Source organism: Williamsia limnetica (genome assembly GCF_003217475.1).
Classification (GTDB): Bacteria; Actinomycetota; Actinomycetes; order Mycobacteriales; family Mycobacteriaceae; genus Williamsia; species Williamsia limnetica.
On the sequence record NZ_QJSP01000003.1, the window covers coordinates 285542 to 343024 of the forward strand.

The following is a 57483-nucleotide window of genomic DNA, read 5'->3' on the forward strand; positions in this document are numbered from 1 at the left end:
GCGCGCACCGCCTTCGTCGAAGCCCTGCGCCGCAACGGTATCGGCATGAGCGCTCCCGCAATAGGCCCCAACCCGGCGGCGCAGCTGCCTGCCGCGGACACCTACACCGACGACAACCGCGTCGCGTCCTTCGTCTCCCCGCCCTACCTCCAGCAGGCACAGCTCATCCTCAAGGTCAGCCTCAACCTCGGCGCGAACCTGGCGCTGAGCCTGTTCGGTCTGACCAAGGGAGCAACCACCATCGACACTGCCCTGGCCGCCGAGCGGGAGACGCTCATCGCCGATTTCGGTATCGAAGGCAAACAATTCGACTTCCCCACCAATGGCAGCGGCAGTCCTGACAGCAAGGCCTCGCCTCGCGCTCTGGTCCAGTTGCTGACCGCGATGAGCAAGACGGACGTGGCCGCCGACTATCAGGCCTGTTTGCCGATCATGGGGGTCAACGGTTCGCTGGCCTCTACCGGGACCACCCTGCCCGGCAAAGGCCACGTCTTCGCGAAGACCGGGACCACCGTGGAGCCCACCGAGGACGGGGAAGCCGTGAACCTCGTCGCCCAGAATCTCGCCGGTTACATCGAGACCAAGAGCGGTCGCACGGTCGCATACGCGCTGATGGTCAACAACGCCGGGCGCCTCGACGACTTCGGTCCGGAGATCTCGTCGGTCTTCGAGGACGAGGGCGTCATCTCGAGCATCATCTACGAGACACTCTGAACACACCACCCTCACGCACCCTGACAATCACCCTTGCCATACTTGGACCCGAGCATCGGCGTTCGAGAGGGGTAAGACATCAAAAGGTTTCTGGCACCGGCGTTGATCTTCATCGGGGTAGCGGCGATCACCGCAGCGATCGCGGTTCCACTGTGGTTGGTCCCCAAGCTCAAGGTGGTGCCGCTCGACCTCGACATCACCACCGTTGCGCAGTCGCAGCCGGCGGGTTTGACCGACAGCAATGACGTTCCCGCCCGGGTCTTCAACCGTTGCTCTGTCAGCGGACCGCGGGCGGAGGTCTTCGATGCCCATCTCACCCAGCAGCGCCGCACCGTGGTGATCGATCCGTCCGATTCCGGCCAGGTGACCGTGCAGTCGGGGCAGACGGTCCAAATTGATCGCATCCAGGACGGCGACGAGACGATCGAGCCGACCGTCGCCCCCGTCGATGGCCAACGTACCTGCGAGGATGGCGTGCTCACCGGCAGCGTCGACGTGGTTTCTCTCGACCGCGAAACCAGCAAGCCCAACGGCGAGATCAACCGCCTCCATACGATCGAGGCCCCCGAAGGCACCCGCACCATCGATGCCGAGGACAACTTCGTCGAGGCGCCCCGGGAAGGGTTCCAGTACAAGTTCGGTTTCGACGTCGACAAGTCAGACCAGCTGTACTACGACATCAACTCCCGCCAGGACGTCCCCGCGAAGTTCGTTGGCGAGACCGAGATCAACGGTCTGACAGCGTACGAGTTCGTCAGCGAGGTCCCCGAGATCGACCAGACGCTGCTCGAGACACCCAGCGGTCAACCGGGCCTGGGCACCTCGCTGGAGATGCCCGCGAGCTGGTGGGGCATCACCGGGATACCGGCCGACGAGAAGGTCGTGATGGACCGCTTCGCCAAGGCCACCCGGCACGTGTGGGTGGAGCCGAACACGGGCACCGTCCTCAACGGCCGCGAGATCCAGCACCAGTACTTCAAGTCGCCCGGCTGGGAGGATCCAGATTTGGCGGCGCCCATCCGTGACTTCCGGATGGATGCCTTCAGCGCGACGATGGCCTGGTCCGACGCGACGATCAAGCGTCAGTCCGACAAGGCGAGCGGCTACGTCGATCAACTGCGGTGGGGTGGCACGATCATCCCGATCATCATCGGGGTGGTGGGCGGCGTCGCCCTGCTGGCGGGAATCGGACTTCTGGTGCGGCGACGACCGGAGGAACCCGGCAACAGAGTTGAATGAGCACGTGCGCACCCTCGGTCTCATCGGTTTCAAACTGATCCTTGGACTGCTCACTCTCACTGCGCTCGTCACCGAGGTGGTGGTGCTGATCGATCGCGGCACGTTCGAAGCCGCCAATTTCTTCAGTTACTTCACCGTGGAGAGCAACCTGCTGGCCTCGGTGGTGCTGCTGCTCAGTGCGGGGTTGCTGGCGAGTGGACGATCGCTCGACCGGATCGCGATGCTGCGGGGCGCGAGCACCCTGTACATGCTCGTGACCGGCATCGGCTTCACCGTCCTGCTGTCCGGACTCGAAGCCACCCAGTTCACAGCGGTCGCATGGGACAACACGGTGTTGCACTACCTGGTCCCCGTCGCAGTTGCGATCGACTGGCTGATCGATCCGCCCGCGGTGGGCATCAGTTCCCGAAAAGCCATGATCTGGTTGATCTTTCCCCTGGTGTACGTGGCATACACCTCGATCCGCGGTCCGCTCGTCGACTGGTACCCCTACCCGTTCCTCGATCCGGGCGAGAACGGTGTCGCAGCCGTGATCGTGGTCAGCATCGGCATCGCCGTCCTCGCGGCCCTGATCTCGTTGGCGCTCGCCTGGTACAGCAGATTCCGGGTGGCTACACCCGGAGCGCCAACGCCACCACCAGCCGGGTCGACTGGTCTCCCAGATCCAGGCCGGTGAGTTCCCGCGTACGACGCAGCCGATACCGCAGCGTGTTCGGGTGCACGTGCAACTCACCCGCAGCCGTCCGGACATCGCCGAACGCGTCGAGGTACGCCCGCACCGACGGCACCAGCGCGGAATCATGGGCCAGGTCGTACTCGCGTAGCTGAGCAACCCGCGGATCGATCAGGTCGGGGTTGTCGGCGAGCAGACCGACGATCTCCGCGAGCAGCACCGGTGTTCGTGATTGCTCGACGGTACTGACGGCGTCGATGTGCGCTCCCTCCCGCTGCGCCGCGTCGAGGACCCGATCCACGTCTTGACGCAGTCCTGCCACTGCGCCAAGACCCGCCCGCGACTCGGCGACCACGCCGCGCACCCGGACACCGAACCGGTGCTGCGCCGCCGCCACGGTCACGCGCGCCCACTGCAACGTCGCCGCGCCGGCGTCGGTCCGCGGAAACAGTACGTAGACACGGTCGCCCGCGGCCGCAGTCACCGAGTCGGTCCGAAAGGCACTGGCGTGCAGCGTCAGTGCCGGGAGGTATGACCCTGTCAACACAGTGCCCGCATCCGCGACGTCGCGGCCGCCGAAGCCCACGACCGCGACCGGACCGTCCACCGGAAGGGCCAGAGCGGATGCGAGATACGGGACGTCGATGACCTCGCCGCGCAGCCCGAGCAGCCGCTGCACCTGTTCTCCGTGCACCGACGGCACCGCTGCGGAACGGGCGATGATCCGAGCCGCCACCGCAGCCGCACCCGTGATCACCGCGCCTGCGTCGTCCGGCATGACCGCAGCGCCCTGTTGTAACCACAGGGTGCCCAGATATGTTGCGGCACCGGGCTCGCGGATACCGATGGCGATCCGGGGTCGCAATCCGAGGTCCACGCGTTCGGCCACCGAAACGACCTCCGTCCGGGACCGCAGGGCGCCGAACACACCCCATTGCCGCAGCCAGTCGAGCATCTCCGGTGGGCCTTCACGCCCGAGGATGGACAACCGGCGTAGCGTATCCGCCTGCTCGTCGGAACTGCTGTAGGCCAGCACATGAGAGTCGGCGTCCTCGATACTCACCAGGCCGCCGGTACGGTCGGCGACAGCTTGCGCGAGAGCGAACAGGTCGCCTGCGGTACCGCTCGCCATGGATTCAGGTGATCCGGTCCGGGACTGATCCAGAACCCGCCCGATCAGGTTGTAGATCCGCTCCCACCGCGCATGCGGATCCACGGCCACCACCGCGATACCACCGGCCGCCGCCCGCCTGACCAGGTCGGCGTCGGGGAGCTTCATCAGGATGGCAATCGGTGTCCGGGTACCGAGCGTCGCCAGCCAGGCAGTGGCCTGTTCGGAATCCACGCCGACCAGCAGTGCCAGTTCCGCGGCGCGGGCGGCCCGTCCGACACCGAGCAACAGGTCGTCGGCGTCGAGCAGCGCAACGGTCGAGACCGGCTGGTCAAGCCCTTCTGGTGCCTCGACCAGCGTCACCAGGGTGCCGTCGAGCGCGAGGAGCAATCTCCCGAGGGTCAGCGAACCATCGGGCGGGACGGCACCGTGCGGTCGAGCCATCGAGGCATCCTTTGTCTGGGTGAACCAAGAATAGGGCATTACCTTGTCCGATCGGCTATCGTTCGGCGGATCGGATCGCGATGCAATGGATTCATGGACGCCATCACCACTCCCCCGACCGCCCGGAACGAGCCGGTCCACACCTACGCACCCGGATCCGCCGAGCGAGCCCGCATCAGCGCAGAGCTCGACAGACAGACGGCAGCAGGACCCATCGACCTGCCTCACGTCATCGGCGGAGTCCACGCCACCGGCGTCGGTGAACGCACCTGCGTGGTGCAACCCCATGCACACAACGACGTCCTCGGAACGTTCACGAACGCCACCGGAGACGACGCACGAGCGGCCGTCGCTGCCGCCCGTGATGCCGCAGCCGACTGGGCAGCAACATCATTCGATGATCGCGCCGCAGTGTTGCTGCGTGCCGCTGACCTGCTGTCCGGACCGTGGCGCGAGAAGATCGCTGCCGCCACCATGCTCGGGCAGTCGAAAACGGTGCAGCAGGCCGAGATCGACGCGCCGTGCGAGCTGGTCGACTTCTGGCGTTTCAACGTCGGGTTCGCCCGCGAGATCCTCGCCGAGCAGCCCATCTCCGGTCCCGGGGTGTGGAATCGGCTCGACCACCGCCCCCTCGAAGGCTTCGTCTACGCGATCACGCCGTTCAACTTCACCGCCATCGCGGCGAACCTGCCCACCGCACCCATGTTGATGGGCAACACCGTCGTCTGGAAGCCGTCACCCACCCAGACCTACGCCGCCTACCTCACCATGACGCTCCTCGAGGCCGCCGGGATGCCGCCCGGAGTGATCAATCTCGTTGCCGGTGACGGCATCGCGGTGTCGGACGTAGCGCTGGCAGACCCGAACCTCGCCGGTATCCACTTCACCGGCTCGACCGCGACGTTCCAGCACCTGTGGCGTGAGGTGGGCTCCAACATCGAGCGATACCGCACGTACCCGCGACTCGTCGGCGAGACCGGTGGCAAAGACTTTGTGCTGGCTCATACGTCGGCCGATCCCGACGTCCTGCGCACTGCTCTGGTCCGCGGAGCGTTCGAGTACCAGGGCCAAAAGTGTTCTGCCGCTTCCCGCGCATACATCCCGAGATCGGTGTGGGACACGATGGGCGATGATTTCCTGGCCGAGACCAACGCACTCGCCTACGGCGACGTCCGCGATCTGCACAACTTCGGCGGAGCGGTCATCGACCAGCGGGCGTTCGACAAGTCGGCGGCAGCGATCGAGCGGGCGAAATCCGTCCCGTCCCTCACGGTCGCGGCGGGTGGCGGCCACGACGATTCGACAGGCTACTTTGTCCAGCCGACCGTCCTGCTGAGCGACGATCCCCACGACGAATCCTTCAGGACCGAGTACTTCGGCCCCATCCTGGCAGTGCACGTCTATCCTGACAACGAGTTCGAATCGATGGTGCACGAGGTCGATTCGAGTGCCCGTTACGCGCTGACCGGTGCAGTGATCGCCGACGACCGGGCCGCGGTGACCACCGCGATGTCGGGACTGCGGAACGCCGCCGGAAACTTCTACATCAACGACAAGCCCTCTGGCGCCGTTGTCGGACAGCAGCCTTTCGGCGGTGCGAGGGCCTCGGGCACCAACGACAAGGCGGGGTCGAAGCAGAACCTGATGCGGTGGACGTCCACCCGCACCATCAAGGAGACGTTCGACCCGCCGACCTCGTCGTCCTATCCCCACATGGCAGGTGAGCAGCCGTGAACGCACCCATCGTCGCAGTGACCCGCAACGTCATCATGGCCGCTGCTCGCAGCGACCGGATCAAACGCACCGCCGAGAAGATGCCCGTCACCCGGAACGTGGTGCACCGCTTTGTACCCGGCGAATCGTTCGACGAGGTTCTCGATGCCGGGACAGGCCTGCTCGCGTCCGGGCGCATGATCAGCATCGACCACCTCGGCGAGGACACCACCGACGAATCGGCGGCCGAGGCGACGGTACAGGCGTACCTGCGATTGATCGGGCTACTCGGCGAGCTGGAGGTCTCGTCACTCGAGCATCCCCTGGAGGTGTCACTGAAACTGTCTGCGCTGGGCCGTGCGTTGCCGCGCCACGGCGAGAAGATCGCGCTGGAAAACGCCCACCGGATCGCCGTCGCGGCAGCACAAGCCGGCGTCTGGGTGACCGTCGACGCCGAGGACCACACCACCACGGACGCCACCCTGCGGATCGTCCGCGAACTACGCGCCGACTTCCCCGACCTCGGAACCGTATTGCAGTCCTATCTGCATCGCACAGAGGATGATTGCGCCGAACTCTCAGGCCCGGGGTCGCGGATCAGGCTCTGCAAGGGAGCATATGCCGAACCCGCGGACGTGGCTTTCCAGACCAAGGCAGACGTCGACGACTCCTACCTTCGGTGCCTACGAATCCTGATGGAGGGCAGTGGTTATCCCATGGTTGCCAGCCATGACCCGGCGATGATCGCGGCAGCGGAGACGTTGTCCGCAGCCGCCGGCCGCCGACCCGAGGAGTGGGAACACCAGATGCTCTACGGCATTCGCAATGGTGAGCAGCTACGACTCGCGCAGGTAGGCCGCCAGGTCCGGGTGTATGTCCCCTTCGGTTCACAGTGGTACGGCTACTTCATGCGCCGCCTCGCCGAGCGTCCGGCCAACCTCACGTTCTTCCTGCGTGCGTTGGTCTCGCGCGGCTGATCCGCTTCCCCGCCCCCCCGAAACCGGAGGAACTGACACATCCTCCGACTTTTGCCACACCCTCCGACTGTGCAACCGGAGGACCTGCTCAAAGTCGGAGGAGGTCTGTTATCCACAGGGTGCGCATCCATCCACAATTGACCCCTGACCAACGCTCGAGGTCGCCGGCGCCGGTCACACTCATCGGCATGGACTTCACACCAGACGAGCACGGTCTGATTCGTCGCCGGGTCATCATAAAGTCGGGCATCGGTACGGATTCGGAGCTTCGATCGGCAAAGCAAGCCGGCGACCTGCAGTCGATCGTCCGTGGCGTCTCGGCTCCCGTTGACGAAGAACAACTCTCGCACGATGCCACATACCGTCGTGCGGTGATCGCCGTCGCCGGCCGCTCTCGCGTTCGGATCGTCAGCCACCAATCGGCGGCGGTCATGCACGGCATGGCGCTGCTGAAACCCGACAGACGGCACGTACACATGACTGCTCTATCGAAGGGCAAAGTCGAAGGTGATGTCCATGTCCACCAGGGTGACCTTGCCGCGGGCGACGTCGTCATGGTCGACGGCATTCGGGTCACCAGTCGAGCACTCACTGCTTGCGATGTAGCCAGAAGCGGCAGCTTCGAGCAGGCGGTCTCGGCACTCGATACTGCACTCCGCGAGGGGGTTCCGATTGTGGAACTGCATGCAATCGTGGCGCGATTTCCGTACGCAGAAGGAATCGGGACGTTGCGGAACGCGCTGATGGTCGCCGACGGTGACGCCGAGTCCGTCGGCGAATCTCTCAGCCGCGCATTGATGGTCGGTTGGGATGACATCCCGGTGCCGACCCTTCAACCCAGTTTTTACGACGACGAGGGATTCATAGGCCGGACCGACTTCGGCTGGGAAGGCAAGGTTGTCGGCGAGTTCGATGGCAAGACGAAATACCTGCGTTCGTGGCGCCCGGGTGAGCCTCCAGAAGAAACGGTGTATCGAGAGAAAGTGCGCGAAGACAGACTCCGCGCGCTCGGCCTCATCGTTGTGCGATGGACCTGGGACGACCTGATGCGACCGGATCGGCTCCACGCCAAACTGCAGAAGGCCCTGCGACAGGCCGGAATCATCGCGTAGGCCCCATACTTCCTCCGACACCAGCCACCTCCTCCGACTGCAACCGGAGGAACAGGACGAAGTCGGAGGAACTGACACATCCTCCGACTTCGGGGAGCGCCGTCCCGCTAACTAGTACCCGATGAAGCGATCGGTGTGTACCCGCCAGGGCTGCCAGCGGAGTTCAGGTTCGGCTCGGATCAGCATCGGCTTGAGTGCTGCCAGCATCGCCGGTGGCCCGGACAGGTAGTAATGCGCGCCGGGACGGGCGACGGATTCGATCTCTTCCACACTGACCAATCCACCCACGACGGTGATCACCTGGGCCCCGAGGTTCTTCGCCGCGTCCAGAACATCGGCGTACACCAACCGGTCGTCGGCGTTGGCCGCGTAGATCATCGAAACGTGGGACAGATCGCCGCCGGTTCGTGCAGTCAGCTCGGCGAGCATGGACCGGAACGGGGTGACCCCGATGCCCCCGGCGATGAAGACGGTGGGGGTTGAGGTCTTGCGGGGCAATGTGAAGTCGCCGCCCACCTCGTCGACGTACAGCCTGGTGGTAGAGCCGTCGATCAGACCCTTCTTGAACGCGGATGGTTCACCGACAGCGGTGAATCCGAAGCGCGTCTGAGACTCGGACGGTGCTCCGGCCAGCGAGAGCACCCGCCGGGTGCCCTGTTTGTCCGGCGACGGACTCCAGGTGGCCGCCGAGATCTGCGCCCACTGTCCGGGCCGAAACCGCAGCGGCGGCGTGGCGAGAACCTCGTACGTGTCGACACCGATCGGCCGTACCGACTCCACGGAGAGCACGGTTCGCCGCCACTGCATCCCGACGATGAATGTGAAGAGGCTGCCGGCGAGCAACGCGATCTCGGGGACGAACGCGAGCGTGAAGTCGGACGTGATCTCGAACGTCTGGCCCCAGAACATCAGTACACCGACGAGCGCCGCGTAGCCGACCTTGAGGATCCGCGTCGCGGGTGAGGTGAGTGGCTCGGTCAGCATGATCGCCGCGACGAACAGCAACGGCGTCGATGTGAAACCCAAGTCGAGCGCCTCACCGATCGGCGTGTCCGCATCGAGGGCGACGACGATGATCGTCAGGACCGACACCACGACGAAGACACCGACCAGCCACCACTCGCGCAGTTTCCACACCACCGCCGCGCCGATCACGATCATGGCGATGAGCAGCGGTTCGGCAGCAATCCACCAGACCGGATACTCGAACGGTCCGATGGAGAAGTAGGCGAGCAGATAGCTGATCACCGCGCCCGCGACCGCCGGATTGACGATGTGGCGGCGGCGCACGGCAAGGACGTACTTCGAGGCGCTCGCGACCGCGGCGGCGAGCACCAGTCCCCACGCGGCGTCGGAATCGGTGACGCCGGGGAAGATGAAGAACAGGATCAAGGCGGTGATCAACCACGATTCGCTGCCGGGTGGGACCCGTACGATTGCGGCGCACGCGTAGGTGACGACGCCGCAGACGATGACGAGGATTGCCAGCGATCCCAGCAACTGTGTTGCGGTATAGGCGAAGTCGGTGCCCGAGGCCGCAACGGCCAGCGAGTACGCGGCCAACAGCACCAGCGCCAGCAACACAAAGCGATACATCGAGATCCGGTCGATGAGGCGGACGAACGTCATAGAAAGAGCTCCAGTTCTCGAGCGTGAGAGTGCTCCACGCTGCCGTTGGCCCGCACGACCACGTAGTCGAACCGGAAGTCACTGAGCAATTGCTGCGGAGGACAGAAGAACAGCGCGGTCGACAGACCGTCGGCGGTCAGGGTGTCATCGGCGATCACCCAGGTGGCGAGCACCTCTCGGGTTGGTCTACCGCTCCGGGGATCGACGATGTGGTGCCAATCGGCCCACGCTCGCCGGTTACTCGCCGACCCGCAGATCGCGTTGTTCTCGATCACCACGGTGCCGATGGCCTTTGTCGGATCGGTCGGGTGCTCGAGGGCGATGCGGTGCGGCGCCGCACCGGCCCTGATGTCACCGCTGCCGTTGACGAGGAACTCGGGGAACCCGGCCTCTTCGATGAGCCGCGACACCCGGTCGACAGCGAACCCCTTCCCGCAGGCGCCGACGTCGATCAGGGTGGGCCGACTCGTGCTCAGGGCGCCCTGCCAGCCGGTGATCACGTCGTCCCAGGCAGGTACCGCTGCCACGGTGTCGGCGGGCCGCAGCGCGTACCCGGCGCCGTACCCGGCATCGTCCAGCGTCTGTCCCACCAGCGGCGTGACGAGACCGTCCGTGGCCTCGTAGAGACGCCGATGAAGGTCGATCATCGGCTGATCAGATTCTGCGACGGGGTACTGCCCCGCAGCGCGGGCGATCTCGGCGACCACCGAATCCGACCGAAACCTCGACCACACCTGGTCGATACGGCCGAGTTCGGCGGCGATCTGTGCGCGGAGCTCCCCGGGGATCGGCTGCGGCAACGCGATGTCCCAGGCCGTCCCCAGTGCGCTGAACTCCCATACAGACGTCGCCGCCGCCGAGCCGATGATCACGCCTGGGCTTCGCTCTTGATCTGATCGATCGCGTTGTTGAAACCACCCGAGGTCAACGATGAGCCGGACACCTTGCTGACATCGAGCTCGTCGATGCTCTTGCCGACCACGAGCGCGTCGATGCCGCCGGCGAACTTCTCCTGGAACTCGGCCGAGGTGCCCTTGGTCTGACTTCTGTCGAGGGTGAGCGCGGTGACCACCGAGTTCGACAGGGTGACCGTGACACCGATCGACTGCTCCCCACCGGGTGAGTTGTAGGTGCCGGTCGCCGAGTATTCGCCATCGGCATACGGCGAGGTCGAGTTCCCCTGTGCAGCTGTTGTTTCCGCAGCTGCCGACCCGGTTTCGGCGGATGTCGCCGCTGCCGCCGTGGTCGACGGGGAAGTGCTGCCGCCATCGTCGCCGCAGGCGGCAATCGCGGCGCCGGTGGCTGCGATCACCGCAGCCACCTTGCCCGCGTTGACAATTCGGCTTGTTGCAGATGAAGTGTTGATCGAGGTCATGGTGTATATAGTGCCTGCTGAGAGTCGACCGCGGTCCGTTTGACGGGACTTTGACAGGAATCTCTCAGAACTCAGCCAGCTTTAAGCGTGGCCGTGTTAAAGCGGTCTACCTGGCGTTTCACGGCTGTAGTTCACACTAGCGACCAGCCGCCTCGATGCGCGATGCCACCGCATCGACGAACACCGTGGAGATGTCGGCAGCCGATTCGGCGACATAGCTGGTGCCACCGGTGGCATCGGCGATCTGCTGCAGCGAGTCAGCGTCAGCGTCCTCGGTGATGCCGATGGTCAGGATGAGCACCGGCCTGGCCGGGTCCTCGAGCGCCTTCAGCTCAGCCAGCAGCCCCTGAAGGCTGATCGAGTTGTCGTCCTCGTTCTGACCGTCGGTCAGGATGATGACACTGTTCGAGAAGTTGGGGTCGTAGCTGTCCTGTACCTCTTTGAAGGCGGCCAGCGTCGTGTCGTAGAGCCCGGTCGCGCCGCCGAGGCGGTCGGGCAACGTCACGATCTGCGACTCCAGGTACTGGCGGTGTGTCTGCCCGTCCGCGTCGACGGTGTCGAGGCGCTCGATCGGCGCGATCGGAAGCCAGTCCTGTCCCTGCCCGCCCAAGTTGATCGAGAACAGCCACGCACCCAATGCGGTGTTGTTCGGGAACAACTTCAGCCCGTTCTGACTGGCCTCCACCAGCATCTCGGCACGCGTGGAGTCCCCCGCAGGTTCCTCCATCGAGCCCGACGCATCTTCGACGACAAGACTGCGGATCGGCACGCCGAGTACCGCCCACTGTCGCAGCGCCTTGTCCTCCTGCGATGGATCCTTGAGGGTCAGTACCGTCACCGGACCGACCCCACCCTCGGGGCCCGGCGCATCCACCGACGTACGGAATCCACTGGCGGTCAGGGCCTGTGCGCCCTGATCAGAGGCGATCTGCTCGGCGAGCTTCGCGCCCGCCTTCGCGATGGTGTCCTTGCGGGCGGCCGACGCGGTGTTGAGCATCGGGTAGTCCAAGACCATCGTCCCGTCGGCCGGGATCGACGGTGTCAGACCGCTGTCGGGATTCGCGCGTGCGAACTCGATGAAATGCTGCTCACTGACAACGGTCGGGGAATCGCTGCCCGCGGCCAGCGCGAGGCGGTCGCCGTCGGAGTCGCCGCCGACGCGCGCGTTGCCCTGCTGCAGCGCGAGCAGTGTCATGGCGTCGGTGAACTCTTTGCGGGTGATCGCGCCGTCCTGTTCGGCGGCCAGCGCGCCGACAATGGGTGCATCGCCGGTGCTCGAGTCGATCGGATTGCCCAGACGCAGCCCGGGCAGCGTCATGACGTCAACCCAGTTCTGCAGCGGTGCAGCATCTTTGGCCACAACCACCACGGGACTCGCCGCCACGGAGTCGGCGATGATGTCGGGTGACACGCGAACCTGATCGGTGACCTTGCGTGCCCTCGTCTGAGAGTCCGCGATCCACAGATCCGGAGCCTGATCGCCCTTGGTCAGCTGCCCGGCAACGTTGGCACCACTGACCGCCGTGACCGTGAAGTCATAGCAGGATCCGCTCGATGCCTGCGCCGCGACCGGCTTGAGGGTGCCGGCCATCGACGGGTCGGCGATCACCGCGACCGCCTCCCGGGAATCGCAATCGGTCCCCGACCCATCCCACACAGTGCGCCACAAGATCAGTCCCGCCACCAGCACCGCGACCAGCACCAGAGCGACAAGAGCCCAACGTCCCCCGCTACCCCGTCCGCCGTCACGATGCCCGCTGAATCCGAACTCTTCATCGGCGCTGCTGTCGACTCCATGTCGACCCATCCCCTCACCACCTTGTTTCGAGGCTCGCCGGATTCTATACACAGGTGGCGACGGCGATGTCAGGCGTAGAGGTCGTGGAACTTCTGGAGTGAGGTGTGGATGTCTCCCTTGACGACCTTCGCGGCCGCCCGCCCGGCGAGCCCGATCATCGGCAGGCCCCCGAGTTCGAGTTCGAAGGTGAGGTCGGTGCCGTCACCGGCGGGGGCGACCTCGAGGATCAGGGTCACCTTCACCCCGCCCTTGCCCTCGCCCTTCAAGCTGACGCGACGGGGCGGGTCGTAGTCGTCGACAACCCAGTTGAACCGCACGCGGGTGCCCTTGGCGGCGACGACCGACGACACCTTGGTGCCCTTTCCGATCTCCCCCGGCCCCGGGAGTTCACTGCGCCACCCGTCGTGAATGACAAGCCATTCACCGAATCGGGACAGGTCCAGCGCATGCTCCCACGCCTGTGCCGGCGCCAAGCCGACCTTGATCGAGTCTTTGACCTTTGCCATGCCGCTGACGTTAGCGTCCGAAGTACCGCAGTGGTGCGAGCGGCCGCCCGTGTCCGCTCAGACGGGGCAACTATTGGGCGCAGGCTGGTCCGCGAATCGGTCAGTGATCCAGTCGACGGCGGTCCCGGTGACCCCGAGGTTGGTGTGCCCACCGTCAGGTTTGCGCACGACCTCGATGACGTCGCCCGCAGCGCAGGCACGTTGTAGCGCCGCTGTGGTCCAGGCCGACAATATGATGGTGTCCTGGTCGCCATAGGCAACGAACAACGGACCGTCCGCCCGGCGAGCGGGCAGGGCATCACCTTGCAAGATCTCGCGAATCCTGTCGGCGGCATCCTGGTCTGCGATCGCCGCATCGCCGGGGGCGATCGACATGGCGGCGCTGAAGCGATCCGCCGTCGACGTCGGGCCGCAGGAAGTGAACACATCAGCGCCCGCGGCGAGACCGCCGCGCATGTAGTCACTCGGATCCAGATCGGGGTACACCTCGCGGAGCCCGGCGACCAGGTTCGGGATGAAGATCTTCTGGGCGTCGGTGTACTTGGTGTCGACCCCGGCGGCCGTGATCGGTGAGACGTCGGCAGCGGGCGCCAGCGCAGCCGCTCCCACGAATTCCAGTCCCTGCCCGTAGTCACCGGCGGCCTCCGCGGACGCCCAGGCGGCTTGCCCGCCTTGTGACGCACCGATGGCCGCCCAGCGATCGGAGGTGTTCGGGACGATGTTCCGGGCCGCGCGCACCGCATCGATCATGTTGAAGGCGACGGTTTTCGGTTCGAGGTACGGATGCGGCCGGGGGTTGCTCACCGCGGTCCCGAGCCCCTGGTAGTCACTGGCGGCGACAACGAATCCACGATTGAGCAGGCGGGTCACGTTGCCGGCTTCGCCGAGGAGGTCGGGATAGTCGGACGGACCGCAGCTCGGATCGGCGCCTGTCGTGCCGTGGCCCAGCGCGACGATCGGCCACCCGCCCGGCGGCGGATCACCCTCGGGCACCGCGATCACGCCCGAGACCTCGGTACCGAACCCGCCCCCGTATCCGGCGGTCGACCGGTAGACCACGCGGCTCAAGGTCCCGGCAGCGCCGAGATCGGCACTGGCCTCGAACGGCTCTTCCGAGACGATCGCTCCGCGCTCGGCAGGCGAGGGCGCCGGGGGCCGGGACGAGGACTGGGACGACGGGGACTGGGACGACGGGGACTGGGCCTGTGACGCCGCCGGCGACGACGACAGCGCCTGGCCGTCGTCGTCGCCGGTGGAACACGCGGTGATCGCGAGCAGTGCGACTGCAGGCGCGACCAGCGCTGTGGCCAGCTTCTTGATCAGATACCGATCAGTGCTGCTGGCCCGGGTTCTTCTTGTCGTCTTGCGCGAACTTCTTGGCGGCGTCCGCACCCTTCCTGACCTGGCCCGCGTACTTGCCCTTGGTGGCTTTGTTGACCGCGTCGGCACCCTGGTCGATGATTTTGGTGTTCTTGCTCAGGGTCGACTTGCCCTTGTTGATCAGGCCTTTGAGATCCATGGGATCCTCCTTCTGGTTACCCGTCCGAACGTGCTGCTTCGACGGTGTCGTGCTCTGAAGATCGGGAGTCCAGCCTACTTGACCAGCTCGCGATGACGGGATTCAGTCGCCAGAGCACCTCCACGGCGGCGATGCCGATTGCCGAGGCGATCAGGGCGACACTCGTCTTGGCCCAATCGGTGGGGTCGAGTTTGAACAGCTCCTGGGTGAACGGGAGGCTGAAGATCAGCACATAGGCCAGGGCCGAACCCGCGATCAGCAGAATCTTCCACCAGTTGTACGGCCGAGCGACCACAGCCAGCACCCACAGGGAGATGGCGATCAAGGTGATCAGCGCGGTGGTCGCGGCCTGCATCTGATCGGGTGTCATGTCGACCGAATCCTTGCTGCCCAGCTCCACCCCGCCACCGCCCGGGTAGACGATCGCGTAGGCGACGAAGGTGCAGACGGCGATGACGATGCCGGACGGGATCGCCAGCCGCAGGACCCGACCGACGAAGCCGGTACGGGCACGTTCGTTGTTCGGTGCGAGCGAGAGGATGAAGGCCGGGATACCGATCGTGAACCACGCCGAGATGGTGACGTGGATCGGCTGGAAGGGATACGAGATCGGGGTGAAGCCGAAGATCTTGCCCGCGACCCCGGCGATCCCGATCATCAGCGCGAGGAGCACCGCGTAGACGGTCTTGGTGAGGAACAGGTTGGAGACCCGTTCGATGTTGCCGATCACCCGGCGGCCTTCACCGACCACATACGGCAGGGTCGCGAAGCGATTGTCGAGCAGGACGATCTGCGCCACCGACCGGCTCGCCGAGCTGCCCGACCCCATCGCGACGCCGATGTCGGCGTCTTTGAGGGCCAGCACGTCGTTGACGCCGTCGCCGGTCATCGCGACCGTGTTGCCGCGAGACTGCAGCGCCCCCACCATCGCCCGCTTCTGGTCGGGGCGAACCCGACCGAAGGTGGTGTGGCTCTCGAGAACGTCGGCAAGTGGGCCCTGCTCGCTCGGCAGGTTGCGCGCGTCCACCGCGTCGTCGACCGTACCGAGGCCTAGGGAACCCGCCACGGCCCCGACCGAGACCGCGTTGTCGCCCGAGATGACCTTCACCGCGACATTCTGCGAGGCGAAGTAGTCGAGGGTTTCACCCGCGTCCGGCCGGACGCGCTGTTCCAGGGCTATCAACGCACGCGCGGTGACCGTGCCGGGGGCGCTGAGGCCGACGGCCTCGGAGTCGACCGGGACGTCGGTCGAAGCGAGCAGCAGCACCCGCAGCCCACCTGCCCCGAGCTCGGTGGCGCGGGCAGCGGTGTCCCCTTCCGGGTCGAGCAGCATGTCGGGGGCACCGAGCAGCCAGTTACCGCGATCGGCACCGGACGAGCTGTCGGCGAAGGAGATCCCGCTCCATTTCTTGGCCGATGTGAACGGCGCGATGTGGGTGGAGGTCCACTCGGGGGCTTCCGGAAAGGCCTCCGCCATCGCCTGCACACTGGCGTTCGGACGCGGATCGTGCGCTGCCAGCGCCGCGAGTGCCTCCTCGAGATCGGCCTTCTCGCCGTGCACCACAACGAGTTCGGACAGGCGCATGCCGTTCTCGGTCAGCGTTCCGGTCTTGTCGGCACAGACGACGTTCACCCGGGCCAGACCCTCGATGGCAGGCAGTTCGTTCACCAGGCACTGCCGCCGGCCCAGCCTGACAACACCGACCGCGAAGGCGATGGTCGTCATCAGTACCAGTCCCTCGGGGACCATCGGAACCAGGGCCGCCACCATGCCCAGCAACGACGCCTTGATGCCGTTGTCACTGATGAACAGTTGGTTGATGATCGTCAGGAGCCCGGCCGGGATCAACAACCAGGTGATGATCTTGAGGATCTTGTCGATACCGCTGCGCAATTCCGAGTCGACAAGCGTGAACTTGCTTGCCTCTTCGGCCAATTGAGCTGCGTAGGCGTCTCGGCCGACCTTGGTTGCCCGATAGGCGCCCGATCCGGAGACGACGAAACTGCCCGACATGATGTGGTCGCCCGGCGACTTGTCCACCGCATCCGCTTCGCCGGTGAGCAGCGACTCGTCGATGTCGAGGGACGCCGATTCGACGGTGTCACCGTCGACGACGATCTGGTCGCCCGGGCCCAGCTCGATGATGTCGTCGAGGACGACCTCCCCCGGTGCGATCTCCGCCGCCACACCATCGCGCCGCACCATCGGCCTGGTCTGGCCGACGATCGCGAGGGCGTCGAGGGTCCGCTTCGCCCGGATCTCCTGGATGATGCCGATACCGCTGTTCGCGATGATCAGCAGCCCGAAGGCGCCGTTGATGATCGAGCCCGTGCTCATGACGATGATGAACAGCACGCCGAGGATGGCGTTGATGCGCGTGAACACGTTGGCGCGGACGATCTGGCCGACCGTCCGCCCAGATCGATCCGGGAGGACGTTGACCTGTCCGGCCGCCACCCGCTCGGCGACCTGGGCGCTGGTCAGTCCGGTGGCGACGTGGACCTCACCGAGGGCGGTCATGCGGCGATCTCCCACCACGACTGGCTGTCGAATCCGGGTCCGGTGCGTGAGCTGACGTCGAAGTGGGCGCCGGGCATCGGCGTGATCACCGGGATCTGAAGCGCCTGGGCCGCGGGCAGCAGTCGCTGAACCGGATCAGCCCACTCGTGGAGCGCGAGATTGAAGGTCGCCCAGTGGATCGGCAGCAGCAGCGACTCGGAGAGCTTGTCCCCGTTGAGCATCCGGTGGACCTCGACTGCTTCTTCCGGGTTGAGGTGGATGTCGGGCCAGAGCCTGTCGTACGCGCCGATCGCGATGAGCGTCAGGCCGAACGGACCGTACGAGGCACCGACCTCTGCGAAGGCGTCGGTGATACCGGAGTCGCCGGAGAAGAAGAAGTTGTTGTTCGGCCCCGCGACGGCCCAACTCGCCCACTGCGTGGTGTTACGTTGCAATCCGCGGCCCGAGAAGTGCCGCGCCGGGCAGCAGTTGAATGTGAGATCACCGACGGTGATCGATTCACCCCAGTCGGCCTCACGGATTCGCTCGGGGGCGATTCCCCAGTACTCCAGATGGGCGCCGACACCGATCGGCGCCACGAACATCGCCTCCGGATGCAGAACCGCGAGTTTGCGGACCGTTGCGGTGTCCAGGTGGTCGTAGTGGTCGTGGCTGATCAGGATGACGTCGAGCGAAGGCAGTTCTGAGAGGGAGTGCGGCACCGGATGCATGCGGGCCGGACCGACAATGCTGGACGGTGAGCATCGTTTACTCCACACCGGATCGGTGAGAATGCGTCGACCGTCGAGTTCGACCAGCACCGACGCATGCCCGAACCACGTCGCCGCGAGGTCGGCGGCATGCTGCGGAAGCGGGGCGACGTCGAAGTGCAACGGCGTTTTCGGCTTGCCGATGTCCCCGCGGCGCAACATCGCCAGCGCCGCGGCCCGGTCACCTTCTATCGGGGTCGCCGGTTCGACATTCCCGAACGTGCCACCCGTCTGACGCGGCGACGCGCTGATGTGCGAGAGCACAAGATCTTTGGGCGCCCCCATTGCCCGATAGACCTCACCCCCCGCGGTCGCGCCGGCCGCGGCAAGCGCGACTCCGGCGGTGGCGGCACTGGTCAGGAGCCTGGGACCGGTCATCAGATTCGGAAGTCGCACCACGCAGGACACACTACCGGCCACCACCCCCGACGACCGGGATCGATGGTGATCGGGAATATCAGAGCGGTACGCTGACTTCTATTAACCATAGCCAGCAAACAGGAGGCAGTGATGAGTCAGATCGTCGATGCAGTCATCGTCGGAGCAGTGCGCACTCCGATCGGTAAGGGGAATGCAGGACACGAAGCCGAAGGCGGAGCTGGACCGAGAGTTGCGGGTGGTGGTCTCAACGGCGTTCATCCCGTCGACATGTTGGCCCACAGCCTGAAGGCGCTGGTGGCACAGACGGGCATAGACCCCGCGCTGGTCGACGACGTCATCACCGGCAACGTCACCCAAGCGGATGAACAGGGCCAGAACATCAGCCGCAACGCTGTGCTGGCCGCAGGCTTTCCCGAATCGGTGCCTGCGACCACGGTGAACCGTCAGTGCGGATCGAGCCAGCAGGCCATCTCGTTTGCGGCGCAAGCCGTGATGTCGGGTGTTCAAGACATCGTCATCGCCGCCGGCGTCGAGTCGATGAGCCGGGTTCCGATGATGTCCGACGTCCGTCCGGGCGCGAACCCGTTCGGCGAAGCACTCGCGCAGCGCTACCCCGAAGGTTTCATCCCACAGGGATACAGCGCCGAATTGATTGCAGCCGACTGGGGATTCTCCCGTACCGAACTCGACGAGTTCGCCATCTCGAGCCATGACAAGGCGACAGCGGCGACCAAAGCGGGCCGGTTCGACAACGAGATCGTGCCGCTCGCGGGTCTGACCTCCGACGAGATGATCCGTCCGGGCGGGACCGTCGACAAGCTCGCAGCGCTCAAGCCGGCCTTCTACAACCCGGCGATGAAGGAGCGGTTTCCGCAGATCGACTGGCGGATCAGCGCAGCCAACTCGAGTCCGCTCTCCGACGGCAGTGCCGCAGTGCTGATCATGAGCAGCACCAAGGCCAAAGAACTCGGCCTCACGCCGCTCGCCCGTCTGCACAGCTTCTCCGTCGTCGGTTCCGATCCGATCTACATGCTCACCGGCGTCATCCCGGCAACCCAGAAGGTGCTCGCCCGGGCCGGGTTGTCGATCTCCGACATCGACCTGTTCGAGGTCAACGAGGCGTTCTCCCCCGTGGTGCTGGCCTGGGCCAAGGACACCGGCGCCGACCTTGCGAAGACGAACGTCAACGGCGGCGCCATCGCACTGGGCCACCCGCTAGGGGCGAGCGGAGCCCGCATCATGACCACCCTGGTCAACGCGCTGGAACAGACCGGCGGACGCTACGGTCTTCAGACGATGTGTGAGGCAGGCGGTCTCGCCAACGCCACCATCATCGAGCGGCTGTAATCCCCCGCCCCTCCCAAACGCTCCACAAATACGAAGGCGCTCCACATATTTGTGGAGCGTCTTTGTAGTTGTGGAGCGTTTACGGGTGGGCCTAGGCGTATCCCGCTCTGCGCAGGCCGTTGCGCAGGATCCGGCGCAACCGGTCGGGGTTCATCAGATCGTCCCAGCCCCACCGAGCGACGGTGAACCCCAGTTCGTTCAGACGCTCCTCGCGTCGTTTCTCCCGGTAGACCGCATCGGCAGGCGATTCACCCGGCTTCAGGTAGCGGATGTACTTGTCGTACCCGTCGAATTCGCCCAACAGTGTGCCCTTGATGCGAAAGTCGGTTCGCGCCGCGAAGACACCGTCCGAGTCATGGATCTCCGGTTGCAGCTCGAGTACCGGGATATCACCCATGGTGGACATCAATGCGCGCGACCAAGACTCACCGATGCTCTCCGCTGCGACATCGGCGAATGCCACCGCTCGTCGTGCAGTGTCGATGCCTTTTCGTCGACCGGCCCGAGCGACGATGGTCTCCAGTTCGAGACGCGTCGCTCCCATGCGCAGCGCGGCGTCACACGCGCAGACTCCCTGTTCGAAGGTGCCGGCGCGACTGATGTCGACCGCCGTCCGTGCCGGTGTCGTCACCAGGAGTCCGGGCAGTTCGATGACCTCATCCGGCTGCCAGGGCGTTGCATGAAGGGTGCAGGCACGAGTTCGATCGCGACCACCACCGGTCCGGTTGGCGGTGAAATGCACCCGCTCGAGATCACCTCCCAGCATCGGCATTCCCCACAGCGCTGCCGCCGACCAATGGCTGACCGCTTTGTCGCCACGCCCCGCGTCGACTGCTCCGAGAACCTTGTATCGGTAGCGGTGTTGCCGCTGTTCACGAGTCAGCAGTTCTCCGGCCGACCCACTGGGCAGATACATCCCCCAGTAGACCCTCTCCAGCGTGCCGTGCCGAGTTGCTGCCTGGAGCGAGTGGTCGCTCAGGCCTGCCGTACGCGCGTTGCGGCGCAGAATGAGCCCGTCCGGTGTCAGTTCGTGTTCCCCCACCTGACCGATCCTGGGGCACCAACTCCGCCCGCCTGCCGGATCCATGCCGTTCAGATCGAGGGCTGTGGATAGCTTGCCTACTGTGGACAACCATCAGACGCTCCACAAATACAAAGCCGCTCCACATATTTGTGGAGCGGCTTTGTAAAGGTGGAGCGTTTGCGGGAGGTGGTGGAGATGGGGCCACTACACTGGAACGGTGGCAGATGAGTTGGTGTTGGCGATCGACCTCGGTGGCACGAAAGTGGAAGCCGCTCTGGTCGACCCGGACGGGGCGGTACTCGCCGCTACGCGAAGCCGGGCTCCGACAGGCGCAGGTTCCTCGACCACGGACCTCGACGCTGCCGTTCTTGCGGTGGTCGACCACGCGCTGAGCAACGCACCCGAGAGCGCGACGATCATCGGCGTCGGGATCGCGGCGGCCGGGCCTGTCGACGAACAGGCGGGAACACTCTCCCCCATCAACATTCCACAGTGGCGCGACTACCCGCTGCGAGCGCTGATCGTGGAACGCATCCGAGAAACTCTGGGAGACAAACCCGTCCACTTCCACCGCGACGGCGTGGCCATCGTGCTGGCTGCCCACTGGCGAGGCAACGCAGCAGGGGTGAACAACTTGCTGGGAATGGTGATCTCCACCGGTATCGGCGGTGGCTTCATCTCCGGCGGCCGAGTTCTTGCGGGCAACTCCGGGCACATCGGGCAGATCCAGGTTTCCGGCTTCACCGGCGAGCTGAGCATCGGGAGCCGGACCACCCTGGAATCGGTTGCCTCCGGGCCGCATACGGTCGCGTGGGCAAATACACAGGGATGGACCGGACGCACCGGAGAAGAACTCGCCGCCGCCTACCGCGACGGTGATCCGATTGCCCGACGCGCCGTGATACGGGTGTCCGAGGCGGTGGGCCAGGCGATCTGTAGTGCGTGCGCGCTGGTCGAGACCGACGTGGTGGCCATCGGCGGCGGGTTCTCGCAGGTCACCCCCGACCTCGTACCGATGATCGCGCAGGTGGTGAACAGCCACCCTCTGGACTATGTTTCGCGAGTGCGGGTCATCGACGCAGGACTTGCCGAGACCGCGCCGCTCACCGGCGCGGCCGCCCTGGTCTACCGACGTGATCTGGTGGGGCTACACCCCTGACAACCGCGCGACCACCGGTGCGGAGTTCGTGTCGAGAAGGTCAGCCCGCCAGCGATCGACTGATGACGAGTCGCTGGATCTGGTTCGTTCCCTCGAAGATCTGGGTGATCTTCGCTTCGCGCATGAGCCGCTCGACGCGGAAGTCCTTGGTGTATCCGTAGCCACCGAAGACCTGGACTGCGTCGGTGGTGACCTTCATGGCGGCGTCGGTGGCCACCAGCTTCGCCACCGATGCGTTGCGGGAGTACGGCAGTCCGGCGTCGCGGCGTCGCGCGGCATCGAGGTAGGTCGCACGCGCGGAGTCGACTGCAGCAGCCATGTCCGCGAGCAGGAAGCCCAGCCCCTGGTGATCGATGATCTTCTTACCGAATGTTTTTCGCTCTTTTGCATAGGCGACCGCTTCATCGAGTGCGGCCTGGGCGATTCCGACCGCGACCGCGGCGATGCCCAGCCGTCCGGAATCGAGTGCGCTGAAGGCGATCTGCAGTCCCTGACCATCCCCTCCGATACGACGCTCCTCGGGGATGAAGGCTCCATCGTAGTGCGCAGATGTCGTCGGGACCGCCGCCAGGCCCATCTTCTCTTCGGGCTTGCCGAAGGTGAGTCCCTCGGTGTCGCCGGGGACCAGAAAGCAGGAAATTCCCTTGGATCCTTCGCCTGTGCGCGCGAAAAGATTGTAGAAGTCCGCGACGCCACCGTGGGTGATCCAGGCTTTGGCTCCGGTCACCCGGTACCCGCCGCCCGTGGCCTCCGCCTTGCAGTTCAGGGCCGCGGCATCTGAACCGGCCTGCGGCTCCGACAGGCTGTAGGCACCGATCTTCTCGCCACCGAGCATCTCCGGCAGCCATCGCTGCTTCTGCTCGTCCGTCCCGAACATCATGAGTGGATGGCAGGACAGACTGTGCACACTCACCGCCACGGCCACTGCGGCCCAGCGCGCCGCGAGCTCTTCGAGGACTTGCAGGTACACCTCGTACGGCTGGCCACCCCCGCCCCACTCCTCGGGGTACGGCAGGCTGAGCAACCCGGTCTGACCGAGCACGGCAAAGGCTTCCTCCGGATACTTCTCGGCCTTCTCGTACTCGTCGACGATCGGCTTGAGGGTCTTATCGGCAACGTCGCTCGCCAATTGCACCAGGTCACGGGCTTCTTCGGTAGGCAGTAGTCGATTGACAGACATCGCGATCTCCCTCGATCATCACGGCGGGACAGTACTGGCACGCCAGCTTCAGTACTCAACACAGTACTGGACGACGTCAAGCAGTACTATCTACCCCATGGTCCCGACCACCGCTCCAGGCGTTCACGCCACCGCACGCCGGGCCGAGTTGTTCGACTCGCTTGTGCGCCTTTTCCTGTCCGAGGGGTTCGCGCACCTCACTCTCGACGAGATCGCCGCCCGGTTGCGGTGCTCGAAGTCGACCCTTTACACCCTGGCGGGTAGCAAAGGCGACCTCGTCCAAGCGGTCACCGTCCATTTCTTCCGTGCCGCGACCGCCGAGGTAGAAGGGGCAGTGGCAACAGCGGACGGAACCCGCGCCCGCCTCACGGCGTATCTGACGGCGGTCGGGGCCGCGCTGGCCCCGGCATCCGAACAGTTCATGGACGACCTCGCCGGATATCCACCGGCTCGAGATGTCTACGAACACAACACCAGGGCTGCGGCGGACCGGGTACGCGATCTCATCATCGAGGGCGCCGCGGCCGGTGATGTGCGCGACGTCCACGCCGCGTTCGTCGCCGATGTCGCCACGTCGGTCATGGTGCGCATCCAGCAACGCAGCATCAAAAACGCTGTCGGACTGGATGACTCGTCGGCCTACCTGGAGCTTGCCGAACTGCTGACCACAGGGATCGGTCCGCTACCGGCGACCTCGTGATGCGCCACCGTCAACGCCGCCAGCAGCACACCGCACACCACACCGACTGCGGTGTCGGCCACCCGATCGAGCGCGACGTCGGCGGTCAAGCCTGCGCCGAGCCCGGTGAGCAGCAACGCCATCGGGGTCACCGCCAGGGAACACAAGGCGTAGTTCACCGTGGCCAGCACCTCTGCGGCCACCTGCAGCAGCACGATCAGCGCGACCGCACCCCAATATCCCAGTGGGAGCGCCAGCAGCGCGATCGCGACCGCAGCGCCGACCACATTCCCCAGTAACCGCTGCACGCCACGGTTGACGGTCGCGTGGTAGTCGATGCCCTGCAGACTCGCCAGCGCACCCATGGCTGCCCACATGGGGTGTTGCAAGCCCGCAGCCACGGCGATGGTGGCCGCGACCGCGCAGGCGGCGACGATTCGCGTCGATCGCCAGAGCAGACGCCGATTGCAGCCTCCACGTAGCTCGGTGAACACGCTGACGCGTTCGGCGATCCGATGATGGTCGTCACCGAAGAGCGCGTCCTTCGCCCACGGGGCGAGCGAGGCCGCGATCCCGAACAGGGCTCCGATGATCGCCGCGCCTGCCAGACGTCCGACATCGGCCGCCGTCGTCGCGAAACCGGCCGCACCGGTGGCGGCGAAGATCAGCACCACCGCGCCCGGCCCCATGAGACGGACAGCCGATACGAGCAGCGCGGCCACCCCGGCCGCCAATGAGATCGCGCCGACCTGCACTGCGGTCGACGATCCCGACGCACCGAGGATCGCCCCGAATACGACATAGAGCACCACTGACCCACCGACGACCAACAACCTCGGAAGCCGGACGCGGTATGGGTCGGCCCTGCAGAACGCCGAGGTCAGCGCGCCCAGAGCTGCGAATCCGGCGAGGTCTCGATGACCGAGCAGGCCGCCCACGACGAGGACGAGGCCGACCGCGACCCCCACGCGTATAGCGGGCGCGATCGCGGTGCCACCGCGATTGAACGTCACAGCGGCGTTCCACCAGGTGCGCGGCGCGCAGACATGGCGCAGCGCCGAGCCGCTGCGGCGAGCCTGTTCGGACAGTGCAGACGTGGCGGGCACCAGGGTGTTGATTGTGGGCACGAAAGTAATTTATCACTATTTTACTAGTGAACTAAATGCCGGTGGACCGTTACGATGGCCGGGTGACGTCAGACAGCGCCCCGAACGACATCGTCGAGCGAATCGGCCGCGAGTGGGCGCAGGCGTACCCCGACCTCGACACCACCCCCGTCGAGGTGCTCGGCCGCATCAACCGCATTGCGTCGGCACTGACGCATTCTCTCGACCGCGACCTCGAGGCGCATTCCATCGGTCGCTCGGAGTTCGACGTGCTCGGCGCTCTCGCGAGGGCGACGCGGCCACTGCGAGCCAGCGAAGTCGTCTCGACGACCATGCTCAGCGGCGCCTCGATCACCAAACTGACCGAACGTTTGTCCGACATCGGCCTGGTCCGCAGACGGAAATCGGACCGTGACGGCCGAGTGGTACTGCTCGAGCTCACCGAGGCCGGCCGCGAGCTCGTCGACACCCAATTTCCTCGCCGACTGGCTCGCGACACCAAGATCCTGGAATCACTGAGCCCAGAAGAGCGGACGACGCTGATCACGTTGCTGCGCAAAGTATCTCGGGCCTTACCCGAGTGATTCGGCGCTCGGCGGGCGCAGGCGTCAGCGGTCGGTGCAGCGGGGCAGGTTCTCCGACGACCAGGTGGTGAGATCTTCGAGGATGGGCATCAGGCGCTCTCCGGCCGGGCTCAGTCGATACGACACCGACATCGGAGGGCCCGGCGCCACGAGCCGCTCGATCAATCCGGCGCCGGCGAGTTCAGAGAGACGGCTGGAGAGCACCGAGTCACTGATCCCACCGACTCCCGCACGCAAGTCGACGAAGCCCGCCGGACCGTGCATCAACGTTCCGAGCAAGACGCCGTTCCAGCGCTTGCCGAGAAACGCAAAGGCCTCGTGCAGTGCGCCGTCACAGGCATGCGGCCGATGATCGCTCGGCCGATTCGCGGACATCCGGTGATCGTACTCAGCTGCCGACCGGATCTCTCGCCCAGCCACGGTCGCGGAGCCATCCGGTGACCACGCCGACTGCCTCGTTTAACTGGGGACGCTGGTCCGGCCCGCCGTAGTAGTGCGTGGCGCCGGCGATGGTCACCATCGTCTTGTCCGCGTGCCCCACCGCGTCGAACAGGCGTCGGGTATGACTCGGCGTGCAGGCGTCATCGGCCGAGTTGCCGATCACCAGGGTCGGCACCCCGACATCGGCGGCGCAGCGGGGTCCGTCGGCGAGGGCATCGTCGTAGCTCCACTGCGACAGCCAACTCCGCAGCGTGCTGAATCGGGCGAGTCCGACCGGCCCCATGTTCACCACCCGGGGATCGCCGAGATAGCAGGTTCCCGGTTGGCGGTCGTTGGGGTCCAGGGCCGGATCCAGCCAGCGCGGGTCCGCCATGGTGCCGTGGGTGACGAATCCGCGTTCCTCCTGCGGACGGCCCGACGCTGCCAGATCGTCGAGAGTTTGCTTGACCCACTTGGTGATCCGTCGGTTTCTGTCGATCTGCGCCTGTCGATATCTGGTGACGAACTCCGCGCTGTACGGCGGCTGATTGGGGTTCGCCGGATCGTAGAGGTCGAGCTCGGGATCGCGTACGTCCGGATCGTTCTCGTCGAGGACCGCGGGGTCCATCCACTCGGTCAGGGTGCCGTGCCTGCTCACATGCGCTGCCAGCAGCAACATCCCGTCCGCAGGCGACAGTCCGAGGGTGGTCAGGTCGGGTCCGTCGCCGGCCGGTGACTGGGTGACCGTCGGGTTGCGCGCCTGCTGCTGGTAGTAGAGGGACAACGCTCCCCCACCGCTCCATCCGGCCAGCACCACGTTGCGGTACCCCAGACGATGTCGGGCGTCGGCGACGCAGGCTCCCAGGTCTTCGACCACCTTCTCCATGTTCAGTGCGCTGTCGACCCCTCGGTACCGGCTGTTGCAGTAGATGACGTGGTGTCCCGCCCGGGCGAGTGCGTTGGTCATCGGCAGCCAGGCGCCGCCGCCGATCGGGTGCATGAACACCAGCACCGTGTCGGACGGGGTGTCCGGGGTGAGGATCTGCGCTTCCAGCGAGACGTGGGAACCGACTCCCCCGTACGTGTCCCGATAAGTTGAAGAGTCTTCGAAGACGATCAGATAGGTTTTGCGGCTGTACTTTTCACTCACGGATGCACCTCTTCTGTGGCGGCTGCCGCCATGGCCTCGACCAACGCAGCGCTCGGCTGCAGCCGACGGCGGGTGTCGATGGAGATGATCTTCCACTCCACCCGATCATCGATGTCAGCCCTCCTGCGCGCTCGCGCGCGGGCCCCTTCAGGCGCGCCGTGGTGGATGCCCTGCGGTGCGTGGGAGAGCAGACCCGCTGGCATGTCGATACCGAAGACGTTGCCGCCGTGGTAGAAAGCGACCTCGTCGTAGTCGACGTTGCGGTGGTACCAGGGCATTCGTTCGACGCCCGGCTTCCCCTCGGCCGGCCGGGGCAGGAAGTTCATCACGTAGACACCGGTCGCCTGCATGAACAGGTGCACTGTCGGTGGCAGATGCACGTCATCGGAGGTGATCACGTCATAGTCGTCGAGGTTGTACGCGAACGGGAAATTGTCACCTTTCCAGCCGGCGACGTCCAACGGATGGAACTCGTAGAACAGCGAGGTACGCCCCTGCCGATGCCGCAGCCGCACCTCGAACTCATCACGCTCCGGATCGTCGAACACCTCTGCCTCCGGTATCCGGACCAGCGAGGAGTCGAACGGGTGGTGACGGCCGAGCACCCCCGCATCCGGAACGCGGAATTCGTCGGTCGACTCGATCACGAGCAGGTGCGACGGGTTGTCCGGAATCTGACGGTAGGTGGTCGATTTCGGCAGGTAGACGAAGTCACCGGGACGGTAGTCCAGGCGGCCGAACTCGGTCTCGAAACAGCCGTTGCCCTCGTGGACGAAGTGGAGTTCGTCGCCGTCGACGTTGCGGGTCCAGAACGGCGCGGCCTCCTTCCGCCTGCTCAGGAAGATCCGGCAGTCGTCGTTGCTCAGCAGCAACAACGACTCACCCCCGGGGTCGCGCAGATCCGTCGGTTCCAGGAGGGCGGTCGAGACATCCGCACCGATCAGAGTCCCTTCGACGCGATATCGGGTCGGATCGTTTCGCCGGTACAGGTGGGCGGTGCGACCGGTGAATCCCGACCGGCCCATCTCGTCGTCTTTCAGTCCGTCGAGACCTCGGTGGATCCGGCGCGGTGTGTCCCCACTGCGTACCTGGACAAAACTCTCCATTGACCAACAGCCCCTTCACGACACAGCGATCTCCCAGTCGAACCGAAACTGATACTATATTCAGATTCAAATCTGTGGCACCGGATTCAGCGAATCGTCTGCGAGGATGAACAACCGACGTCGTCGGCACGCGTCATTCCCCCGGTCGCGGCCGATGGAACCCGAGACGAACGAGGTGATGGCAATGGCGATGCGGGCCAAAGGGCAGCGTACCGAGGCTGCCCTGCAAGAGGCGGCGCGCGAAGTCTTTGCGAAGAAGGGGTACTTTCGCACGAAGATCTCTGACATCACCGAGGCCGCGGGACGATCGGCCGGATCGTTCTACAACTACTACGACAGCAAAGAGCAACTACTCGAATCGTTGCTCGACCTGTTCTCGGCCGAGGTCCTCGACGTCAGCCTGCAGGCGAAAACCCACGATCCCTATGCCACCATCCGGACTGCGGTCGCTGCTTACTTCGCCGCGTACCGCAAGTATCTGCCGGAACTCGTTGGCGTCTTTCACTTGTCGATGACCGAGGAGTCGTTCGCCCGGCGCTGGCGGGAGAATAGGGCTGTCGGCTTTCGCAGCATCATCTCCGGTATAGCGCAACTCGAGAAGTCCGGTCACAAGGTGGATCTGGACCACGATGCGCTGGCGTCTGCGTTGATCTCGATGCTGGACTCCTACTGCTGGACCTCGATGGTCGCAGGCGGCGAGTTGGCGGGTGGTCCGATCGACGACGAGACGGCCATCGAGACCATCGCGGGCATCTGGTACCGAGCCGTTTTCGCAGCCAAACCCTGATCCCGCATCGGTTCATTCGGCCGACGCGGCCACCAAGCGATCGAGGAAATCTCGCTGTACCTTGTTGAGTTTGATCCGGGCCGTATCGAGATCGAACCACGCGACCCGATCGACTTCCGGAAATGCCGCCATCTTCCCGGATTTCGGCGGCCACTCCATCTCGAAGGTGTTGCTCACCGAGTCGGTGATGTCGAGGTCTGCTTCGATGGCGAAGGCGATGACCAGCTTTCCGCCGGACTGCTTGACCTCACCGAGTTCGATGACCTCACCTGCCGGTACGTCGAGCCCGAGTTCTTCGACGAACTCCCGGCGGGCGGCAACCAGCGGATCCTCGTCGTCGCCGTACTCACCTTTCGGAATCGACCAGGCCCCGTCGTCCTTTCGTGCCCAGAAAGGACCGCCGGGATGCGCGATCAACACCTCTGTCGCGGTGGCGCTCTGACGGAACAGCAGCAATCCGGCACTACGTTTCGGCACGTCGATCCTTCCCGGTCACCCGGCGTCCGGGGTTGCATCTAGTCTGGACCACGTGCCGTCCTCACTGCGCGTGGCCCTTGCCCTCGGCTCGGGTGGTGCTCGTGGCTACGCACACATCGGTGTCGTCGAAGAACTACGCGCTCGCGGGTTCGACATCGTCACCATCGCCGGATCGTCGATGGGCGCACTGGTGGGTGGTCTCACCGCGGCAGGCCGGATCGACGACTTCGCGGCGTGGGCCACTCGGTTGAGCCAGCGAGACGTGTTGCGACTGATGGATCCCAAGTGGTCGGCTCCGGGCGCGATCACCGCCGACCGCCTGCTCGCAGAGATGGCGGACTTGTTCTCCGGCCTGCAGATAGAGGATCTGCCGATCCCGTTCACCGCGGTCGCCACCGATCTGGTCGCCCGGCGTGAGGTGTGGTTCCAGCGCGGTCCCCTGCTGTCCGCCGTCCGCGCCTCGATCGCCATCCCCGGCCTGTTCACGCCGGTGATGATCAACGGCCGACTGCTCGTCGACGGCGGTCTCATGAATCCCATCCCGATCGAGCCGACCGCCGCGGTGCCCGTCGACCTGACGATCGCCGTGTCGCTGCTGGGCCCGCGTAGTCCGCGCGAGTCCGCGACCCCGATGAAGGAGTCCGCGGCACCGCAGCGATTCGAGGAGTGGCGCGAGCGTCTGCGTAAGACCGTCTCCGGTGTCACCGGCCGTGACGAGGCGCTCGCCAGGGAGCCGGCGAAGGACGACACGGGCATGCAGGCCCTACCCACCGACCTGCGGCTGACGGAGGTCACCGGCCTGTCGGTGGAGGCGATGCAGGGCCTGGTCTCCCGCTACCGGATGGCGGGGCTGCCGCCCGACGTGCTCATCAGCGTGCCCGCCGACGCCGCTCGCACCCTCGACTTCCATCGGGCCAAGGACATGATCGAACTCGGCCGTACGGTCACCGACACCGCGCTCACCGCAGCCGGGCACTGAGACACCCGTATCCCCCGGCTTCAGTCGACGAACGTGTCGGCAACCGCGAGTGCAGAGTCCAAGATCTCCAGACCCGCGGCGACTTCGCTGTCGCTGACGTTGCACGGCGGCACCATGTGGATCCTGTTGAAGTTGGCGAAGGGCAGCAAGCCGCCTTTCTTGCAGGCACCGAGTACCTCGCTCATCGCTGCGCTCGATCCGCCGTAGGGGGCAAGCGGTTCTCGCGTGTGCGGGTTCTTCACGAGCTCGACGGCCCAGAAGACCCCGACGCCGCGGACCTCACCCACGCTGGGATGGAATTCGGCCAGCTTCTCCAGTCCCGGTCCCAGCACCTCTGCACCGATTCTCGCGGCATTGTCGACGATGCCCTCGTCGGTCATCGCGTTGATGGTCGCGACTGCGGCGGCCGTCGCGAGTGGATGTCCGGAGTAGGTGAGTCCCCCGGGGTAGGGCCGGTCGGCGAACGTCGCCGCGATCTCACCGTTGATGGCCACGCCACCGAGGGGGACGTACCCGGAGTTCACGCCCTTGGCGAAGGTGATCAGATCGGGGGTCACACCGGAGTGGTTGATGGAGAACCACTTCCCCGTGCGACCGAACCCTGCCATCACCTCGTCGGCGATCATCACGATGCCGTGCCGGTCGCACAGTGCGCGTACGCCTTCGAGATATCCGGGTGGCGGCACCATGATGCCTGCAGTTCCTGGAACCGGTTCGAGCACGATCGCGGCGATCGTCTGCGGGCCCTCCATGGCGACCACCGACTCGAGGTGAGCCAGTGCCCGCTCGGATTCCTGCTGTTGGTCGGTCGAGTGAAACTCGGTGCGGTACAGGAACGGCCCGAAGAAGTGCACGACACCTGCGGCGCCGTAGTCGTTGGGCCAACGCCGCGGGTCGCCGGTCATGTTGATCGCGGTGTCGGTACCGCCGTGATACGAGCGGAAGCGGGTGAGCACCTTACGGCGGCCGGTGTGCAGGCGGGCCATCCGCACCGCATGCTCCACCGCATCGGCGCCGCCGTTGGTGAAGAAGATCTTGTCGAGGTCGCCCGGGGTGCGCTCCGTGATCAGTCGGGCGGCCTCGGACCGGGCGTCGTTGACGTGGGCCGGGGCGACCGTACACAGTTTGTTCGCCTGCTCGGCGATGGCGGCCACCACTTTCGGATGCTGGTGGCCGATGTTCGTGTTGACCATCTGCGACGAGAAGTCGAGCAGGCGATTGCCGTCGCCGTCCCACACATACGATCCGGCGGCGCCCAGGATCGTCATCGGTTTCAGCTGCGCCTGAGCCGACCAGGAATGGAAGACGTGCGCCCGGTCGAGTTCGTAGGCGCGGCGACCGCTTTCTCGCGCGGCGTCCAGAGCCGCCTCGGTCGGGAAGGGGGTGTTGTCGGTGTCCATGTTCACAGTCTGCCTTCCGCCATGCGCGCCACGGTCTCGGTCAGGACGTCCACACCTGCGGTCAGGTCCTGATCGTGGGTGTATTCATTCTCCGCGTGTGAGACACCGTCGACGCTGGGAATGAACAACATGACCGTCGGCACGATGTCCTTCATGTTGGTCGAATCGTGCCCGGCCCGGGTCCGCACCTGCATATGGCTGTGGCCCAGCGCGTCGATCACGTCTTCGGCCAGCGCCACGCCCTCGGGCTGGTAGGTGTGGCCCTTCCAGGTGTGTGCGAAACGGCGCTCGATCTGCACATCGGCGGCGACCTCGATTTCCGCGAATGCCCGATTGAGCTTCGCGTCGGCCTCGTCGAGCAACTCATCCGATGGCGACCGCAGGTCGAGATGCATGTGGACCTCCCGCGCCACCACCACCGGTGAGTTCGGATACACGTTCAGCTGCCCGCATGAGGTGTGCAGATCGTCGCCGTATTCGTCGGCGAGCTCACGTAGGGCCACCACCGCCTTCGCGGCCCCGTACAACGCATCCTGACGGTCGGCGATGGCCGTGGCACCGGTGTGCGACTGCGCGCCGATCACCGAGATCTCGTATTTGTTGGCGCCCCATGTCGAGGGGACCACCCCCATCAGCACCCCCGCCTTGTCGAGTTCGCGGCCCTGCTCGATATGGATCTCGGCATATGAAGCCACGCTCAACCCGCCCGGTGTGTGGTGCTCACCCGTCGTGAAGACGTCGTCGGCCCCGAGCATGTCCCAGCTCGCCAGCGCCTGGGCCACGGTGGTCCCCGAAGTGTCCTGGGTGTTCAGCGCTACGTCGAGATCGATCTTCCCGGTGAACACCCCGCTCCCCTGCATCGACGGCTTGAACCGCGACCCCTCCTCGTTGAACCAGTTGATCACCGCCAAGTTGTGCACGGCCTGATCGGGATTGGCGAGGTAGTACCGGCGCAGTCGGTCCATGGTGTGCGCCGCGGCGAGCACACCGTATGCGCCGTCGAATCGGCCACCGCGGGGCTGACTGTCCAGATGAGAACCCGCGAGCACATACGGCGCTCCGGGCACCAACTCATAGAGCCCGAACATGTTGCCGACGCGGTCATAACGCACGTCGAAGCCGCGATCGGTGAGCCAACCCGCCAACCACCGCCGGTTCTGGGCGTCGGCCTCCGTCGCCGCCTGTCTCTCGACTCCGCCGGCCGGTGTGGCCCCGAACGTCGACATCGTAGCGAAGTCCTCGATGAAGTCGGCGTCGGCGGTCGGGTCCTGCCCGATCCGCACTGCGACAGAAGAATCAGATGTGCTCATGGAAGGTCCCTTCGATGTTCTGCGTTACCACTATGCGCGCGCGGCGAGTGTCGGGGCCAGTGCCGGGATGATCGTTTCGCCATAGGCGCCGAGAGTGGCATCTTTACCGTCGTGCTGGAGGTAGACCGCGAATTGGTCGACGCCGAGCGAACGCAGTTCCTCGAGCCGCTCGATGTGCTGATCAGGGGTTCCCAGCAGACAGAATCGGTCGACTATCTCGTCGGGCACGAAACTGGTGTGGCTGTTGCCCACCCGCCCGTGTTCGTTGTAGTCGTACCCGGTGCGGTTCTTGATGTAGTCGGTCAGCGCGGCGGGTACCTGGGTGTCGTCGCCACCGTATTTGTTCACCAGGTCGGCGACGTGGTTGCCCACCATGCCACCGAACCAGCGACACTGATCACGTTGGTGCTCAATGTCTTCGCCCACGTACGCGGGCGCTGCGACGACGATGGACACCGCGTCGGGGTCTCGGCCGGCCGCCTCAGCAGCCTGTTTGACCCTGGTGACGGTCCACTCCACGATGGTGGGATCGGCCAGTTGCAGGATGAACCCGTCGGCGACCTGCCCGATCATCTCCAGAGCCTTGGGCCCGTACCCGGCGCCGTAGACGTCCAGGCGCGACCTGCCGGCCCACGGAAACCTGATCTCGGTGTCGTTGATGGTCGCGGTCCGGCCGTTGCCCAGTTCCTGGATGACCGAGATGCTCTCCCGCAAGGTCGCCAGTGTCGACGGCTTACCCGAGAGGACGCGAACCGCCGAGTCGCCGCGGCCTATCCCGCACACCGTTCGGTTGCCGTACATGGCGTTGAGCGTCGCGAACGTCGAGGCCGTGACGGTGGCGTCCCTCGTCAACGGATTGGTGACCATCGGCCCCACGATCACGTTGCGGGTGGCCGCGAGGATCTGGCTGTAGATCACATTCGGCTCGTGCCAGAGCACGTGTGAGTCGAAGGTCCAGACGTGCGTGAAGCCGCGATTCTCTGCGGCCACCGCCAGCTCGACGACCCGTGAGGCCGGTGGATTGCATTGCATGACAACGCCGAAGTCCATGAGAGTCTCCTTCTCAGATCAGGTTCTGCGAGAGCTCGCGGCGGACGAACTGCCCGTCCGCACGAGAGCCGAGGTAAGTTCGGCGCTCGACGATCTTCTTGCCCCGCGAGAGCACGGTGTCGACGGCGCCGTCGATCTCGAAACCCTCCCAGGCCGAATAGTCCATGTTCATGTGGTGCGTTTTGTCGACCCCGATGCTGGTGTGCCCGTTGGGGTCATAAACGACCACGTCGGCGTCGGCACCCGGGGAGATCACGCCTTTGCGGGGGTACATCCCGAACATTCGGGCCGGGGTCGTAGCACACACCTCGACCCACCGCTCCAGACTGATCCGACCGTCGACGACGCCCTGGTACATCAGGTCGAGCCGGTGTTCGACTCCCCCGATGCCGTTGGGAATCTTGGAGAAATCGGAGATCCCGAGCTCTTTCTGGTCGACCATGCAGAACGGGCAGTGGTCGGTGGCGACGCCCGCGACGTCGCCGGTGCGGATGAACTTCCACAATTCGTCCTGATGTCCTTCTGCCCGAGACCGCAACGGAGTCGAGCAGACCCACTTCGCACCCTCGAATCCCGGCGCTCCGAGCTGCTCCTCGAGGGAGAGGTAGAGGTACTGCGGGCACGTCTCGGCGAAGACGTTCGCGCCGCGACCTCGGGCCGTCGCGATCTGCTCGAGCGCCTGGCGGGCCGAGACATGCACCACGTACAGCGGGGCGCCGGTCACATCCGCGAGCATGATGGCTCGATGGGTGGCTTCTTCTTCGAGTTGCCACGGCCGCGACACCCCGTGGTAGTACGGCGAGGTCTCACCTCGTTTGAGGTGCTGCGACACCAATTCGTCGATGGCGATGCCGTTCTCGGCGTGCATCATCATCAGCGCGCCGGTATCGGCCGACTTCTGCATGGCGCGCAGGATCTGCCCGTCGTTCGAGTAGTAGACGCCGGGGTATGCCATGAACAGCTTGAAGCTGGTGACCCCTTCGGTGATCAGTTCACCCATCGCAGAGATCGATTCGTCGTTGACGTCCCCGACGATCTGATGGAAGCCGTAGTCGATGGCACAGTTCCCCGCGGCCTTCTCGTGCCACTGCGCAAGGGTGTCCTGCAACCGCTGACCCGGAGTCTGGATCGCGAAGTCGACGATCGTCGTCGTGCCGCCGAATGCAGCCGCCCTGGTGCCGGTTTCGAAGGTGTCCGAGGCGGTGGTGCCGCCGAACGGCATCTGCATGTGGGTGTGGGCGTCCACGCCACCGGGGATGACGTACTTTCCGGTCGCATCGATCACCTCATCGACACTGCCGGCGAGATCGGCGCCGAAGGTTGCCGACCCGGGCTCGATCAGGGCCACGATGGATTCACCGTCGATCAGTACATCGATGAGCTGTCTGCCGGTGGCGGAGATGACGGTGCCACCGCTGATCAGAGTTGTCGACATCAGTTTCCCTGCTTTCCTGCCAGTTCGCGGTCCGGGTCGGTGGGATCGATCGGGTCGGCCTGCACCCGTTGGTCAACCACGACCGTGCCGCGCCAGGTTCCGATCAATCGCATGACGTGGTAGATGATCACCGCGGAGATCGCGCCGAGGGCGATGCCGCCGAAGCTGAGATCCCCGATCTTCCAGGAGAAATCGGCGATGCCGATGACGAGGGCGATGGCTGCGGTGAACTGGTTGATCGGCTTGGAGAAGTCGACCTTGTTGGTGACCCAGATGTGGACGCCGAGGATTCCGACCAGTCCGTACAGGGCGATGGTGACACCACCGAGGACGCCCGGCGGGATGGAGGCGATGACCGCGCCCACCTTCGGCGACAGGCCCAGCAGGATGGCTGCTGCACCCGCGACCCAGTAGGCCGCCGTCGAGTACACCTTCGTCGCCGCCATGACGCCGATGTTCTCGGCGTAGGTGGTGGTGGCCGAACCGCCGCCACTACCGGCGATCACGGTGGCCAAACCGTCTGCCGCCAAGGCTTTTCCGATGCGGTGATCGTTGTTGATGCCGGTCATGGTGTTGATGGACTTCACGTGTCCGATGTTCTCGACGACCAGGACGAGCACGACGGGGATGAACATCGGCAGGACCGACAGGTGGAAGGTGGGGGTGGCGAAGTCCGGCAGTCCCACCCAGCTCGCCGCACTGATCGGGTCGGTGTCGACCTCCCCGCGGGCCAGAGCGATGAAGTACCCGATGACGACACTGAGGAAGATCGCGAGCCGGCCGAGCAGCCCACGAAAAAGCACCAGGGACAGGACCAGCAGGACCAGCACGATGAAAGCGGTCACCGCGCCCTGCTCGAAGTTGGTCTTGGCCGTCGGAGCCAGGTTGAAACCGACAAGGGCGACAATCGAACCGGTGACGACCGGAGGCATCATGGCCTCGATCCAGCCGATGCCGCTGAAGTTGACCACCACGCCGATGATCATCAGCAGGGCTCCGACCACGACGATACCGCCGAGCGCACCCCCGGGCCCGTGAGCGGTGGAGGCGGCGATCGCCGGTGCGATGATGGCGAAACTCGAACCGAGGTAGCTCGGCAGGCGGTTGCGGGTGATGATCAGGAACAGGATCGTGCCGATGCCGGAGAACAGCAGTGTTGTCGCGGGCGGGAATCCGGTGAGTACGGGCACGAGGAAGGTGGCGCCGAACATGGCGACCACGTGCTGTAGGCCGATACCCACCGTTTTGGGCCAGCTCAGCCGTTCATGCGGTGCGACAACGGCATCACCGGTCTTGACTTGCCAGTCGAAGATGGACATGTGAGTTCCTTTCGGCACCGCGGGGTGACGGGGCCAGCTGTTAGGGAAAAGATCGACGCCGGTGTCGAAGGGTGATCGGGTCAGGACGATTCGCCGTGAATCACGGTTGATTTGTTGTGTATCAGGGTGATTCGAGGGTCAGGTGGTTGATCCGGAAGGCATTGCCCTCAGGGTCGAGGAAGACCGACTGCCAGGCGCCGTAGTACGTGCGTGCCGGCGCCTTCACGCAGGTGGCACCCGCGGCGACGGCCGTCTTGGTGGCGGTGTCGACCTCGTCGTCATCGGCCATCTCGAAGGTGAGGAACGAACTCACTCCATCGCCCGGGTTCTCGGGGGCGGCGAGATTGAGCATGTCGTAGGCGGTATGGGCGCTGAAGCCGAGCACGGTGTCACCGACGCGCAGCCCCCGGAAGTGTTCAGAACGCAATTCGACGACTTCGTCGAATCCGAACACGCGGCGGTAGAAATCGCTGAGTTTGCCGATGTCGTCGGCGAAGACGCTGGCGAAGGACAGTCCTGTGGTCATGGGTTGGGCACTCCTGGGCTTTCAGAGATCGACGGCGAGGCGTGGTGTCAGAGACCGGCTGACGCAGAGGATGACTCGCTTTCCCGCGTCTCGGGCGCGCTGGGAGAGCACGGTGTCGCGGTGATCGGGGATTCCGTCGAGCACCGTCGCGACACAGGCGCCGCATTCTCCTTGCAGACAGTTGAACTCCGCGTGCGGGAGCTCCTGACGGACGATTTCGAGCGCGGTGCGGTCAGCGGGCACCACCCGGACGACGCCCGTTCGGCGCAGTTCGATCTCGAACGACGCCGGCGCGTGCTCGGTCATCACTATGAGCTCAGGACAATCGTTTTCGCGAACTTGGACGTCAGATGATCACCTGAGCTGATCGGCGCGTACTTGGGCTGGTCGCCCTCGGCGACACAGGTGGGCAGGCATTCGATCATCGCGTCGTAGTTCGGCTGATGGAAGAAGACCAGGGACATGCGCTTGGTGTTGCCGCCGGCGTCGGGCCGCGGTGTGCGAACGCGATGCCGGGTGGAGGTCCACTGATCATTGGTCCACTGCGCCATGAGGTCTCCGATGTTGACCACCAGTGCGTCCGGCACAACAGGCACCGGGATCCAGTCTCCGTCCTTCGTGAACACCTCGAGGCCGCCCGGCGCTTCTTCCTGACGGACAATGGTGAGGCTGCCGTAGTCGGTGTGAGCACCGGCGCGCATCTGGCCGGGTTGGGGCGGGGTGGTCATGTGCGGGTAGTTGATGGCCCTCAGCATGGAGATGTCCTTGTCGATGGTGTCGACGAAGAAGTCGGGGTCCAATCCGAGGCCACGAGCGAAGGCGCTCATCAGCTTTCGCGACAGATCGTTCATCACCCGGAAATAGGTGGTCCACGCCTGCTCCATGGTCGCCGGTGTCTGGGGCCACTGGTTGGGCAGGAAGTGCGGTCCGGCGTTCTCTTTCGAGAAATACGGATCGGCGCCGTCGAAGTCGACCGGACCGACGTCGAACTTCTCGTGCAGATCACGTGGCTGCTGTACGTCTTCGCTGTACGAGAAGGCCTGTTCGCCGATCGAGGAGTACCCGCGGACGGTGTCGGGGCTCGGTTGCGCCACCCGGCGCTTGTCGGCTTCGGGCAGAGAGAAGAACTCGTCGGAGGTGCGGTACATCGCGTCGATGACCTCCGCCGGGACGCCGTGATTCTTGATCTGGAAGAAACCGATCTCGCGGCAGGCGAGATCGAGTTCGGCAGCGACCGCGGCCTTGGCCTCGTCGTCACCGTCGTGCAGGGCAGAAATGTCGATCACCGGCACCACAGACATCGTGTTCTCACTCCTTGTTCGTCGTCTCCGACCAAGTCTGTTGGCAACGCGAAAGGCCGACAAGGGGCAGGCGCTCCGACAGATCCGAACCCGGACTGTCACCTCGCGTCAATCGAAACATCTGCGTAACACTGGATTACGCAATCGACTTCTGGCACATCACGCCGTTAACAGTTCGCGAGCGCAGGTCCGCCAATACGTCAGCGCCGCGGACGTCGACCGAACGTCGTCTGCCGCACGTATTTGTCAGTCAGATGCCGTCCCGCGATGAGACCGTCATCGAACTGCTGGTCTCCGCCGCGCAGCGGTGAGACCGCAACATCTGCATTGGGATGTTGGTAGAAGGCGAACTCCAGTCGGGAGCTGTCCAGGGCCACCGAGCGGGGTGGGTTGGCGGTGCGATTCAAGGTGGCAGGCCACTGGTCTCCGGTCCACTCGGCCAGCAGGTCCCCGACCAGCACGACGAGCGTCGCCGGCGTGGTCGCGACCTCGTGCCACTCACCGTGCCGTCCGAGGACCTCGAGTCCACCCGGTGTCGATTCGGCCGATGTCACGGTGAACGCGCCGTAGTCGGTGTGGATACCCGCACGCGACTGATGTGGCAGCGGCGACTCCCCCTGCGCCGGGTAGTAGAGCGCCCGCAACATACTCAGCTCGGTGTCGAAGTCACCGGCGAAGTGATCCGCGGGCAGGCCGAACAGTTCCGCGGTGAGCGACATCAACTCGCCGCCGATGCGCTGCATGTGGCGGTAGTACTGCTCCCAGACCGACCGGAAGCCGGCAGGCGCCGCAGGCCACAGGTTCGGATAGGCCATCGGACCGGCACCCGGTTCACCGAGCACCGGTGCATCGACAGGGCCGATGTCCATCTTCTCCTTGAGGTCGCCGTGGGACTCCTCACCCAACGAGTACGACATCCCCTCCGAGCCCGATCCGGACCAGCCGCGCACCTGATCCGGAGCCGGCTGGGCGACCTGCTCCTTCACCGATTCCGGCAGCAGAAAGAACTGCCGGGACGTCGAATACAGCTCGGCCAGCAGTGCTGCCGGTATCCGGTGCCCGACCAGGTAGGCGTGGCCGGACCGGGTGCAGGCGGTGTCGAGGAGCTCGATCTGGCGGGCACGCGAGGGGGTGCCCGGCCCGATCTCGGAAAGATCGACCGGCGGGATGGAGAGCACGCGACTACTCTGCCTCACAGTCGGGTTCGGCGCCGCCTTCGAGAGCGCATCGACCGCTGACGAGGAGGAATGTGGTGACCAGCGGGACTGCGACCGTCGCAGATCTGGCGGTCGCGACCGGTGTCCAGATCGCCACCACACCGGCCACCTGGGACACCGCGGTGACCTCGGTGGTCGAGGCCGGCGAGGCACTCGACACGGTCGCGCTCGACGGCGCGGTGGTGGTGATCTCGTGGCAACCGGCTCGGCCGAACGGCCCACTTCCCGATCTGCGTTCGTTGCTCGACCCCCTGATCAGGAAGAAGCCTGCGGCGATACTCGTCAGCCCGGCGCGACCGGTCAATCCGCCGAAACAGGCCGTGGCGCTCGCAGAACGTGCCGAAATCTGCCTGCTCTGGAATGTCGGCCCCGATTCGGCGGCCGATGTCGCCGCGAAACTGAGTCGGCTGGTGTTGTCGGTGCAGCCGCCCGCCCCTGTCGAGGCAAATCCCGATACTGCTCTGCTGAACATCTTGCGCAGCGCCGACGACCTGGACACGCTGCTCGTCGCGATCGGCGACGCAGTGGGAGCATCCGTCCGGTTGTCGGAAACGATGTCGGGACACGTCCCGGGCACGATGTCGGGACACGTCCCGGGCACGGTCCTGCTTCCGCTCTCGGGCATCGCCGGGACCACACCCGCCCTCGAGGTCAGCCCGCGGGACACGTTGGGATCGAGCGAACTGGCCATACTCGACGGTGTGCTCGCGGTGGTCCGGCTGCACGTCAAACTCCGGGATACACACGTGGACGACGCATCGGTCGAGATCGCCCGCAACCTGAAGAACATCCTCGGCGAAGACCTGGTCCACCGCGAGGCCAGCCTGCGCAAGAGCCGCCGGCTGGCGCTGTTCCCCAGGCATGCCGTCGCGGTCCTGGCGATCGAACCCTTCGGCGTCTCGGTCGACATGAACGGACTCCACGATCTCAAGACCTCCCTCGCGCCGGTCGCGTCGCGGTTCGATCCCGATGCCATCACCATCGTCAACGAGGGGGTCCTGGTCGTGATGATCAAAGCGACCGCCGATCTCGATGCCCTGGCACGCGCGCTGTACCGCGGCGTGCAGGTACCGCTTGCTGTCGGCGCCGGCGATCACGTCGACGATCCGCGCAGCTACCCGGGCTCCTTCCGGCAGGCGGTCCGCGCCGTGGCCGTTGGCCGTCGCATCGGTGCGATCAATCGGGTCACCAGATACCGCGATCTCGGTGTGCTCGGACTGCTCTACCAACTACCCGAGCACGCGCGACGGGTCTTCGTCGACGAGACGTTGGGCTCCATTGCCGACGAGACACCGGACGGTCTCGATCAACGGCGGATCTTGCGGGTCCTGCGCTCGACGGACTGCAACATCGCCGAGTCGGCCCGTGAGTTGTACATCCACCCCAACACGTTGCGGAGCCGGATCGCCCGCATCGAGGCGGTCACCGGCCCGTTCATGAACGAGCCCGACCGCCGCCTGACGATCTTCACCGCTCTGTCGATGTTCTCGTTGGACAGCAACGTCGAGGGCGACTGACCTCACCAGCCCTGCGATCCGACCACAGGCACGGACTTAAACATGGGATGTTAGGTTGTTTGCCATGACGTCCCAGATCGAGCGGCCGCGCCGTACCAGCGAGGTGGTCGTCGACCGCATGCAAGAGCTCATCCGTGCCGGCGAGTGGCCCGTCGGTACTCGGATCCCCGCCGAACCGGAACTGGTCGAAGCGCTCGGCGTCGGTCGCAACACGATCCGCGAGGCGGTGCGCGCGCTCGAGCATTCCGGCTTCCTCGAACCACGCCGCGGCGACGGGACCTACGTGCGCAGCCGTAATCTGCTGGCAGCAGCCATCAGCCGCTGCGTCTCCAGCTCCGAGGTGCTCGAACTGCTCCAGGTCCGCCGCGCACTCGAACGCGAAGCCGCCCAGTCCGCCGCGCGCAACCGCACCCCCGAACACGTGCGCCGGCTGCGCGAACTGCTCATCGCCATGCGTTCGGCATTCGAGGCGGACGATCTGCAGCGCTACATCGACGCCGACATCGCCTTCCACACCACACTTGTTGCCGCCGCAGGCAATACGCTGCTCACGGAGCTCTACGACGGCTTGGCCGAGGTAATGAACCGAACCCACGCCACCCTCATCGCCGCCGACGTCGATGCCCACCCCCACCCGACGGGCCACGCCGAGGTGGTCGATGCGATCGCCGCAGGAGATCCCATCGCCGCGCTCGCCGCGGTCGATCACTATCTGAACCGATCCATCGAGGCCCTGTCATGACGGCAGCGTCGACCGAGACGGACCGGACAACGGCGCCGCACCAGCGACGAAGCGCAGCGATATTCGCCGCACTCGCCATCATGGTCGTGGCCGCCAACCTGCGTCCCGCTGTTGTCGCCGTCGGGCCCCTCATCGATGACATCAAGGTCTCTGAAGGGTTCAGCAGCGCCGCCGCCGGCCTCCTGACCACCCTGCCGGTGCTGTTCTTCGGGCTCGTGGCGCCGATAGCTCCGCGCATCGCCGCCCGGTTCGGCATCGAACGTACGGTCTTTGCCGCGATGGCCCTGCTCTGCGCCGCCATCCTGCTGCGCTGGGTGCCCAGCTGGTTCGCGTTGTTTGCAGGATCGGCGCTGGCCGGTGTCGCCATCGGTATCTGCAATGTCGTCCTCCCTGCTTTGATCAAGCGCGACTTCTCGCACCGCTCTGGGCTGATGACCGGGCTCTACTCGATGACACTGTCGGGCGGCGCGGCCCTGGCAGCCGGGCTGACCGTGCCGATCGACTCCGCAGTGGGCGAGAACTGGCGCGTCGCGCTGGCGAGCTGGTCACTGCTGGCCCTGCTCGGTCTGGTGCTGTGGATCCCACAACTCTCCCGGGTCCACCGGATCAGTACCGCCGCACTGCCCGCATCGCTCTGGCGCGACAAGATCGCCTGGGCCATCACCATTTTCATGGCATCGCAGTCGCTGATCTTCTACACGTTCACCGCCTGGCTCCCCGAATTCCTCGGCGACCGCGGAATGTCGAAAGCGGGAGCGGGCGGCCTACTCGCCCTCGCCCAGACAGTGGCGCTGCTCATGTCCCTGGCGGCGCCGATCGTCGCGGTCCGATTCCGGGATCAACGTGCGGTCACTTTCGTGGCCATCGCTGCCTGCGCGATCGGCTTCATCGGACTGGTGACCACCGAACAGCTCACCGTGCTGTGGGTGCTGCTCATCGCGGTCGGCCCAGGCGCCGCCATCAGCCTCGTGCTGCTGTTCATGGTGCTGCGCTCCTCCAGCACAGCCCAGACGAGCCAGGTCTCGGGAATGGCGCAGTCGGTCGGCTATTGCCTCGCTGCCATCGGGCCGCTGGCCATCGGCGCCCTGCACGACGCAACGGGCTCGTGGACCCTGTCGATGTCGGTGCTCGCACTCGCTCTCATCCCGCTGGCGGGGTCCACGCTGATCGCGGCCAAAGACAGCAAGATGCCCGTCTGACAGTCCACATGAGTCACCGCTTCAGCCGGCCGCGGGGTGGCCGGCGGGCTCGGCTAAGGTCGATTTCGATGCGGGTACGCCGCCGAATCTCACGTCGCTATCGGAGGAATGTTGACACTCTCACCGCAAGATCGGCTGCATGAGATCTATGCGACGGTGGTACGCCGCAATCCTGGCGAGAACGAGTTCCATCAAGCCGTTCGCGAAGTGATCGATTGCCTCGAACCCGTGGTGGACAAGCACCCTGAATACACCGAAGCCGCAGTACTGGAACGGACTTGCGAGCCGGAACGGCAGATCATCTTCCGCGTGCCCTGGGTCGATGACGCCGGACGAGTGCAGATCAACCGCGGATTCCGGGTCCAGTTCAACTCGGCGCTGGGCCCGTTCAAGGGCGGCTTACGCTTTCACCCGACAGTGAATCTGGGCATCGTCAAGTTCCTGGGCTTCGAACAGATCTTCAAGAACTCACTGACCGGTATGCCGATCGGCGGCGGCAAGGGTGGTTCGGATTTCGACCCGAAGGGACGCTCAGACGCCGAGGTGATGCGCTTCTGCCAATCGTTCATGAGCGAATTGGCCGGACACATAGGCGAATACGTAGACGTTCCGGCCGGTGACATCGGGGTGGGCGGACGTGAGATCGGATACCTGTTCGGTCAGTACAAACGCATCACCAAACGCTACGAGTCCGGCGTCCTCACCGGAAAGGGACTGACCTGGGGTGGATCCCTCGCCCGTAAAGAGGCCACCGGTTACGGCCTCGTCTACTTCGTCGACGAGATGCTACGGGCGAAGGGCGGCTCGTTCGACGGCAAGCGAGTTGTCGTCTCAGGGTCAGGAAACGTGGCCATCTACACCATCGAAAAGGTCACCGAACTGGGCGGGACGGTCGTCGCCTGTTCTGATTCGTCGGGCATCGTCGTCGACGAAAAAGGAATTGATGCAACACTTTTGGCACAGGTCAAAGAGAAGGACCGGGGCCGGGTCAGTGACTACGCCACGATCCGCGGAGGACAGGCCCAGTTCCGGGCCGCCGCATCGGTCTGGGACGTACCGTGCGACATCGCGTTGCCGTGCGCGACCCAGAACGAGTTGGATGCAGGCGCAGCGGCCACCCTGATCGCAAACGGATGCCACATCGTCGGCGAAGGCGCGAACATGCCCACGACGCCGGACGCAATTCGGCTGTTCAGGGACGCCGGGGTGCGTTTCGCGCCAGGCAAGGCGGCCAACGCAGGCGGAGTCGCCACCAGTGCGCTGGAGATGCAGCAAAACGCCAGCCGGGATTCGTGGACCTTCGAGCACACCGACGCCCGACTGGCTCAGATCATGGCCTCCGTGCACGAGCGATGCGCCCAGACCGCCGACGAGTACGGCTTGCCGGACAACTACGTCGCAGGCGCGAACATCGCCGGCTTCACCCGCGTGGCCGACGCGATGCTTGCGCTGGGTGTCATCTGAACTCAGCGCCGACAGCGTAGGCGTACGGTGAACTGGGGGTTCAGTTCAGTTCTCATGAGGAGACCGTATGACCAGCTCCACCACGACAGCCACCCGGTCCGGCCAGTTCGCCATCGGTGGCAAGCTCACCGTCAACCGCCTCGGATACGGAACGATGCAGCTCACCGGCCCCGGGGTGTGGGGACCCCCCAAAGATCCGGACGAAGCGGTCAAGGTTCTCCGCCGAGCCGTCGAACTCGGCGTCAATCTCCTCGACACCGCCGACTCCTACGGCCCGGTGGTGGCCGAGCCTCTGATCAAAGAAGCGCTCTACCCGTACGCCGACGACCTGGTCATCGCGACAAAAGCCGGCCTGACCCGCAGCGGTCCCGGTGATTGGCGTCCGGTCGGGCGACCCGAGTACCTGCGTCAGCAAGCCGAGATGAGCCTGCGACTGCTCGGGGTCGAGCAGATCGGATTGTTCCAGCTACACCGGATCGACCCGAAGGTGCCGCTCGAAGACCAGGTCGGCGAGCTGAAACTGCTGCAAGAGGAGGGCAAGATCAACCAGATCGGGTTGTCGGAGGTCACCGTCGAGGAGACGATCGCCGCACGCAAGATCGCCGACATCGCGACGGTTCAGAATCTCTACAATCTCGCGAACCGCGGCGCCGAGAAACTCCTGGAGTACGCAGCAGCAGAAGGCATCGGCTTCATCCCCTGGTTCCCGCTCGCCACGGGCGAGCTCGCAGGAGAGGGCAGCAAGCTCAGCGAACTCGCCGCCGACAAGGGCGTGAGCCCGTCGCAACTCGCACTCGCCTGGCTGCTCGCCGTGTCACCGGTGGTCTTGCCCATACCGGGCACGTCCAGTGTCGCGCATGTGGAGGACAACATCGCAGCCGCCGGCATCGATCTCTCTGCCGCAGACCTCGAAGCCCTCACCGCAGCGGTGGCTTGATGGCTGCCGCAGAGCAGTCCACCAACCTGTCCAGCGCCCGCAGCATCAAGTGTCACAACGACGTGGTGGCCGCCACCCGCGAACTGCTCACCGAGGGTGGGCTCGCGGCCGCGACGATCGACGCCATCTCTGAGCGTTCCGGCGTCAGCAAGGCCACGATCTACAAACACTGGCCGAGCCGGATTGCTGTCGCTGCAGAAGCTTTCAGCGTCGCCCTGGGCGGGGCCATCCCGACTGCGGACACCGGCAACATCGTCGACGACATGACCGAGCAGCTGCGCAACGTGAGCACCTTCTACTCCACGCAAGAGGGCCACGTCTTCACACAGTTGATGGCCGCATGCGTTGACGACAAAGCCGGCGCGGAGTACTTCCACCGCTTCTTCCTCGACGGCCGGCGCGCTCGGGTCGCCGAGATCTGGCAGCGGGCTGTCGATCGCGGCGAGGTCGACCCGGACACCGACATCGATGTGGTCACCGATGTGCTGTTCGGACCGATGGTGCTGCGGCTGGTGAGTGGACACGCACCCTTCGAGGGCGCACAGGCCGAGTCGTTCGCGAAGGCCGTACTGTACGGATTGCTGCCCTCTGTCTGATCACCGGGAGAGACCGACATGAAGTACGTGAATCTTGGAAACACCGGACTGAAGGTTTCGGCGGTGACGCTGGGCTGTATGAGCTTTGGCGCCGCGGGTCAGGGCGCGCACGCCTGGACCCTCGACGAGGACGCCAGTCGCGACATCATCGAGCAGGCGCTCGAAGCCGGGATCACCACCTTCGACACCGCGAACATGTATTCGCTCGGCTCCAGCGAGGAGATAGTCGGACGGGCGATTCGGGATTTCGGTGATCGCGACGACCTGGTGATCGCGACCAAGGTCTATCAGCGTATGCGTCCAGGCCCCTACGGTGCGGGCTTGTCGCGCAAGGCAATTCTCGCCGAGGTCGACAACAGCCTGCGCCGCCTGGGCACCGACTACATCGATCTCTACCAAACTCACCGGTGGGATTACGACACGCCGATCGAGGAAACGATGGAGGCGTTGCACGATGTGGTGAAAGCGGGCAAGGTCCGCTATCTCGGTGCGTCATCGATGTACGCGTGGCAGTTCGCAAAGGCACAGCACACGGCGGACCTTGGCGGCTGGACGCGCTTCGCGTCTATGCAGGATCACTACAACCTCATCTATCGGGAGGAGGAGCGAGAGATGTTGCCGCTCTGTGCCGATCAGGGAATCGGTGTGATCCCGTGGAGTCCGCTGGCCCGCGGCAGGTTGGCCCGCCCATGGGACGAGCACACAGCTCGAACCGATACCGACGAGTTCGGCAAGACGCTGTACGTGAGCAGCGACAAGGACGTCGTCGAACGAGTGCTCGAGGTCGCCGCCAGACATGAGGTCGCACCGGCCTCGGTGGCATTGTCCTGGGTGGCTGCTCGCACCACCTCACCGATCGTCGGCGTCACCAAGCCCAAGCATCTCGCCGACGCCGTCGTCGCGCTGGACGTGCACCTCACCGACGACGAGTCGCGGTATCTGGAAGAGCCCTACCGGCCCCACGAGGTCGCCGGGTTCGTCTGAACACGAGGTCTCGCGGCCCCGCGTCGTTTGGACTGACGAGGAGCGAGCGGAGCGAGCAAATTCAGTACTGCGGCATTGGGCATCCACGTGGGAACGTCCCCAGCTTGGTGAGGTCGTAGCCGTCGGGGTAGCTGCGGATGTTGGGAAGATCGCGAGCATGGATCGGCTGCTTGCGGACAGGGAAGAACCGGATCAATCGACCGCGGGCACGCAAGGCCGCTCGGGAGACCGCCTGGACGACGCGGGGCGGGTGCTTGTATCCGAACGCGTCGAGAAGCGGCGGGTCCATCAGCGACCGGGCGAAGATGTTGATCAGCCACTTCGGCGCCTTGTCGTTCGGCGGGAACGTCGCCATCAGCGCGAGCGTCGAGTCGGCGACCTTGCGCGCTCCCTCGTTGTACGCGAAGTTCTTGTCCTCGTAGTCGTCGAGGAATCGGGCGAACTCGGTGAACGTGGCGGGGATGTCCTTGATACCCATCAGCGCGCCGAGGCGACGATAGTAGTTCGTGGCCGCGACGACTTCATTGTGGTTGAGCTGACGCCAGCCATAGTCTTCGATCCAGCGCACCGGGGTCACGACGAAGGTGGCGAGTACATAGCGCATGTCGTCGTTCGAGATGTCGTATGAGCCGTGCATCTGATTCACGCGCCTGATTCCCGCGCGTCCCTCGTCGCTGTCGAGACCGTGTTCGAGCACGGCATCCAGCAGCAACGTGGTGTCGTCGTAGCGCTTCTGCACACCCCCGGTGAACTCACCGGTATCGAAGAGTAGCTGGCCGACCGTCGGTACCGCATAGGTCCGGAACAGCGCAAAACTCAAGGCTTGATTGATGTCCCAGGGGAACTCGATGGTGGCGAGCTGCCGGTTGATCTCTTCGAAGTCCCGTTCGGGATCGAGTTCGCTGGTCTTCTTGCGGACTGCGTAGCGGCTCACAAGCGATTCCTGACCGTTGAGTGTCTGTGGTGTGGACCACAATAGCTCACCCGACCGAGCGAGCGATCGGCGTCGCTACGTTGTCGTCGCACCGATGATGCGCCGGGTGACCACACTGAGGTCCGCAGCCGTGGCGTCGGGATAGCCATGCAGCATCTCGACCCACTCGTTCGGCACTGCCGATGCCCCGTGGCAGGCGCCGACGAGTCCACCTGCGATCGCAGCTGTGGTGTCGGTGTCATTGCCGGCCCGCACGCAGTATTCGAGCGTGGTGGGCACATCGCCCTCTGCTGTGGTGATCGCCCACCAGGCGGTCTGTAGGGCGTGCACCACCCAGCCGTTCTTGGGAAAGTCGGCGGGCGTACCGGTTTCGGCGATGTCCAGGAGCGGTGACCAGTAGTTGTTGGTCGACGCCTCGGCCTCAGACAGGTACAGCCGTACCCCGTCGAGCGTGCCGGTGAGGACAGCGTGCCGGATTGCGAAGCCCCAGAGCCGGCATGCCTCGCGGGCCCGTTCATCGTGGTGCGTCAGATCGCTGATGGCCCCGGCCGCATCCACGCACGCTGCGGCGTCATCGAGAAACGCCAATGCCACCGGCGCGGTACGCATGAGCGAACCGTTGCCGCCCGTGCGACCGGACAAGCCCGCAGCTCTGGCAGCCATGGCCTGCGCCGTGGTGCTGCGCGCAGAGAGCACCGCGCGGGTCTGGTTGCCGATGTCGGGCGGATTCGAGTCGTACCACCTCGCGAAGGCTGCCGCGATCGCGTCGAGATCGGCGTGGCTCGCCGACAATCCCTCCGCGACGCACAGCGCCATCGAGGTGTCGTCTGTCCACTCACCCGGGGCCCAGTCGAACGTGCCGCCCCCTTTCATGAGGATGCGGGTATCCGCGGAGGGATAGGTGAACTCATAACCTGCGCCCAGGGCATCACCGGCCGCCGTGCCCACCAGCACCCCGGTTGCCCGGTCCAGCTGCTGTTCGGAAAGTCTCATGGCCACTCCTTAGATCAAGGTTGCGCTAAAGGTTAGCGCAATGATGCGCTAAGGTGCAAGACATGGTGTGGAGAGACTCGTCAGGAAAGTCGCTTGCCGACTATCCGCGGCCGTCGGTTGCCGTCGACGTCGCGGTTCTGACGGTCGACAGCGATCATCTGGCCGTCTTGGCCGTCAACTCCGAACGGGGACCGGCGCTACCGGGGACGTTCCTCCATCCACGAGAGACACTGCGCGACGCCGCCGCCCGGGCGCTCGCGAGCAAGGCCGCGATCACCGGCCTCGACTTCCACCAGCTCGGCATGTTCGACGACCCCGATCGAGACGATCGCGGATGGGTGTTGTCGATGGCCCACGGCGCCGCCATCGCCCATGAGAAGCTAGCCGGCGCAGCCCGTTTGGTGAACATCACCGACACCGAAGTCGACGAGCACCTGGCCTTCGATCACAACGACATCGTGACCGAGGCAGTATTGGATCTACGACGGCGATATCGCGCCGACCCCGACCCTGATCACCTTCTGCCCGCCCAATTCACGCTCTTGGAGCTCCGCAGGCTGCACGAGACCATCTTCGCGCGGGACTTTCCGAAAGACACCTTCCGGCGCCGATTCATCAACGCCCTCGAGGGGACCGGTGAGCGTTCATCCGCCGAGACCGGCAGACCGGCCGAACTGTTCCGGGTGCGTTGACATCGGCGTCAGAAGACGATGATTTGCCGGATCGCCTTGCCGTCTGCGAGTTGGTCCATGGCGGAATTGATGTCGGACAATGCTATTCGAGAAGAGATGAGCTGCTCCACGGGCAGCCTGCCTTCGCGCCACATCTGCGCATACTTCGGGATGTCCCGGCTCGGCACGGCAGAACCGAGATAACTCCCGATGACGGTGCGGGCTTCCGCCGTGATCGTCAAAGGCGAGATGCTCGATCGCGCCTCCGGTGCGGGCAACCCGACCGTGACGGTGGTCCCGCCGGGTGCCGTCGCGGCGAATGCGGTCTCGAAGGCACGCGCATTGCCGGCGCACTCGATGACGTAGGTGGCCTTGACCGCGTCGTCCGAGACCTGCTGCGGGGTGTAGGTCTCATGCGCACCGAGCGATCGTGCGTGGTTTAGTTTGTCCTCGAAGGTGTCGACAGCGATGATGCGTGAGACCTGCTGAGCCACAGCGGTGATGAGCGCTGCCATCCCGACTCCACCGAGTCCGACGATCATGATCGAGTCGCCTGGCCCCGGGTTCGCGGCATTGAGTACCGCACCTCCCCCGGTGAGAACAGCGCAACCGAGCACCGCGGCGACATCGGCGGGCACGTCGTCTCCGACGGCAACTGCCGAAGCGGCGTCGACCACGGCGTAGGTGGCGAAACCGGACACGCCGAGATGATGGTGGATGTGGTCGCCCGATCCGGGATGCGCCAGCCTCCGCCCGCCGCCCAGCAATTCACCTGCGTTGTTGGCCACGCTGCCGGGCCCGCAAGGCAGCCTGCCGTCGGCCGCACACCCCGCGCAGTCCTCGCAACGAGGCAGGAACGACATCACGACGCGTTGCCCGATCTCGACTCCGCTGACCTGCGCGCCGACCTCTCGCACGATTCCGGCCGCTTCATGGCCGAGCAACATCGGTACCGGGCGCACGCGGTTTCCGTCGACCACACTGAGATCTGAATGGCATACGCCGGCAGCTTCGATCTGCACGAGCAGTTCGGTCGGCCCAGGCGCCCCCAGTTCCAGCTCGCGGACCACGATCGGCGTCGACTCCGCGTAGGGCCTCGCCCGCCCGATCTCCTCGAGTACCGCTCCACTGATCCGCATCGCCCGTCCCTTCTACGTGCTCCATACCCCTGAACAATGATGCACCTCGTACTCTTTGACGAGGCATTCGCCGACGCAGAGAGGCTTTGGACAGTGAGCAGACCCGCACTTCCGGTTCCGCAGGACTACCCGGTGCTGTGGCCGGTGCCGACCCGCTGGGACGACAACGACCACTACGGACACGTCAACAACGTGACGTACTACTCGTACTTCGATACCGCGGTGAACGCCTGGCTGATGTCGGCATCGGGGACCGACATCCGGCGGTTGCCCGCAATCGGCATCGTCGCCGAGACGTCCTGCAACTTCCTCAGTGAACTGACGTTCCCCGAGCAGCTGCAGGTCGGGCTGTCGATCGAACGACTCGGCACCCGTAGCGTCGTCTACTCGCTCGCGATCTTCGCCGAGCGTGCTGATGGCTCTCTCAAACCGGCCGCGACCGGACGATTCGTGCACGTCTACGTCGACCGCGACACCCGCAAACCCACCGAGATCCCCGCCGCCATCGCGGCGGCGGTGGCCGGGCTGCACTCCCCCACACAGAATGTGAATTGACGTGTCGACGACCGTGGTCTCGTCTCTGTTCTGGATAACCGTGACCGCGGTGCTGGCACCGCTGCTCGCCGGGCTCATCCGTAAGCGGCGGATACCAGAGGTGGTGCTCCTGCTCGTCGGCGGAATCATCATCGGGCCACATGCCCTGGACATTGCATCCGAGGGAACCGAGATCCAGCTCCTGCGTGAGCTCGGCTTGGGAATGCTGTTTCTGCTCGCCGGCTACGAGATCAAGACCTCCGAACTCGTCGGCCGAGAAGGCCGCCGCGCGCTGTACACGTGGATCTGTTGCCTGGCGCTGGCATTCGCGGTGACCTTTGCGATCGGTGCGACCGGCCTGGTGTCTGCGGAGAGTGCGGTCGCGATCGCGATGTGCTCGACGGCGCTGGGCACACTGCTGCCGATTCTCCGCGACGCCGGGATGCTCGAGGGCCGCCTGGGCCTGACGGTGCTCAACCACGGGGCGTTCGGTGAACTCGGGCCCGTGATCGCCATGGCGATCCTCCTCAGCGCCCGCGGCTCGTTGAAGTCCGCGATCGTACTGGTGGTCTTTGCCGTTGCCGCAGTGGTGGTCTGGCTGATCTCCGAACACCTCGTCGCACGGCACCACTGGTTGACGAGGGTGGTCTCGGCGGGCTCGGACACGACGGCACAAACCACGGTGCGCATCACGGTCATGCTGCTCGTCGGCCTGATGGCGTTGGCTTACGCCTTCGATCTCGACACCATACTCGGCGCGTTCGCCGCTGGATTCATTCTCCGTCGTATGCTTCCGGACGGGGACGAATCGTTCGAGATCAAACTCGACGGCATCGCTTTCGGACTGCTGATACCGGTCTTCTTCGTCACCTCGGGAATGGCGATCGACATTTCGGCCGTCGCTGCCGAGCCTGGTGTCCTGGTGGTGTTCGTGCTGATGATCTTGCTGGTCCGCGGCGTGCCGGTGTTCATCGCAGCACGCTGGGACCGTGGGAACTCCGGCAACCAGCAACCTTTCGATCTACGAGAGCGCGTTCAACTCGGTCTGTACGCAGCCACCGGACTTCCGATCATCGTCGCCGTCACGGGGGTCGCGGTTGCCTCCGGCGACATGTCGGCGGGCAATGCCTCCGTGCTCGTCACCGCCGGCGCTGTCACCGTCCTGGTCATGCCATTGGCGGCGTCGATCGTCGGTGCACGCGGCAAGAAGTCGGTGGCTCCGTCGAGGGATCCACAGGGTGAACCTGGGCGCGAAGGCGACCTGCTATAGCGCTCGTCCACCCGAATCCGCCTCATCCACCGGCTATTTCGGGTTGTCGACGCAAAGAGCAGGTGGTCGGAAGGCGACGATCTATCACTATCGTACCCCTTTGACATCCTGCCGACGATAATGCTTTGCATAGCGAAAGATGTTGCAGCACAGCGAAATAAGTTGTGTCGAACACTTGTGCGAACACGTAAATCGCGGTAGATTGAGGTCATGAACTTTCGGGGGTTGTTCGAACGCCTATCAACGATGGCAGCTGATCCACTGCTGCTCGCGCCGCTCGACGACGTGGCGTTGTCAGAGGAGACGGTGTTCGCATTGCGGGCGAAGAATGTGTTGGACGCACTGCTGTTTCGGTTCACCGCCGACCTTGACAAGCGTGGGGTGGCCAAGACACTCGGCGCGGATTCGACCGCGGCATTGCTGCAATCGGTGCAGGTATCACCGGCCGCTGCGCACCGCTACGTACGGGTCGGTCGCGCCCTCGGGTCCATCCCCTCAGTGGCTGCGTATGCCGTGGACGGGACTCTGTCCGGTGAGCACGTGGACGCCATCGTCAAAGGCCTGCACCACATTGACCGCCGCGACCCGGACCTGTCGGAGTCCGACCGCGACGACTGTGTCCGTGGGTTGTTGACCGAGGCGCGTATCTCGACGCCTGCCGCGGTCATCGAACGCGCCCACGAGATGGCGATCGCCTTCTCGCCGCCGGACAAAGAAACGCCCGATGCGGAGAACGATGAGCTCAACGAAGTGTCGTTCGGGACCGGCGATGACGGCCGCACTCACGGCACCCTGGACCTGGACAAAACCCTCGGGGAGAAACTGGCGACCGCGTTGCGTCCGCTGGCCAAACCCGTCCCCGAACCGGACGGGTCACCGGATCCCCGCAGCACCCCGCAGCGTCTCGCCGAAGCCCTCGGGAAGATCCTGGACGTGTTTTTCGCCCACCATGACCGGCCCGTCGAAGGTGGAGTGAAACCGCGGGTGACGATGACCGTGTCCGCGGAGCAGCTGTTGGCGTTTCAGATGAACGGCATCGCGGGCGCGAAAGTACCGACCGCGCCGGCGACGTTCGAGTGGACGGGGCCGGTGTCGGTGCCGACCGCGCAGATGACCGCGTGTGATTCGGTGATCACCAAGATTTTGCTCGACAACCATGCTGTGCCCCTGCAGGTGGGGCGCGAGTTCCGGACCGTCACACCCGCCATCCGCAAAGCCCTCATCGCCCGGGACAAAGGCTGCGCGTTCCCCGGCTGCGGCTGCCCCGCCGGATGGACCGACGCCCATCACATCACATTCTGGAGCCACGGCGGCGAGACGAGCCTGGCCAACACCGTTCTGCTGTGCCGCAGGCATCACAACTACATCCACCACAAAGGCTGGACCGTGTTCCTCGGACACGACGGCCACCCCTGGTTCATAGCGCCTGGGAAGACCGAACCAATGCGGTCGCACGCCAGACGCACACTGACCAACGAACCACTCGCCGCCTAACAGGCCCACAAGTTCACGAGAAATTACACACGACGACGCAGCCTGAAGTTACTACCGCAGCACCGGATGACACCGGTGCGGTTGGAACATTGACAATTCCATAGTGTGAGCCTTCGCCGACCAAGCTACAACCGCAAGAAATCCAAAACCCGCCGGTTGAACTCGTCCGGCCGATCGCGGTGCACGCTGTGCCCGGCATCGATCTGGAAGTAGTCGCCGCGCGGTAGCGCTTCGGTGAGACTCTGCAGGTGCCGGGGCGGCAGAAAGCTGCGCTCGCCACCGGAGATGATGAGCGTCGGAAAGGTGATCAGCGAGAGCGTGTCCCACCACGATGTGTCGATCGCATCGAACTGACGGGTGACGACGTCGGACATCCTGTGATCGAATCGCAGCACCGGCCCCGGATACCGCGCCATCGTCCAGGCACCTCGCACGCGGTCTGCGATGCCGGTGAAGGGCGCGATGTTCTCGTCCAGATCTGCCTGGGTCCTGGGCATCGGCGGAATCTCCTCGAGGACGAGTTTGCCGACCCGCTCCGGACTGGTCATCGCCATCCGCATGGCGGTCTGCCCGCCGAGAGAATGCCCGACCACGTCCACCTGCTCGACCCCGAGGCCATCGAGCACGAAGCTCAGGTCGTCTCGAAAGTCGTTCAGCAGATACGACGGCGAGCGCGAGCTGCGACCGTGGCCGCGTTGGTCGTAGGAGATGACGGTGCGCCCTGCCGTGCGCAAGGCACGAGCCAGCGGGCGCCACGTGTGGTGGTCGCCGCCCATGCCGTGCACGAGCACAACAGGTTTCTCCGAATCGGGACCGGATCGGCGGACAGCAAGTTCGATCGAGCCTGTCGTCGCAGTGCGGGTCAACGTCTCCATCGGACCCACGTTAGCCGCGACCCCGAGATCGTCAGCCTTTCAACTCCGGGAACATGTCGTCACGCCACTCCTCGGAGAGGCCGGCGCCGGTGACCGCCTCGTTCTCCCGCCCCCGCAACTCGACCCTGCGGATCTTCCCCGAAATCGTCTTCGGCAACTCGAAGAACTCGATCCGACGCACCCGTTGGAACGGCGCAAGATGTTCCCGCGCGTATTTCAGGATCTCGTAGGCAGTTTCACGGGTTGGTTCATAACCCGGCGCGAGCGACACATAGGCCTTCGGGATCGCCAGGCGCACCTCATCCGGCGCCGGAACCACCGCGGCTTCGGCCACCGCCGGATGTTCGATCAGCACGCTCTCCAGCTCGAAGGGACTGATCTTGTAATCCGACGCTTTGAAGACGTCATCGGTCCGCCCGACGTAGGTGATGTAGCCGTCGTCGTCGATCGAGGCGACGTCGCCTGTGTGATAGAAACCGCCCGCCATCGCCAGCTCGTTGCGCTCGGAATCACCGTGATAGCCGGTCATCAGCGGCAGCGGGCGCCCACCAGGTCCGTTCAGCTCCAGACAGATCTCGCCTTCCGGGGTTTCTGAGTCTGCGCTGACGCGCTCTCCGCTCAGCGGATCCACCAACACGACAGGAATTCCGGGCAGCGCTCTCCCCATCGATCCTGCCTTGACCGCCGACCCCGGAGTGTTCCCGACAGCCGCAGTCATCTCCGTCTGGCCGAACCCGTCGCGCAGCGTCAGCCCCCACTTGTCCTGCACCTGCGCGATGACCTCAGGGTTCAGCGGTTCACCGGCCCCGATGATCTCCCGCAGCGACCCCGCGCCGCCGCTCATGTCGGCCTTGATGAGCATGCGCCACACGGTCGGCGGCGCGCAGAAGGTGGTGACGGCGTTGGTGCGGAGCTGCGACATGAGTGCCGCGGCGTCGAATCGCGAGTAGTTGTAGATGAAGATCGTCGCCTCCGCGATCCACGGCGCAAAGAAGCACGACCACGCGTGTTTGGCCCACCCCGGCGACGAGATGTTCAGGTGCACATCGCCCGGACGCAGCCCCAGCCAGTACATCGTCGACAACGAACCGATCGGGTACGACGACTGGGTGTGCTCCACCAGCTTCGGTCGGCTCGTGGTGCCGGACGTGAAGTACAGGAGCATCCGGTCGTCCGGCGCGGTACCCGGATGCGCGATACCGGTGTCATCTGCCCCGGCGGCATCGGTCAGATCCAGCCAGCCCTGCACCGTGCCGGTGCAGATCCGCGTGTAATCGCCGGGGACATCGTCGAACTTACCGATGTCCGCAGGGTTGCACAGCACATGTCTGGCTTCGGTCCGTGCAAGCCGATCGCGCAGATCCGCGGCCCCGACCGCGGTGGTGGTCGGCACGATCACCGCCCCGAGCTTCATGACCGCGAGCATCGACTCCCAGAGTTCGACCTGGTTGCCGAGCATGATGATGACCGAGTCTCCGCTGCTCACGCCCTTGTCGCGGAGCCAGCGCGCGACCCGATTCGACCGCCGACGCATCTCGTCGAAAGTGACGGTGATGCGCGCGGTGTTCTCCTCGACGATGATCAGCGCGGGCTGTTCGTTGCCCTGCGCGATGGCGTCGAACCAGTCGACAGCCCAGTTGAACACCGGTCCGACGACGGGCCAGGTGAACTCGGCGACGGCCCGCTCGTGGTCACCTGACAGTGCGAGCAACTGATTCCTGGACTCTCGGTAGACGTCCGTTGCGTTGGTCATCTCATTCCTCCTTTGTCCGCCCTCACCGCTTTCACCCTTCCACTTCCGGACCGTGCCAGGTAGCCCGGAACGGGTTCGGTGTCCCTTCGGACAGGCGGCGTCCGGCGTACTTCGGCGAGCAGTGCCGCGCATCCGGATAATGGGACACATGGTGTACGTGTCAGCGATCGTCGGCTTCGTGCTGGTGTTCGCCACGACTGCACTGGCCTTCGTGGGCACCGAGTGGTTGAAGTCGATCAACTGGTCGGGGAAGTTCCGGGAAGCGTCCCTGCCGACCCAACACCAGCAGCCGCAGACCGCCGCCTTGCCCGACGACGACGACCCCCGACAGGCGGCCATCGAACCCCGCCGTCCACGCGGCGAC

At 65.1% G+C, this 57483-nt stretch carries 55 protein-coding genes (2 of these 55 only partly in view); 24 read left to right on the forward strand and 31 right to left on the reverse strand.

The genetic code is table 11. The features are described from left to right. The 3 genes from dacB to DFR67_RS06425 form a co-directional block, all read left to right on the forward strand. On the forward strand, window positions 1–714 hold the end of the coding sequence (dacB, locus tag DFR67_RS06415) for a D-alanyl-D-alanine carboxypeptidase/D-alanyl-D-alanine endopeptidase (RefSeq protein ID WP_110468570.1). 948 nt of this gene lie to the left of the window's left edge; the window shows 714 of its 1662 coding nt (coding positions 949–1662); its start codon lies off the left edge, out of view; its stop codon occupies window positions 712–714. Window positions 715–816: 102 nt separating this feature from the next. Beyond that, window positions 817–1953, forward strand: coding sequence for a cell envelope lipid trafficking protein PgfA (pgfA, locus tag DFR67_RS06420; protein WP_158539912.1), 1137 nt, complete (start codon window positions 817–819; stop codon window positions 1951–1953). Window positions 1954–1957: 4 nt separating this feature from the next. Then, window positions 1958–2629, forward strand: coding sequence for a Pr6Pr family membrane protein (locus DFR67_RS06425; protein WP_110468572.1), 672 nt, complete (start codon window positions 1958–1960; stop codon window positions 2627–2629). Here the strand turns inward: DFR67_RS06425 and DFR67_RS06430 are convergent. Then, window positions 2565–4181 carry a helix-turn-helix domain-containing protein gene (locus tag DFR67_RS06430; RefSeq protein WP_110468759.1) on the reverse strand — a complete coding sequence of 539 codons (1617 nt, stop codon included), beginning with the start codon at window positions 4179–4181 and terminating at the stop codon, window positions 2565–2567. The two genes, DFR67_RS06425 and DFR67_RS06430, sit on opposite strands and share 65 nt — an antisense overlap. Before the next feature lie 93 nt (window positions 4182–4274). Between DFR67_RS06430 and pruA the strand changes: the two genes are divergently transcribed. The 3 genes from pruA (at window position 4275) to DFR67_RS06445 (ending at window position 7983) form a co-directional block, all read left to right on the forward strand. After that, a complete protein-coding gene (gene pruA / locus DFR67_RS06435; protein ID WP_110468573.1) occupies window positions 4275–5915 on the forward strand; it encodes an L-glutamate gamma-semialdehyde dehydrogenase in 1641 nt (546 codons plus the stop codon). Window positions 5916–5950: 35 nt separating this feature from the next. Then, window positions 5951–6871 (forward strand): proline dehydrogenase family protein, encoded by a 921-nt coding sequence (locus tag DFR67_RS06440; RefSeq protein ID WP_110468760.1) that lies wholly within the window; start codon window positions 5951–5953, stop codon window positions 6869–6871. A gap of 188 nt (window positions 6872–7059) precedes the next feature. Next, window positions 7060–7983, forward strand: coding sequence for a hypothetical protein (locus tag DFR67_RS06445; RefSeq protein ID WP_110468574.1), 924 nt, complete (start codon window positions 7060–7062; stop codon window positions 7981–7983). Window positions 7984–8094: 111 nt separating this feature from the next. Here DFR67_RS06445 and DFR67_RS06450 read toward each other — a convergent pair whose 3' ends face one another. The 9 genes from DFR67_RS06450 to DFR67_RS06490 form a co-directional block, all read right to left on the reverse strand. Further along, on the reverse strand, window positions 8095–9612 hold the full coding sequence (locus DFR67_RS06450) for a ferredoxin--NADP reductase (RefSeq protein WP_110468575.1): 1518 nt from the start codon (window positions 9610–9612) through the stop codon (window positions 8095–8097). Then, window positions 9609–10484 (reverse strand): FAD:protein FMN transferase, encoded by an 876-nt coding sequence (locus tag DFR67_RS06455; protein ID WP_245937765.1) that lies wholly within the window; start codon window positions 10482–10484, stop codon window positions 9609–9611. The genes DFR67_RS06450 and DFR67_RS06455 overlap by 4 nt, the downstream gene beginning before the upstream one ends. After that, window positions 10481–10987: an FMN-binding protein gene (locus DFR67_RS06460; RefSeq protein ID WP_110468576.1), complete on the reverse strand. Its 507-nt coding sequence runs from the start codon at window positions 10985–10987 to the stop codon at window positions 10481–10483. Before DFR67_RS06460 ends, DFR67_RS06455 begins: the two co-directional genes overlap by 4 nt. 136 nt (window positions 10988–11123) lie before the next feature. Next, on the reverse strand, window positions 11124–12794 hold the full coding sequence (locus tag DFR67_RS06465; RefSeq protein WP_110468577.1) for a substrate-binding domain-containing protein: 1671 nt from the start codon (window positions 12792–12794) through the stop codon (window positions 11124–11126). 59 nt (window positions 12795–12853) lie between these two features. Continuing rightward, window positions 12854–13291, reverse strand: coding sequence for a type II toxin-antitoxin system Rv0910 family toxin (locus DFR67_RS06470; RefSeq protein ID WP_110468578.1), 438 nt, complete (start codon window positions 13289–13291; stop codon window positions 12854–12856). 57 nt (window positions 13292–13348) lie between these two features. Next, complete coding sequence (locus DFR67_RS06475) at window positions 13349–14683, reverse strand: lipase family protein (RefSeq protein WP_245937766.1); 1335 nt, start codon at window positions 14681–14683, stop codon at window positions 13349–13351. Further along, window positions 14622–14810: an Rv0909 family putative TA system antitoxin gene (locus tag DFR67_RS06480; protein ID WP_110468579.1), complete on the reverse strand. Its 189-nt coding sequence runs from the start codon at window positions 14808–14810 to the stop codon at window positions 14622–14624. Before DFR67_RS06480 ends, DFR67_RS06475 begins: the two co-directional genes overlap by 62 nt. A 16-nt stretch (window positions 14811–14826) precedes the next feature. Continuing rightward, a complete protein-coding gene (locus DFR67_RS06485) occupies window positions 14827–17331 on the reverse strand; it encodes a cation-translocating P-type ATPase (RefSeq protein WP_110468580.1) in 2505 nt (834 codons plus the stop codon). Beyond that, complete coding sequence (locus tag DFR67_RS06490; protein ID WP_110468763.1) at window positions 17328–18458, reverse strand: MBL fold metallo-hydrolase; 1131 nt, start codon at window positions 18456–18458, stop codon at window positions 17328–17330. The genes DFR67_RS06485 and DFR67_RS06490 overlap by 4 nt, the downstream gene beginning before the upstream one ends. Window positions 18459–18590: 132 nt before the next feature. Here DFR67_RS06490 and DFR67_RS06495 point away from each other — a divergent pair, with 132 nt between their 5' ends. Further along, window positions 18591–19808 (forward strand): thiolase family protein, encoded by a 1218-nt coding sequence (locus tag DFR67_RS06495; protein WP_110468581.1) that lies wholly within the window; start codon window positions 18591–18593, stop codon window positions 19806–19808. Window positions 19809–19899: 91 nt separating this feature from the next. On the opposite strand, the gene DFR67_RS06500 is transcribed toward DFR67_RS06495, so the two are convergent. Continuing rightward, on the reverse strand, window positions 19900–20850 hold the full coding sequence (locus DFR67_RS06500; RefSeq protein ID WP_110468582.1) for a hypothetical protein: 951 nt from the start codon (window positions 20848–20850) through the stop codon (window positions 19900–19902). A gap of 199 nt (window positions 20851–21049) precedes the next feature. Here DFR67_RS06500 and DFR67_RS06505 point away from each other — a divergent pair, with 199 nt between their 5' ends. Further along, entirely contained in the window at window positions 21050–21991 is a 942-nt protein-coding gene (locus DFR67_RS06505; protein WP_110468583.1) for an ROK family protein, read from the forward strand. 40 nt (window positions 21992–22031) lie between these two features. On the opposite strand, the gene DFR67_RS06510 is transcribed toward DFR67_RS06505, so the two are convergent. Continuing rightward, window positions 22032–23171, reverse strand: a complete 1140-nt coding sequence (locus DFR67_RS06510; protein WP_110468584.1) for an acyl-CoA dehydrogenase family protein — start codon at window positions 23169–23171, stop codon at window positions 22032–22034. Between the two features lie 97 nt (window positions 23172–23268). Here DFR67_RS06510 and DFR67_RS06515 point away from each other — a divergent pair, with 97 nt between their 5' ends. Further along, complete coding sequence (locus DFR67_RS06515) at window positions 23269–23871, forward strand: TetR/AcrR family transcriptional regulator (protein WP_110468585.1); 603 nt, start codon at window positions 23269–23271, stop codon at window positions 23869–23871. On the opposite strand, the gene DFR67_RS06520 is transcribed toward DFR67_RS06515, so the two are convergent. Then, complete coding sequence (locus DFR67_RS06520) at window positions 23811–24977, reverse strand: FUSC family protein (protein ID WP_245937767.1); 1167 nt, start codon at window positions 24975–24977, stop codon at window positions 23811–23813. The genes DFR67_RS06515 and DFR67_RS06520 overlap by 61 nt on opposite strands. Before the next feature lie 35 nt (window positions 24978–25012). Here DFR67_RS06520 and DFR67_RS06525 point away from each other — a divergent pair, with 35 nt between their 5' ends. Then, entirely contained in the window at window positions 25013–25540 is a 528-nt protein-coding gene (locus DFR67_RS06525; RefSeq protein WP_110468586.1) for a MarR family winged helix-turn-helix transcriptional regulator, read from the forward strand. A gap of 24 nt (window positions 25541–25564) precedes the next feature. Here the strand turns inward: DFR67_RS06525 and DFR67_RS06530 are convergent, their stop codons facing one another. The 3 genes from DFR67_RS06530 to DFR67_RS06540 are packed head-to-tail and all read right to left on the reverse strand — an operon-like array spanning window position 25565 to window position 28216. Next, the gene (locus DFR67_RS06530; RefSeq protein ID WP_110468765.1) at window positions 25565–25915 is read right to left on the reverse strand and encodes a winged helix-turn-helix transcriptional regulator; all 351 of its coding nucleotides are present in this window, start codon (window positions 25913–25915) and stop codon (window positions 25565–25567) included. A 13-nt stretch (window positions 25916–25928) separates the two neighbouring features. Beyond that, the gene (locus DFR67_RS06535) at window positions 25929–27110 is read right to left on the reverse strand and encodes an alpha/beta fold hydrolase (RefSeq protein WP_110468587.1); all 1182 of its coding nucleotides are present in this window, start codon (window positions 27108–27110) and stop codon (window positions 25929–25931) included. Beyond that, window positions 27107–28216 (reverse strand): homogentisate 1,2-dioxygenase, encoded by a 1110-nt coding sequence (locus DFR67_RS06540; RefSeq protein WP_110468588.1) that lies wholly within the window; start codon window positions 28214–28216, stop codon window positions 27107–27109. The genes DFR67_RS06535 and DFR67_RS06540 overlap by 4 nt, the downstream gene beginning before the upstream one ends. 154 nt (window positions 28217–28370) lie before the next feature. On the opposite strand from DFR67_RS06540, the gene DFR67_RS06545 reads away from it, so the two are divergent. Beyond that, on the forward strand, window positions 28371–29003 hold the full coding sequence (locus tag DFR67_RS06545; RefSeq protein ID WP_245937768.1) for a TetR/AcrR family transcriptional regulator: 633 nt from the start codon (window positions 28371–28373) through the stop codon (window positions 29001–29003). Window positions 29004–29015: 12 nt separating this feature from the next. On the opposite strand, the gene DFR67_RS06550 is transcribed toward DFR67_RS06545, so the two are convergent. After that, window positions 29016–29480: an NUDIX hydrolase gene (locus DFR67_RS06550; RefSeq protein WP_110468589.1), complete on the reverse strand. Its 465-nt coding sequence runs from the start codon at window positions 29478–29480 to the stop codon at window positions 29016–29018. 52 nt (window positions 29481–29532) lie between these two features. On the opposite strand from DFR67_RS06550, the gene DFR67_RS06555 reads away from it, so the two are divergent. Then, window positions 29533–30459 (forward strand): patatin-like phospholipase family protein, encoded by a 927-nt coding sequence (locus DFR67_RS06555; protein WP_245937769.1) that lies wholly within the window; start codon window positions 29533–29535, stop codon window positions 30457–30459. 20 nt (window positions 30460–30479) lie between these two features. On the opposite strand, the gene DFR67_RS06560 is transcribed toward DFR67_RS06555, so the two are convergent. From DFR67_RS06560 to DFR67_RS06600, 9 genes are all read right to left on the reverse strand, one after another. Next, window positions 30480–31859: an aspartate aminotransferase family protein gene (locus tag DFR67_RS06560; protein WP_110468768.1), complete on the reverse strand. Its 1380-nt coding sequence runs from the start codon at window positions 31857–31859 to the stop codon at window positions 30480–30482. Window positions 31860–31861: 2 nt separating this feature from the next. Next, entirely contained in the window at window positions 31862–33169 is a 1308-nt protein-coding gene (locus DFR67_RS06565) for a M20 family metallo-hydrolase (protein WP_110468590.1), read from the reverse strand. A 30-nt stretch (window positions 33170–33199) separates the two neighbouring features. After that, window positions 33200–34219, reverse strand: a complete 1020-nt coding sequence (locus DFR67_RS06570) for a TIGR03842 family LLM class F420-dependent oxidoreductase (protein WP_110468591.1) — start codon at window positions 34217–34219, stop codon at window positions 33200–33202. A gap of 13 nt (window positions 34220–34232) precedes the next feature. Beyond that, window positions 34233–35654, reverse strand: a complete 1422-nt coding sequence (gene hydA, locus DFR67_RS06575) for a dihydropyrimidinase (RefSeq protein WP_110468592.1) — start codon at window positions 35652–35654, stop codon at window positions 34233–34235. Beyond that, window positions 35654–36973, reverse strand: coding sequence for a uracil-xanthine permease family protein (locus tag DFR67_RS06580; protein ID WP_110468593.1), 1320 nt, complete (start codon window positions 36971–36973; stop codon window positions 35654–35656). Before DFR67_RS06580 ends, hydA begins: the two co-directional genes overlap by 1 nt. 121 nt (window positions 36974–37094) lie before the next feature. Next, entirely contained in the window at window positions 37095–37499 is a 405-nt protein-coding gene (locus DFR67_RS06585) for a VOC family protein (protein WP_110468594.1), read from the reverse strand. Between the two features lie 21 nt (window positions 37500–37520). Continuing rightward, entirely contained in the window at window positions 37521–37805 is a 285-nt protein-coding gene (locus tag DFR67_RS06590) for a 2Fe-2S iron-sulfur cluster-binding protein (RefSeq protein WP_110468595.1), read from the reverse strand. Window positions 37806–37807: 2 nt separating this feature from the next. Beyond that, on the reverse strand, window positions 37808–38800 hold the full coding sequence (locus tag DFR67_RS06595) for an isopenicillin N synthase family dioxygenase (protein WP_110468596.1): 993 nt from the start codon (window positions 38798–38800) through the stop codon (window positions 37808–37810). Between the two features lie 200 nt (window positions 38801–39000). Further along, complete coding sequence (locus DFR67_RS06600; RefSeq protein ID WP_110468769.1) at window positions 39001–39978, reverse strand: isopenicillin N synthase family dioxygenase; 978 nt, start codon at window positions 39976–39978, stop codon at window positions 39001–39003. Window positions 39979–40052: 74 nt separating this feature from the next. Here DFR67_RS06600 and DFR67_RS06605 point away from each other — a divergent pair, with 74 nt between their 5' ends. The 7 genes from DFR67_RS06605 to DFR67_RS06635 all read left to right on the forward strand — a co-directional run bounded on the left by DFR67_RS06605 (window position 40053) and on the right by DFR67_RS06635 (window position 47456). Beyond that, window positions 40053–41534 carry a PucR family transcriptional regulator gene (locus DFR67_RS06605; RefSeq protein ID WP_170135199.1) on the forward strand — a complete coding sequence of 494 codons (1482 nt, stop codon included), beginning with the start codon at window positions 40053–40055 and terminating at the stop codon, window positions 41532–41534. A 64-nt stretch (window positions 41535–41598) separates the two neighbouring features. Continuing rightward, window positions 41599–42276, forward strand: coding sequence for a FadR/GntR family transcriptional regulator (locus DFR67_RS06610; protein ID WP_110468597.1), 678 nt, complete (start codon window positions 41599–41601; stop codon window positions 42274–42276). After that, on the forward strand, window positions 42273–43475 hold the full coding sequence (locus tag DFR67_RS06615) for a CynX/NimT family MFS transporter (protein ID WP_110468598.1): 1203 nt from the start codon (window positions 42273–42275) through the stop codon (window positions 43473–43475). Before DFR67_RS06610 ends, DFR67_RS06615 begins: the two co-directional genes overlap by 4 nt. A 108-nt stretch (window positions 43476–43583) precedes the next feature. After that, entirely contained in the window at window positions 43584–44939 is a 1356-nt protein-coding gene (gene gdhA / locus DFR67_RS06620) for an NADP-specific glutamate dehydrogenase (RefSeq protein WP_110468599.1), read from the forward strand. Between the two features lie 67 nt (window positions 44940–45006). Continuing rightward, window positions 45007–45876 carry an aldo/keto reductase gene (locus DFR67_RS06625; RefSeq protein WP_110468600.1) on the forward strand — a complete coding sequence of 290 codons (870 nt, stop codon included), beginning with the start codon at window positions 45007–45009 and terminating at the stop codon, window positions 45874–45876. Next, a complete protein-coding gene (locus DFR67_RS06630; RefSeq protein ID WP_110468601.1) occupies window positions 45876–46472 on the forward strand; it encodes a TetR/AcrR family transcriptional regulator in 597 nt (198 codons plus the stop codon). The genes DFR67_RS06625 and DFR67_RS06630 overlap by 1 nt, the downstream gene beginning before the upstream one ends. Window positions 46473–46490: 18 nt before the next feature. Next, complete coding sequence (locus tag DFR67_RS06635) at window positions 46491–47456, forward strand: aldo/keto reductase (protein ID WP_110468602.1); 966 nt, start codon at window positions 46491–46493, stop codon at window positions 47454–47456. Window positions 47457–47517: 61 nt separating this feature from the next. Here the strand turns inward: DFR67_RS06635 and DFR67_RS06640 are convergent, their stop codons facing one another. Both DFR67_RS06640 and DFR67_RS06645 read right to left on the reverse strand, forming a co-directional pair. Then, the gene (locus DFR67_RS06640) at window positions 47518–48390 is read right to left on the reverse strand and encodes an oxygenase MpaB family protein (RefSeq protein WP_110468603.1); all 873 of its coding nucleotides are present in this window, start codon (window positions 48388–48390) and stop codon (window positions 47518–47520) included. A gap of 75 nt (window positions 48391–48465) precedes the next feature. After that, on the reverse strand, window positions 48466–49383 hold the full coding sequence (locus DFR67_RS06645; protein ID WP_110468771.1) for an ADP-ribosylglycohydrolase family protein: 918 nt from the start codon (window positions 49381–49383) through the stop codon (window positions 48466–48468). Between the two features lie 62 nt (window positions 49384–49445). Between DFR67_RS06645 and DFR67_RS06650 the strand changes: the two genes are divergently transcribed. Beyond that, on the forward strand, window positions 49446–50075 hold the full coding sequence (locus DFR67_RS06650) for an NUDIX hydrolase (RefSeq protein ID WP_110468772.1): 630 nt from the start codon (window positions 49446–49448) through the stop codon (window positions 50073–50075). A gap of 8 nt (window positions 50076–50083) precedes the next feature. Here DFR67_RS06650 and DFR67_RS06655 read toward each other — a convergent pair whose 3' ends face one another. Beyond that, a complete protein-coding gene (locus DFR67_RS06655) occupies window positions 50084–51193 on the reverse strand; it encodes a zinc-binding dehydrogenase (protein WP_110468604.1) in 1110 nt (369 codons plus the stop codon). A gap of 93 nt (window positions 51194–51286) precedes the next feature. Between DFR67_RS06655 and DFR67_RS06660 the strand changes: the two genes are divergently transcribed. The 3 genes from DFR67_RS06660 to DFR67_RS06670 all read left to right on the forward strand — a co-directional run bounded on the left by DFR67_RS06660 (window position 51287) and on the right by DFR67_RS06670 (window position 54491). Next, complete coding sequence (locus DFR67_RS06660) at window positions 51287–51748, forward strand: acyl-CoA thioesterase (RefSeq protein ID WP_245937770.1); 462 nt, start codon at window positions 51287–51289, stop codon at window positions 51746–51748. Between the two features lies 1 nt (window position 51749). Then, window positions 51750–52997: a cation:proton antiporter gene (locus DFR67_RS06665; protein WP_110468605.1), complete on the forward strand. Its 1248-nt coding sequence runs from the start codon at window positions 51750–51752 to the stop codon at window positions 52995–52997. Window positions 52998–53207: 210 nt separating this feature from the next. Next, window positions 53208–54491: an HNH endonuclease signature motif containing protein gene (locus tag DFR67_RS06670; RefSeq protein WP_245937771.1), complete on the forward strand. Its 1284-nt coding sequence runs from the start codon at window positions 53208–53210 to the stop codon at window positions 54489–54491. Window positions 54492–54616: 125 nt separating this feature from the next. Here DFR67_RS06670 and DFR67_RS06675 read toward each other — a convergent pair whose 3' ends face one another. Together DFR67_RS06675 and DFR67_RS06680 are read right to left on the reverse strand one after the other, a co-directional pair. After that, window positions 54617–55366, reverse strand: a complete 750-nt coding sequence (locus tag DFR67_RS06675; protein ID WP_110468606.1) for an alpha/beta fold hydrolase — start codon at window positions 55364–55366, stop codon at window positions 54617–54619. A gap of 31 nt (window positions 55367–55397) precedes the next feature. Beyond that, window positions 55398–57119 carry an AMP-binding protein gene (locus DFR67_RS06680; RefSeq protein ID WP_110468607.1) on the reverse strand — a complete coding sequence of 574 codons (1722 nt, stop codon included), beginning with the start codon at window positions 57117–57119 and terminating at the stop codon, window positions 55398–55400. Window positions 57120–57267: 148 nt separating this feature from the next. Here DFR67_RS06680 and DFR67_RS06685 point away from each other — a divergent pair, with 148 nt between their 5' ends. After that, on the forward strand, window positions 57268–57483 hold the beginning of the coding sequence (locus tag DFR67_RS06685; protein WP_110468608.1) for a hypothetical protein. Its footprint extends 816 nt past the window's final position; 216 of the gene's 1032 nt are visible here — the first part of the coding sequence; its start codon is at window positions 57268–57270; its stop codon lies beyond the right edge, outside the window.

What these genes read in the sequence shown, in the direction of transcription:
- DFR67_RS06430 (WP_110468759.1), bottom strand. Translation starts at nt 4,181, where the DNA reads ATGGCTCGACCGCACGGTGCCGTCCCGCCCGATGGTTCGCTGACCCTC.
- pruA (WP_110468573.1), top strand. Translation starts at nt 4,275, where the DNA reads ATGGACGCCATCACCACTCCCCCGACCGCCCGGAACGAGCCGGTCCAC.
- DFR67_RS06440 (WP_110468760.1), top strand. Translation starts at nt 5,951, where the DNA reads ATGGCCGCTGCTCGCAGCGACCGGATCAAACGCACCGCCGAGAAGATG.
- DFR67_RS06445 (WP_110468574.1), top strand. Translation starts at nt 7,060, where the DNA reads ATGGACTTCACACCAGACGAGCACGGTCTGATTCGTCGCCGGGTCATC.
- DFR67_RS06450 (WP_110468575.1), bottom strand. Translation starts at nt 9,612, where the DNA reads ATGACGTTCGTCCGCCTCATCGACCGGATCTCGATGTATCGCTTTGTG.
- DFR67_RS06460 (WP_110468576.1), bottom strand. Translation starts at nt 10,987, where the DNA reads ATGACCTCGATCAACACTTCATCTGCAACAAGCCGAATTGTCAACGCG.
- DFR67_RS06465 (WP_110468577.1), bottom strand. Translation starts at nt 12,794, where the DNA reads ATGGGTCGACATGGAGTCGACAGCAGCGCCGATGAAGAGTTCGGATTC.
- DFR67_RS06470 (WP_110468578.1), bottom strand. Translation starts at nt 13,291, where the DNA reads ATGGCAAAGGTCAAAGACTCGATCAAGGTCGGCTTGGCGCCGGCACAG.
- DFR67_RS06480 (WP_110468579.1), bottom strand. Translation starts at nt 14,810, where the DNA reads ATGGATCTCAAAGGCCTGATCAACAAGGGCAAGTCGACCCTGAGCAAG.
- DFR67_RS06485 (WP_110468580.1), bottom strand. Translation starts at nt 17,331, where the DNA reads ATGACCGCCCTCGGTGAGGTCCACGTCGCCACCGGACTGACCAGCGCC.
- DFR67_RS06490 (WP_110468763.1), bottom strand. Translation starts at nt 18,458, where the DNA reads ATGACCGGTCCCAGGCTCCTGACCAGTGCCGCCACCGCCGGAGTCGCG.
- DFR67_RS06495 (WP_110468581.1), top strand. Translation starts at nt 18,591, where the DNA reads ATGAGTCAGATCGTCGATGCAGTCATCGTCGGAGCAGTGCGCACTCCG.
- DFR67_RS06510 (WP_110468584.1), bottom strand. Translation starts at nt 23,171, where the DNA reads ATGTCTGTCAATCGACTACTGCCTACCGAAGAAGCCCGTGACCTGGTG.
- DFR67_RS06515 (WP_110468585.1), top strand. Translation starts at nt 23,269, where the DNA reads ATGGTCCCGACCACCGCTCCAGGCGTTCACGCCACCGCACGCCGGGCC.
- DFR67_RS06525 (WP_110468586.1), top strand. Translation starts at nt 25,013, where the DNA reads ATGCCGGTGGACCGTTACGATGGCCGGGTGACGTCAGACAGCGCCCCG.
- DFR67_RS06530 (WP_110468765.1), bottom strand. Translation starts at nt 25,915, where the DNA reads ATGTCCGCGAATCGGCCGAGCGATCATCGGCCGCATGCCTGTGACGGC.
- DFR67_RS06540 (WP_110468588.1), bottom strand. Translation starts at nt 28,216, where the DNA reads ATGGAGAGTTTTGTCCAGGTACGCAGTGGGGACACACCGCGCCGGATC.
- DFR67_RS06545 (WP_245937768.1), top strand. Translation starts at nt 28,371, where the DNA reads ATGGAACCCGAGACGAACGAGGTGATGGCAATGGCGATGCGGGCCAAA.
- DFR67_RS06560 (WP_110468768.1), bottom strand. Translation starts at nt 31,859, where the DNA reads ATGGACACCGACAACACCCCCTTCCCGACCGAGGCGGCTCTGGACGCC.
- DFR67_RS06565 (WP_110468590.1), bottom strand. Translation starts at nt 33,169, where the DNA reads ATGAGCACATCTGATTCTTCTGTCGCAGTGCGGATCGGGCAGGACCCG.
- DFR67_RS06570 (WP_110468591.1), bottom strand. Translation starts at nt 34,219, where the DNA reads ATGGACTTCGGCGTTGTCATGCAATGCAATCCACCGGCCTCACGGGTC.
- hydA (WP_110468592.1), bottom strand. Translation starts at nt 35,654, where the DNA reads ATGTCGACAACTCTGATCAGCGGTGGCACCGTCATCTCCGCCACCGGC.
- DFR67_RS06580 (WP_110468593.1), bottom strand. Translation starts at nt 36,973, where the DNA reads ATGTCCATCTTCGACTGGCAAGTCAAGACCGGTGATGCCGTTGTCGCA.
- DFR67_RS06585 (WP_110468594.1), bottom strand. Translation starts at nt 37,499, where the DNA reads ATGACCACAGGACTGTCCTTCGCCAGCGTCTTCGCCGACGACATCGGC.
- DFR67_RS06590 (WP_110468595.1), bottom strand. Translation starts at nt 37,805, where the DNA reads ATGACCGAGCACGCGCCGGCGTCGTTCGAGATCGAACTGCGCCGAACG.
- DFR67_RS06595 (WP_110468596.1), bottom strand. Translation starts at nt 38,800, where the DNA reads ATGTCTGTGGTGCCGGTGATCGACATTTCTGCCCTGCACGACGGTGAC.
- DFR67_RS06610 (WP_110468597.1), top strand. Translation starts at nt 41,599, where the DNA reads ATGACGTCCCAGATCGAGCGGCCGCGCCGTACCAGCGAGGTGGTCGTC.
- DFR67_RS06615 (WP_110468598.1), top strand. Translation starts at nt 42,273, where the DNA reads ATGACGGCAGCGTCGACCGAGACGGACCGGACAACGGCGCCGCACCAG.
- gdhA (WP_110468599.1), top strand. Translation starts at nt 43,584, where the DNA reads ATGTTGACACTCTCACCGCAAGATCGGCTGCATGAGATCTATGCGACG.
- DFR67_RS06625 (WP_110468600.1), top strand. Translation starts at nt 45,007, where the DNA reads ATGACCAGCTCCACCACGACAGCCACCCGGTCCGGCCAGTTCGCCATC.
- DFR67_RS06630 (WP_110468601.1), top strand. Translation starts at nt 45,876, where the DNA reads ATGGCTGCCGCAGAGCAGTCCACCAACCTGTCCAGCGCCCGCAGCATC.
- DFR67_RS06635 (WP_110468602.1), top strand. Translation starts at nt 46,491, where the DNA reads ATGAAGTACGTGAATCTTGGAAACACCGGACTGAAGGTTTCGGCGGTG.
- DFR67_RS06645 (WP_110468771.1), bottom strand. Translation starts at nt 49,383, where the DNA reads ATGAGACTTTCCGAACAGCAGCTGGACCGGGCAACCGGGGTGCTGGTG.
- DFR67_RS06650 (WP_110468772.1), top strand. Translation starts at nt 49,446, where the DNA reads ATGGTGTGGAGAGACTCGTCAGGAAAGTCGCTTGCCGACTATCCGCGG.
- DFR67_RS06655 (WP_110468604.1), bottom strand. Translation starts at nt 51,193, where the DNA reads ATGCGGATCAGTGGAGCGGTACTCGAGGAGATCGGGCGGGCGAGGCCC.
- DFR67_RS06670 (WP_245937771.1), top strand. Translation starts at nt 53,208, where the DNA reads ATGAACTTTCGGGGGTTGTTCGAACGCCTATCAACGATGGCAGCTGAT.
- DFR67_RS06675 (WP_110468606.1), bottom strand. Translation starts at nt 55,366, where the DNA reads ATGGAGACGTTGACCCGCACTGCGACGACAGGCTCGATCGAACTTGCT.
- DFR67_RS06680 (WP_110468607.1), bottom strand. Translation starts at nt 57,119, where the DNA reads ATGACCAACGCAACGGACGTCTACCGAGAGTCCAGGAATCAGTTGCTC.